This window comes from Pseudomonas sp. TWR1-1-3 (genome assembly GCF_049896805.1).
GTDB lineage: Bacteria > Pseudomonadota > Gammaproteobacteria > Pseudomonadales > Pseudomonadaceae > Aquipseudomonas > Aquipseudomonas bubulae.
On sequence record NZ_JAFCUZ010000004.1, the window covers coordinates 457,792 to 512,837 of the forward strand.

Here is a 55,046-nt window from a genome sequence, read left to right on the forward strand (position 1 = left end):
TTCAACCCCGACGACGATGCGGCGTACCGCACCCAAGCGCTGGCCAAATCCGTGCTGGGCATCGAGCCCGGCGCCGAGGTGATTTACCGCAGCCTGCGCTATCTGCTGGACAACCCGTATGTGACCGGCACCACCCTGACCGTCAACGGCGGCCGGCATTTAAAATAATGCCGCCCCGCGAGGAAGTACTTAGATGAGCGCATCACTGCCTGAGCATTACCGCGAGATTCTTATTGGTTTAGGCGAAGACCCTGAGCGCGAAGGCCTGCTCGACACCCCCAAACGCGCCGCCAAAGCCATGCAATACCTGTGTCATGGCTACGAGCAGAGCGTGGAGAAAATCGTCAACGGCGCCCTCTTCGCCTCTGACAGTGACGAAATGGTGATCGTGGCCAATATCGAGCTGTACTCATTGTGCGAGCATCACCTGCTGCCCTTTATCGGCAAGGCCCATGTGGCCTATATACCGACGGGCAAGGTACTGGGGCTGTCGAAAATCGCCCGCATTGTCGACATGTTTGCCCGGCGCCTGCAGATCCAGGAAAACCTCACCCGGGAAATCGCGGACGCCATCGAAAGCGTCACCCAGGCTGCCGGTGTGGCCGTGGTGATCGAAGCCCAGCATATGTGCATGATGATGCGCGGCGTAGAAAAACAGAATTCGACCATGAACACCTCGGTCATGCTCGGCGCCTTCCGCGAACCGAGCACCCGCATGGAGTTCTTGCAACTGATTGGACGGAGCAAGTCGTAATGCCACAACTTCAGCCAGGAATGGCCCGTATTCGCGTCAAGGACTTGTGCCTGCGTACCTATATCGGCATCAATGAGGAAGAAATCCTCAACAAGCAGGATGTGTTGATCAACCTCACCATCCTCTACGCGGCGCAGGAGGCGGTGCGCGATAACGATATCGACCACGCGCTCAATTACCGCACCATCACCAAGGCCGTGATCCAGCACGTCGAAGAGAACCGCTTCGCCCTGCTTGAGCGCCTGACCCAGGAGTTGCTGGATCTGGTGATGGCCAACGACGCGGTACTGTATGCCGAAGTCGAAGTCGACAAACCGCACGCGCTGCGCTTTGCCGAATCGGTGTCGATTACACTGGCGGCGAGCCGTCAGACTGCAACCTCATAACCCCGGTGAACCCCATGACACCTCAAGAACAGCTTGAACTGGAGGCAGCCGCCTTTCGCCGCCTTGTCGCGCACCTGGACAGCCGCAAGGACGTGCAAAACATAGACCTGATGAACCTCTCGGGTTTTTGCCGCAATTGCCTGTCCAAGTGGTACAAGGCCGCAGCAGACGAGCGCCAGATCGCCATCAGCCTCGATGATGCACGCGAAGTGGTCTACGGCATGCCGTATGCCGAGTGGAAAGCCCAGTACCAGAAAGAAGCCAGCGCCGAACAGACGGCGGCGTTCACCCAAGGAAAAAAGCATGACTGATTTGAACACCCTGCGCGCCAGCCTCAACAGCGGCGAGCACGTTTTTGCCGATACCCTGGCGTTTATTGGCGCGCACTACGATTACCAGCCTCAGAGCTTCATCAACGGCGGTGTGGAAAACGCTGCAGGGCAAAATGAAGGTTCGTGCAAGACCCTGGGCCTGGCCCTGCTGGAAGGTTTGAGCGACCAGGAAACCCTGCTGGCTTTCGGCGAACACTACCGCTCGGTACTGGCCACGCCTGAAGGCACAGACCACAGCAACATTCGCGCACTGATTGCCCACGGCCTGGCCGGGGTCAAGTTCGAAGCCCAGCCGCTTACGCGCAAGGCGTAATACTGCAACTCATCGTGGGAGCGGGCTTGCTCGCGATGCAGGCGCCGTTTTTTTTCAGTTACACCGCTGCGATCCCATCGCCAGCAAGCCCGCTCCCACAGGGCAGACACAAAAAAACCGGCCAAGGCCGGTTTTTTGTTGAGGCAGGCTATCAGAACTGGGCGTTCTGCAGGCCGTCAAGGTAACGCTCGGTGTCCAGCGCTGCCATGCAACCGGCGCCAGCCGAGGTGATGGCCTGACGATAAACGTGGTCCGCCACGTCGCCCGCAGCAAACACGCCTTCAACGCTGGTCGCAGTAGCGTTGCCTTCACGGCCGCCCTGCACAACCATGTAGCCGTCTTTAAGCTCAAGCTGGCCTTCGAACAACGAAGTGTTCGGTGTGTGGCCGATGGCGATAAATACGCCATCGACTTTCAGCTCGTCAAAGCTGCCGTCGTTGTTCTTCAGGCGCGCACCGGTCACACCCATGTTGTCGCCCAGCACTTCGTCCAGGGTCGCGTTCAACTTCAGCTCGATCTTGCCTTCAGCAACACGGGCGTGCAGCTTGTCGATCAGGATCTTCTCGGCGCGGAAGGTTTCACGACGGTGAACCAGGGTTACTTTACTGGCGATATTGGCCAGGTACAGGGCCTCTTCAACCGCGGTGTTACCACCACCCACTACGGCAACAGGCTTGTTGCGGTAGAAGAAACCGTCACAGGTCGCACAGGCAGAAACGCCTTTGCCCATGAATGCTTCTTCCGACGGCAAGCCCAGATAACGGGCGCTGGCGCCGGTAGCGATGATCAGTGCGTCGCAGGTGAACGTACCGCTGTCACCCTTGAGGGTGAACGGACGGTTTTTCAGGTCCACTTCATTGATGTGGTCGAAAATGATTTCCGTCTCGAAACGCTCGGCATGCTCACGCATGCGTTCCATCAAGGCCGGGCCGGTCAGGCCGTGAACATCACCGGGCCAGTTGTCGACTTCGGTGGTGGTGGTCAGTTGACCGCCAGCCTGCATGCCCGTGATCAGCAGTGGTTTGAGGTTGGCGCGGGCCGCATAGACAGCGGCGCTGTAACCGGCAGGGCCGGAACCCAGAATAATCACACGCGAATGACGTACTTCAGACATGACTCACTCCTATGACCGCCCGCATTGAAACCGGGTCGGAACGCCGCTTTACCGGCTGGAATAAAAAGAAACCGTAAACCTGCCCAGGCTATGCCTGCAACGCGCAGATCCTGAAAAATATGGGTGAAGCATATAGAGGCCGCAGAGAGTAAGGAAATACGCATTAACAATCCAGCTCATAGCAGGTCTCTATGTAGTCGAAGTCGATTTTAGACGGCTTTGTTACAGTTATTGTCGATACTGCGACAAGGCTTTCGTCCTGCGGACAAAGCCGCTAAGGTCGCCCGGTTTTCCACTGTTCGGAGCACGCTATGCCCGCCCCTGTTCTCTCTGGCCCGCAGTACCTGCGTGAGGGCCTTAAGTTGATCCTCAGCCCTGGCTTGCGCCTGTTCGTGCTGCTGCCGTTACTGATCAATCTGGTGCTGTTCGTCGGATTGATTTATTTCGCCGGGCATCAGTTCAGCCTCTGGGTCGATACCTTGATGCCGACCCTGCCCAACTGGCTCGGTTTCCTCAACTACGTGTTGTGGCCACTGTTCGTGGTGCTGGTGGCGTTGATGGTGTTTTTCACCTTCACCATGCTGGCCAACATCATCGCCGCGCCATTTAACGGTTTTCTCTCGGAGAAGGTCGAAGCCGTGGTGCGCGGGGTCGATAATTCGCCACCTTTCAGCTGGGGCGAACTGGCCGCCATGGTGCCCCGCACCCTGGCCCGTGAAATGCGCAAGCTGGGCTACTTTCTGCCGCGGGCCATTGCCCTGCTGATCCTCTCGTTTATTCCGGTGCTCAACCTGATCGCGGCACCGCTGTGGCTGCTGTTCGGGATCTGGATGATGGCCATCCAGTACATCGACTACCCGGCCGACAACCACAAGCTGGGCTGGAACGAGATGCTCGCCTGGCTGCGCGAAAAACGCTGGCAGAGCATGAGTTTTGGCGGCATCGTCTATCTGGTGCTGCTGATCCCGGTGGTCAATATCCTGATGATGCCCGCAGCCGTTGCCGGTGCAACCCTGTTCTGGGTGCGCGAGCGTGGCGATGAAGCGCTGGCAGCCGCCAACCGCAGCCGCTGACTTCATCATTCCATCATCACCGTGACACATTGACGTCATGACCCCAACGCACACTGGGGTCATGACCACAGTCCTTCATATCGCACTTGTTACCGAAACCTTCGCCCCTGAAATCAATGGCGTGGCCAATACCCTTGGCCACCTGTGCGATGGCTTGCGCGCCCGCAACCACCGCGTGCAACTGATACGCCCACGCCAGAGCGCCGATGGCAACCAGCGCAGCAGCGACGACCTGATGCTCTGCCGCGGTTGGCCGCTGCCCGGTTATCCAGGCCTGCAATGGGGCCTGACCTCCACCCATCGCCTGACCAGGCGCTGGTGCCAGCACCCCCCTGACGTGGTTTATATCGCCACAGAGGGGCCCCTGGGGCTGTGCGCACTCAGGGTTGCCCGACGCCTCGGCATTACCGCGGTCACCGGCTTTCATACCAATTTTCAGCAGTACTTGCGCCAGCATGGCCTGACCCTGTTTACCCGGGCGCTGACTCACTACCTGCGCGGGTTTCACAACCGCTCGGCAATGACACTGGTGCCCAGTGCCAGCCAACGCGTCGAGCTTGAGCGCAGGCATTTTGAACGCCTGGAGCTGCTGCCCCGTGGCGTCGATAGCCAGCTGTTCAGCCCGGCAAAACGTCAGAATGCCTTGCGCCAGAGTTGGGGGCTCAGAGAAAACGATATTGCCCTGTTGTATGTAGGACGCTTGGCACCGGAAAAAAATCTGGACGCACTCAAGCGCTGTTTCGATGAACTACAAGCCCGTTATCCCGCACGCCGCTTCAAATTGATCGTGGTGGGCAACGGCTCAAAACGTGCCTCACTGGAAGCCTCGTTGCCTGAGGCCATTTTTTGCGGGCAGCAGTCTGGCGAAGCGCTAGCGTGCCATTACGCATCCGGTGATGTGTTTTTGTTTCCCAGCCTGAGCGAAACTTTCGGCAACGTGGTGCTCGAAGCCCAGGCTTCAGGCCTGGGAGTGGTGGCCTATGACGAGGCTGCTGCCGGCTTGCATATTCGTCATGGCTACAACGGCGTACTGGCCATGCCGGGGGATGAATACGCCTGGATCGAAGCCGCCTGCTGGCTGCTTGATGACCCGGAAACCTTGCGCACCCTGCGCCTCAATGCCCGTCGCCATGCCAGTCGGCAAAGCTGGACGGGGATTGTCGAGCAGTTCGAAAACCAGTTGCAGCAGGCTCGCCAGGGCCGCGAATACGCAGCCCCGGTGCCGATTCCGATGACCGTAAAAAAGCCTTAGGCCAGGGACTTCTCAATGGCCTGAATGACCGTGGCATCGTCTGGGGCGGTACGCGGTGAGAAACGCGCCAATACCCGGCCATCCTTGCCAACCAGAAACTTCTCGAAGTTCCAGGTAATTTCCCCTTCAAATTCGGCGCCCTCGCCTGCCAGCAACCGATAAAGCTGATGGCGGTCAGGCCCGTTGACCTCAAGCTTGCTGCTCAGAGGAAAAGTGACGCCGTAGTTGAGGCTGCAAAATGCCTGGATATCCTGCTCGCTCCCCGGTTCCTGCCCGGCGAACTGATTGCATGGCACGCCTAGAACGCTGAAGCCCTTGCCCTTGAATTGCTGGTAGAGGTTTTCCAGGGCTGCGTACTGAGGGGTCAAACCGCACTTGGAGGCGACATTCACTACCAGCACCACTTTGCCTTTAAAAGTCTCCAGCGGCAGCGGCTTGCCATCCAGCGCGTCCAGGGTAAGTTCGTGAAATGCACTCATGACGGACTCCAAAAATTCCCGTATCCACATTCAAACAATCGTTCAGCCTGCCGATTGCCCTCATAATCCAGGATGCAAAAAGGCGCCCGTAGGCGCCTTTCCTGGCTAGCTCTCATGTGAGCGTAGCAGCACTTGTCAGTGCTGATGACCGCCTTCACCGTGTACGTGGCCGTGAGCGATTTCTTCTTCGCTCGCGTCACGGATGGCCACAACCTTGACCTTGAAGTTCAGACGCTGACCAGCCAGTGGGTGGTTACCGTCTACAGTCACGTCGTCGCCGTCCAGGTCACGGATGGTCACGATCTGCATTTGGCCGTCCGGCGCCGAAGCGTGGAACTGCATGCCAACTTCCAGTTGGTCAACGCCTTCGAACATGCTGCTGCTCAAGGTGCTGACCAGTTCGGCGGAGTACTCGCCGTACGCGTCTTCCGGCTCAACGGTAACGTCCAGCTCGTCACCGACGGCCTTGCCAACCAGAGCCTTTTCCAGACCCGGGATGATGTTGCCAGCGCCTTGCAGGTAAACCAGCGGCGCGCCGCCGGCGGAGCTGTCGATGACCTCACCAGCGTCGTTGGTCAGGGTATAGTCGATGGAGACAGCCTTGTTAGCGGCGATCGTCATGGGGCGAGACCTTTTGCAAAAAATAATGAGTTCGCAAGTTTAACCAAGCAATCGCCCGAAAGCGAACACAACCAAGACCAACGGATAATTTTGAAAACTTCAACGATCATTGGCTGGCGTCAGGATGAGGAGCAGCACTGGGTTGCCGTGCTCTCCTGTGGCCACACACAGCACCAGCGCCATCAACCGCCCTGGCAATCCCGGCCGTGGGTGCTTGATCCCGGGCAACGCCAGGCCAAAATAGGCCAGCCCTTTGCCTGTGGCTGGTGTGCTCAAGAGGCGGATAGCGCTAATCTTGGCAATTGATTCAGGCACAAGCCCCGTTTAAAGGGTGTTGCCCTTGCACTGCCACGTCAGGAAGCTCGCATGCAAACTTTCTTTATCGCGCCCACCGATTTTGGTGTGGGTCTGACATCCATTAGCCTGGGCCTGGTTCGCACTCTTGAGCGCGCCGGGCTTAAAGTCGGGTTTTTCAAGCCCATTGCCCAGCCGCACCCGGGGGATTTGGGGCCGGAGCGCTCCACTGAACTGGTGGCCCGCACCCACGGCCTCAAGCCGCCTACCCCGCTGGGCCTGGCCCATGTCGAGCGCATGCTGGGTGACGGCCAGCTCGATGAGTTGCTCGAAGAAATCATCAACCTCTATCAACAAGCGGCCATCGGCAAGGACGTGCTGATTGTCGAAGGCATGGTGCCCACCCGCACGGCCAGCTACGCGGCACGGGTCAACCTGCACCTGGCCAAGAGCCTGGATGCTGAAGTGATCCTGGTCTCGGCCCCGGAAAACGAAGTGCTGACCGAGCTGTCGGGTCGGGTGGAGTTGCAGGCCCAGCTGTTTGGCGGGCCAAAAGACCCGAAAGTGCTGGGCGTGATCCTCAACAAGGTGCGCACCGACGAAAGCATGGACGCTTTTGCGGCACGCCTCAAAGAGCATTCGCCGCTGCTGCGCAGTGGTGATTTCAAGTTACTGGGCTGCATTCCCTTTCAGCCCGAGCTGAATGCTCCACGCACCCGCGATGTGGCCGAATTGCTGGGAGCCCAGGTGCTCAATGCCGGGGACTATGAAACCCGTCGCATGTCGAAAATCATCCTCTGCGCACGCACGGTGCTCAACACCCTGCAACTGCTCAAACCGGGCGTGCTGGTGGTTACCCCGGGAGATCGCGACGACATTATCCTGGCCGTGAGCCTCGCTGCCATGAACGGCGTCCCGCTGGCCGGCCTGCTGCTGACCAGCGACACCCAGCCCGACCCACGCCTGATGGAACTCTGCCGTGGCGCCCTGCAGGCCGGGCTGCCGGTGCTGTCGGTGAGTACCGGCTCGTACGACACCGCCAACCGTCTCAACGGCCTGAACAAGGAAATTCCCATCGATGACCGCGAGCGCGCGGAAATCATCACTGATTTCGTCGCCAGCCACCTAGATGCCCACTGGCTGCACCAGCGCTGCGGTACACCCCGCGAAATGCGCCTCACCCCTGCAGTTTTTCGCTATCAGTTGATCCAGCGTGCCCAGCAGGCCAACAAGCGCATTGTCCTGCCCGAAGGCAGCGAACCCCTGACCGTACAGGCTGCGGCCATTTGCCAGGCACGCGGTATCGCCCGTTGTGTATTGCTGGCCAAGCCCGAAGAAGTCCAGGCAGTGGCCAAGGCCCACGGTTTTGAACTGCCCGAAGGACTGGAGATTCTTGACCCGGACCTGATCCGCGGCCGGTACGTCGAACCGATGGTGGCCCTGCGCAAAACCAAAAGCCTCAACGCGCCGATGGCCGAGCAACAACTGGAAGACCCGGTAGTGATTGGCACCATGATGCTGGCTCTGGATGAGGTCGACGGTCTGGTATCCGGGGTGATTCATTCCACCGCCAACACCATCCGCCCTGCCCTGCAACTGATCAAAACCGCCCCGGGCTGTACGCTGGTGTCATCGGTGTTCTTTATGCTGTTCCCCGAGCAGGTGCTGGTGTATGGCGACTGCGTCATGAACCCGCACCCCAGCGCCAGTGAACTGGCTGAGATCGCCCTGCAAAGTGCCGACTCTGCCGCTGCCTTCGGCATCACGCCACGGGTAGCCATGATCAGCTATTCCAGCGGCGAATCGGCCAGTGGTGAAGAAGTCGAAAAAGTCCGCGAAGCCACCCTTCTGGCGCACGAAGCGCAACATGCGCTGCTGATCGACGGCCCGTTGCAATACGACGCAGCAGCCAACGAAGTGGTGGCCAGGCAACTGGCGCCCAACAGCCAGGTGGCGGGCCGGGCTACGGTATTTGTGTTCCCCGACCTCAATACCGGCAACACCACGCACAAAGCCGTACAGCGCAGCGCCGACTGCGTCAGCCTGGGGCCGATGCTGCAGGGCCTGCGCAAACCGGTAAACGATCTGCCTCGCGGCGCACAAGTGGACGATATCGTCTACACCATCGCCCTTACGGCGATTCAAGCCGCCAACCGACCTATGGATGTGTAAATGCTGGACTTTCTGCCTGCGCCGATACGCGGCGTCATCGCTTCACTGCTGCTGGCGATCAACACCATCCTGTGTTGCACGCCGTTGTTTATCGTCGCGATTTTCAAGCTGTGCCTGCCGTTCCCGGCGGCGCAACGGCTGACCGACGAATTGATGCGCCGGATCCACGAAGCCTGGGTCGGCAACAACAACCGCTGGATGGACCTGATACGCAAGACCCGCTGGCATATCAAAGGCCTTGAAGGGCTGGACTATGAGCACTCGTATCTGGTGACCAGCAACCACCAGAGCTGGGTTGACATCATGGTGCTTCAATATGTGCTTAACAAACGCATCCGTCCGCTGAAGTTCTTCCTTAAACAGGAACTGATCTGGGTTCCGGTGATTGGCCTGGCGTGGTGGGCACTGGGCTTTCCGTTTATGAAACGCTATTCGAAGGCGTACCTGGCCAAACATCCGGAAAAGAAAGGTGCTGATCTGGCAACCACGCGCAAGACCTGCGCCAAATTCAAGAACCAGTCGGTGGGCATCTTCAACTTCGTCGAAGGCACGCGCTTCACCGAAGCCAAGCATGCGCAACAGAACTCGCCGTTTCGCTACCTGCTCAAGCCCAAGGCCGGCGGTATCGCCTTCGTCCTGGACGCGATGGGCGAACAGCTGAAATCAATCGTCAACGTGACCATCCACTACCCGGGCGGGCGTCCGGGGTACTGGGACTTGTTGTGCGGCAATGTGAAAGACGTGGTCGTGGTGTTTGAAGAGCTGCAAATACCCGATGAATTCCTGGGCAAGAACTACGACCAGGACCCGGAGTACCGCCTGGCGTTCCAGGGCTGGATCAACCAGCTCTGGGAAGAGAAGGACCGCTTGCTGGAGCAGTTGCATCGGGACTATCCGGCACAGTGAAGAAGATCAAAAGCCCCTCACCCTAACCCTCTCCCAAAGGGAGAGGGGACTAAAGGCAAAAGCAGACCTGTACAACACCACAAATCAGCTCCCTCTCCCTCGGGAGAGGGCTGGGGAAAAATACAGCGCCCAACAAAAAGCCCGCCACCGATCACTCGGTGGCGGGCTTTTTAGTGCGGCTTAAATTGCGCCGCGTTGACGCAACAGGTCCAGCACCTGCTTGACGCTTTCTTCCAGTGACAGCGTTTGCGTGTCGACCACCAGGTCGGCATTCAACGGCACGTCATACGGGAAGGACTCACCCGGAATATTGTCGCCACCCGCCGCATACAAACCTTGCGGGTCTCGCTCGGCGCATACGGCCGGGGATGCCTGCACATACACGGTAAGCAGACGGTCGCTGCCGATCAGCGCCTTCGCCTGTTCACGGCCTTCGGCATCCGGTGCCACGAACGCGGCCAATGTCAGCAAGCCCGCTTCGTTAAACTGACGCGCCACGTGAGCGGCACGACGCCAGTTTTCCGTACGACCGGCACGATCCTGTGGCAGCCCCTTGTTCAGGTCATGGCGCAGGTTCTGACCATCGAGTACAAACACCGCACGGCCCATGTCGAACAGCTTGCGCTCAACAGCATAGGCCAGAGTGCTCTTGCCGGCGCCGGACAGGCCGCTGAACAGCACTGTGGCGGGTTGCTGGCCAAAGCGCTGGGCACGCTCTTCAACCGCCACATGCGCCAATTTACCATGATGGGTCGCGCTGCCATGACTCAACGGCTGTGCAACGATCATCCCGGCACCGACAGTGCCATTGGTCAAACGGTCGATGATGATAAACGAACCGGTGGTGCGGTTGCTGGCGTAGCCATCCAGGGCGATCGGTGCGTCGAGGCTGATCTTGACCTTGCCGATCTCGTTCAGTTGCAAGGCGCTGGCCGGGCCCTCTTCCAGGGTGTTCACATCGACCTTGTTGACGATGCTGGCAATCGAACCCGGTACATAGCTGGTGGCGCGCTTGATGTCGTACTTCTTGCCCGGCAGCATCGGCTCTTCAGCCATCCACACCAGCATGGCTTCGAAGTTGTCAGTCACCAGCGGCACATTGTCAGCATGCACCAACAGGTCGCCACGGGAGATGTCGATCTCGTCTTCCATGGTCAGCGTAACTGCCTGGCCCGGGCCTGCGTGTTCCAGCTCACCTTCAAAGGTGACGATGGATTTGACCCGGCTGCTCTTGCCCGACGGCAATACGACGATTTCATCGCCCTTGTGCACGATGCCGCTGGCCAGGGTACCGGCAAAACCACGGAAGTTCAGGTTCGGACGGTTCACGTACTGCACCGGGAAGCGCAGGTCGGTGAGGTTGCGGTCGGCCGCCACTTCCACGGTTTCGAGGATTTCCATCAGCGACTGGCCGGTGTACCACGGCGAGCGCTCGGACTTGTTCACCACGTTGTCGCCTTTAAGGGCGGACATCGGCACAAAGTGCAGGCTGGTAGGCTTCATCTTCAAGCCTTCGGCGAACTTCAGGTAGTCGGCCTTGATCGACTCGAACACACCCTCGTCGAAACCCTTGAGGTCCATCTTGTTGATGGCCACGACGATATGCTTGATGCCCAGCAACGAAGCAATAAAGCTGTGGCGACGGGTCTGGGTCTGCACGCCGTAACGGGCATCCACCAGAATGATCGCCAGGTCACAGGTCGATGCACCGGTGGCCATGTTGCGGGTGTACTGCTCATGGCCAGGGGTGTCGGCAATGATGAATTTGCGCTTGGCGGTGGAGAAATAACGATAAGCCACGTCGATGGTAATACCCTGCTCGCGCTCAGCTTGCAGGCCGTCTACCAGCAGCGCCAGGTCGATATCGTCGCCCGTGGTACCGCTTTTTTTCGAGTCGCGGGTAATGGCTTCCAGATGGTCTTCGTAGATCATCTTGGAGTCGTGCAGCAAGCGCCCGATCAGGGTGCTCTTGCCGTCGTCGACGTTGCCACAGGTCAGGAAACGCAGCATTTCTTTGCGTTCGTGCTGGCCCAGGTAGGCGAGGATGTCCTCGCTGATCAAATCAGATACGTGCGACATGACAACCCCTTAGAAATAACCTTGACGTTTTTTATCTTCCATCGAGCCTGCGCCATCGTGGTCGATGACTCGGCCCTGGCGCTCGGAAGTTCGCGTCAGGAGCATTTCCTGGATGATGTCGGTCAGGGTTTCAGCCTCGGACTCCACCGCGCCGGTCAGCGGGTAGCAGCCAAGCGTCCGGAAACGGACCTTTTTCTTGACGATACGCGCCTTGTCTTCATCAGACAGGTGCTCAAGGATGCGCTCGTCGTCGATCATGATCAGCGTGCCGTTCTTCTCGATCACTTCGCGTTCTGCGGCGAAGTACAGCGGCACAATCGGGATGCCTTCGAGGTAGATGTACTGCCAGATATCCAGCTCGGTCCAGTTCGACAACGGGAACACGCGAATCGATTCGCCCTTGTTGACGTTGCCGTTGTAGACGTTCCACAACTCGGGCCGCTGATTTTTCGGGTCCCAGCGGTGCTTGCTGTCACGGAAGGAATACACGCGCTCTTTGGCACGGGATTTTTCTTCATCGCGACGCGCACCACCAAAGGCGGCATCAAAACCGTATTTGTCCAGAGCCTGCTTCAGGCCCTCGGTCTTCATGATATCGGTATGCTTGGCGCTGCCGTGGGTGAAAGGGTTAATCCCTTGTGCCACGCCGTCCGGGTTGACGTGAGTGATCAGGTCCAGGCCCAGCTCGGCGACCATCTTGTCGCGAAAGCTGTACATCTCCTGGAATTTCCACTGGGTGTCGACATGCATCACCGGAAACGGCAGCTTGCCAGGGAAAAACGCCTTGCGAGCAAGGTGCAGCATCACGGCGGAATCTTTACCGATCGAGTACAGCATCACCGGGTTATCGAACTCGGCGGCCACCTCGCGGATGATGTGGATGCTTTCCGCCTCCAGCTGTTTCAGGTGCGTCAGTTTGTCGACCATGGCTACTCACGAAAGCTATCTTATGAACGGCCTGCGGGCCGTGTTCGAGGGGCGAATGCTAGCACAGCACCCTCTTCTATAGATGGCGCCAACTAGATCGAAACGGTCTAAGAATAGACCTCGGAGTTTGGGCGATTACTCCATGTGGGAGCGGGCTTGCTCGCGATGCAGGCAATGCGGTTATACAGCAAGAACGCGTTGATTCGATCGCGAGCAAGCCCGCTCCCACAGGGTTCAACTCCAATGCTCAGATCGGATTCGGGCAATCGATAAACAGGTGTTCCAGAGCAAAGCGCCGCGCTAGGTAATCCCCCAGGGCTTGCACGCCATAACGTTCGGTGGCGTGATGGCCTGCGGCAATAAAGCTGATGTCGTTTTCCCTGGCACTATGGAAAGTCTGCTCTGACGCTTCGCCACTCAGGTACAGATCAACCCCCGCCTGTACCGCCTGATCGATAAAGCCCTGCCCGCCACCGGTACACCAGCCCACGCGGCGGATCATTTCGCTGCCTTCAATCAGCAACGGCTCACGGCCCAGCGCTTCTTGCACACGGCGGGCAAAATCGCGGGCCGTTACAGGCTCGGCCAAGGAACCCACCAGCCCCACCACTTTCGAATTGCCCGGTTCCAGCGGACCTTCGACGGTGATATCCAGCTGCCGGGCCAATTGCACGTTGTTGCCCACTTCAGGATGCAGATCCAGCGGCAAGTGGTAGGCCAGCAGGCTGATATCGTGCTTGAGCAGGGTTTTCAGGCGGCGCTGCTTCATACCGGTAACGCACGGGTCTTCGCCTTTCCAGAAGTAGCCGTGATGCACCAGCACCAGATCAGCCTGGGCCTCGACTGCGGCATCCAGCAATGCCTGGCTGGCGGTCACGCCACTGACTATACGCATCACCTGCGGGCGGCCTTCGACTTGCAAGCCATTGGGGCAGTAATCGCCGATGGCGGCACAGTTGAGGTAACGATTTGCCTCTTCTACCAGCGTGCTCAGGGAGACAGCCATAAAAGACTCCTAAATATAGCGTTCAGAGCCGGGCGGCCCTCGTATAATGGCGTCATTATGGGCCGTCAGAATGGCTCTGCAACCTTCAGGACTGAGTTCAATGTTTAAGGCTTTGCGTTTCTTTGGCTGGCCGTTGCTGGCTGGCGTGCTTATCGCTTTGCTGATTATTCAGCGTTACCCGCAATGGGTTGGGCTGCCGAGCCTGGACGTTAATCTGCAACAAGCCCCGCAAACCAGTTACATGCAGCAGGGTCCCGTGACCTACGCCGATGCAGTGGTGCGCGCCGCGCCTGCCGTGGCCAACTTGTACACCACCAAGGTGGTGAACAAAAACGCCCGCCCATTGTTTGAAGACCCGCAGTTCCGTCACTTTTTCGGCAACAACGAACCCAAGCAGCGACGCATGGAGTCCAGCCTCGGTTCGGCAGTGCTGATGAGCCCCGAGGGCTATTTACTGACCAATAACCATGTAGTCGCAGGTGCCGACCAGATTGTGGTGGCACTCAAGGACGGCCGCGAAACACATGCACGGGTTATTGGTAGCGACCCGGAAACGGACCTGGCAGTACTGAAGATCGACCTGAAAAACCTGCCTGCAATTACCATCGGCCGCTCGGACACCCTGCGCATCGGTGATATCGCCCTGGCGATCGGCAACCCGTTTGGCGTTGGCCAGACCACCACCATGGGCATTATCAGTGCCACCGGGCGCAACCAGTTGGGCCTGAACAACTACGAAGACTTTATCCAGACGGATGCCGCGATCAACCCGGGTAACTCGGGCGGCGCGCTGGTGGATGCCAACGGTAACCTGACCGGCATCAACACCGCGATTTTCTCCAAGTCCGGCGGCTCACAGGGCATCGGTTTTGCGATCCCGATCAATCTGGCCATGGAAGTCATGAAGTCGATCATCGAGCACGGCCAGGTGATTCGCGGCTGGCTGGGCATTGAAGTGCAGCCGTTGACCCAGGAGCTGGCCGAGTCGTTTGGCCTCAGTGGTCGTCCGGGAATTGTTGTGGCGGGGATTTTCCGTGATGGCCCGGCGCAAAAAGCCGGTTTGCAACTGGGAGACGTGATTCTGAGCATTGATGGCGAACCCGCCAGCGATGGCCGTCGTTCGATGAATCAGGTGGCGCGGATCAAACCTTCGGACAAAATCACCATACAGGTCATGCGCAACGGCAAAGAGCTCAAGCTCACCGCCGCAGTGGGCCTGCGACCGCCGCAAGAGCAGCCGCCGCAGAACGACTGAAAACCCTCACCCCAGCCCTCTCCCTCCGGGAGAGGGCAGCGGTTACAAGTCTGACAACCCTTCAATCAACGCCGCATTCTGCTCCGGCGTGCCGATGCTGATGCGCAGGAACTGGGCAATGCGCAGTTGCTTGAAGTGACGCACGATCACCCCCTGATCACGCAACTTGGCCGCCAACGCCGCCGCATCGTGTTCCGGGTGACGGGCGAAGATAAAGTTCGCGGCCGATGGCAGCACTTCAAAGCCCAGCGCCTGCAACTGCGCGACCACTTGCTCGCGACTGTCGATCACCCACTGGCAGGTCTGTTCGAAATATTCGCGGTCGGCAAACGCTGCCGCTGCGCCAACAATGGCGATACGATCAAGCGGATAGGAGTTGAAGCTGTTCTTGATTCGCTCCAGCGCTTCGATCAGATCCGGATGGCCCACCGCCAGGCCGACACGCAAACCGGCCAGGGAGCGCGACTTGGACAGGGTCTGGGTGACCAGCAGGTTCGGATAACGGTCCACCAGGCTGATGGCCGTTTCGCCGCCAAAGTCGATATACGCTTCATCCACCACGACCACCGAATCAGGGTTGGCCTTGAGGATCTGTTCGATGGCCTCCAGCGCCAGCAGGCAACCGGTCGGTGCATTGGGGTTGGGGAAGATGATCCCGCCATTGGCCCGGGTGTAGTCCGCAGGCTGGATCTGGAACTGCTCATCCAGTGCTATGGCGTCAAACTCGATGCCATACAGGCCGCAGTAAACCGGATAAAAACTGTAACTTATATCCGGAAACAGCAGCGGTTTGTCGTGCTGGAACAGGCCATTGAAAACATGGGCCAGCACTTCGTCCGAGCCGTTGCCCAAAAACACCTGATTGGTCTGCACACCGTAATACTCGGCCACCGCCTGCTTAAGCAGGTCGCTGTTCGGGTCGGGGTATAAACGCAGGTTGTCATTGATTTCGGCCTGCATCGCTGCCAGCGCTTTAGGCGAAGGCCCATAGGGGTTTTCGTTGGTGTTGAGCTTGACCAGTTTGGTCAGCTTCGGTTGTTCACCCGGCACATAAGGCACCAGGGCTTTAACGAATGGGCTCCAGAACTTGCTCATACTTGTTACCCCTGTTTGTCGGCGAGGATGCGGTATTCAGCACTGCGGGCGTGACCGGTCAGCGATTCGCCGCGAGCGAGAATCGAAGCGGTTTTGCCCAGGTCGGAAGCACCCTGCTCGGAGCAGAAGATAATCGAGGAGCGCTTCTGGAAATCATAAACGCCAAGCGGTGACGAAAAACGCGCCGTACCGGAAGTCGGCAGTACGTGATTAGGCCCTGCGCAGTAGTCGCCCAGCGCCTCTGAGGTGTGACGACCCATAAAGATTGCACCGGCGTGGCGGATCTGCGGCAACCAGGCTTGCGGGTCTGCCACCGATAGCTCCAGGTGTTCCGGAGCAATGCGGTTGGCCACGTCGATAGCCTGCTGCATGTCGTTCACCAGAATCAGCGCACCACGACCATTGATCGAGGTTTCGATGATTTCGGCCCGCTCCATGGTCGGCAGCAGTTTGGCGATGCTGGCCGCCACCTTGTCGAGGAACTCGGCATCAGGGCTAACCAGAATCGCTTGCGCGTCTTCATCGTGCTCGGCCTGGGAGAACAGATCCATGGCAATCCAGTCCGGGTCGGTCTGGCCGTCGCACACGACGAGGATCTCCGAAGGGCCGGCAATCATGTCGATGCCTACCTGGCCAAATACATGACGCTTGGCGGTCGCGACGTAGATATTGCCCGGGCCTACCACCTTGTCGACTTTGGGTACGCTTTCGGTGCCATAAGCCAATGCCGCAACCGCTTGTGCGCCACCAATGGTGAACACCCGGTCAACGCCCGCAATGCAGGCGGCAGCCAGCACCAGTTCATTGATTTCGCCACGCGGGGTCGGCACGACCATCACCACTTCGGTCACGCCGGCAACCTTGGCCGGAATCGCGTTCATCAGCACCGACGAAGGGTACGACGCCTTGCCACCCGGTACGTACAGACCGGCACGATCCAGCGGCGTGACTTTCTGGCCCAGCACCGTGCCATCGGCTTCGGTGTAGCTCCAGGAGTCCTGTTTCTGTTTCTCGTGGTAGCTGCGCACGCGCTGTGCGGCTGTTTCCAGTGCTTCACGTTGTGGCGCAGTGATGCGGGTCAGGGCCAGTTCCAGGCGCTCGCGCGGCAGGATCAGGTCAGCCATCGAGGCCACTTCAAGCCCGTCAAAGCGCTGGGTGAACTCAACCAGGGCAGCATCGCCCCGCTCACGCACAGCCTTGATGATGTCGAGCACACGCTGGTTGACCGAGTCGTCAGACACACTTTCCCAGCTCAGCAGATGATCCAGATGCTGCGCGAAGTCCGGGTCAGCAGCGTTGAGTCGGCGAATTGCAGTGGGAGCGGTCATAGCGAGGGCCTCGGTAATGGGCGAATGCTTGGAATAAGGGTTTTGCGCAGCTCAGGCACCACAAGACTACCAAGCCATCCGCGTGGGTACCTGAGATTTCTGGCTATTACGCGGATAGATGGGCGCGACCTGAAGCCGCGCAGGTGAGTCAGCCGCGGTGTCGAAATTCCACTGCTTTGCGCAGGGTATCGATCAGGGCTTGAATACGGGCGTGCTGCATTTTCATCGAAGCCTTGTTAACCACCAGGCGGGAGCTGATGGCGGCAATGAATTCCTGGGGTTCCAGGCCATTGGCACGCAAGGTGTTGCCGGTATCGACCACGTCAATGATCTTGTCGGCCAGACCAATCAGGGGGGCCAGCTCCATCGAGCCATACAGCTTGATGATGTCGACCTGACGGCCCTGTTCGGCGTAGTAACGCTTGGCGACGTTGACGAACTTGGTCGCAACGCGCAGGCGGCCCTTGGGTTCAGCGACACCAATGGCACCGGCGGTCATCAGCTTGCACTGGGCAATCTGCAGGTCCAGCGGCTCGTACAGGCCCTGGCCACCGTACTCCATCAGCACGTCTTTACCGGCCACACCGAGGTCGGCGGCACCATGTTCAACGTAAGTCGGCACGTCGGTGGCACGGACGATCAGCAGGCGGACGTCAGGCTGTGAGGTCGGGATGATCAGCTTGCGGCTTTTGTCCGGATTCTCGGTCGGCACAATGCCTGCTTCGGCCAGAAGCGGCAGGGTGTCGTCAAGGATACGGCCCTTGGACAGTGCAATGGTCAACATGGGAAACGTAAGTCCTTATCAGGGTACTTTTGCCCGTGCGCAATCGGCGCCGGACAAGCATCGAGCCTGATATCAGGCTCGACTTGAACGATTCGAGGCCAGGTAAGGTAACGCTTGCAGGCCGTTACGTCACCTGGCAGCTGGACACTATCCCTGTGCCCATGATGCCAAACAGCAAAAACTAGCCCGGAACGCGGCGGATTTTGGCGCCCAGCATTTGCAGTTTTTCTTCGATGCACTCGTAACCACGGTCTATGTGGTAGATGCGATCGATCAGGGTATCGCCTTCCGCCACCAGCGCCGAAATCACCAGGCTGGCAGAAGCACGCAGGTCGGTGGCCATTACTGGCGCGCCCTTGAGGGTTTCAGTGCCGGTCACGATGGCAGTGTTGCCTTCAACCTGGATCTTGGCGCCCATGCGGTGCAGTTCATACACGTGCATGAAGCGGTTTTCGAAGATCGTCTCGATCACTGCACCCGTGCCTTCGGCAATGGCGTTGAGCGAGATGAACTGCGCCTGCATGTCGGTCGGAAACGCCGGGTACGGAGCAGTACGCACGTTCACCGCTTTAGGGCGTTTGCCGTGCATGTTCAGCTCGATCCAGTCTTCACCGGTGGTGACCTCGGCGCCTGCTTCCTTGAGCTTCTCAAGGACGGCTTCAAGGATGGTCGGATCAGTGTCCTTGACCTTCACGCGGCCACCGGTGACGGCAGCGGCTACCAGGTAAGTACCGGTTTCAATACGGTCCGGCATGACGCGGTAAGTCGCCGAATGCAGCTCTTTGACGCCATCAATGGTGATGGTGTCAGTACCAGCACCGCTTACCTTGGCGCCCATGGCGTTCAGGAAGTTGGCCAGGTCGACGACTTCAGGCTCGCGTGCAGAGTTCTGCAATACGCTGCGGCCGTTGGCCAGTGCTGCGGCCATCATGATGTTCTCGGTACCGGTCACGCTGACGGTATCAAAGAAGAAGCTGGCACCGCGCAAGCCGCCTTCAGGCGCCTTGGCCTTGATGTAGCCACCTTCAACGTCGATCACTGCGCCCATGGCTTCAAGGCCGCGGATGTGCAGGTCAACCGGACGCGAGCCAATGGCGCAGCCGCCCGGCAAGGCAACTTCAGCGTAACCGAAACGTGCAACCATCGGACCCAGTACCAGGATCGATGCGCGCATGGTTTTCACCAGCTCATACGGCGCGACCAGGGTTTTGATGGTGTTCGGGTTGATTTCGACACTGAGCTTTTCATCGATCACCGGCTCAATGCCCATGCGACCGAACAGCTCGATCATGGTGGTGATGTCATGCAAATGCGGCAGGTTGGCTACAGTGACCGGGCCATTGCACAGCAGGGTCGCTGCCAGGATCGGCAGGGCAGAGTTCTTCGCCCCGGAAATGCGGATCTCGCCATCAAGGCGGGCACCGCCGGTAATAATCAATTTATCCATAACAATCTCGACGCCAATGGGCTCAGGGGGCTCAGGTGCGCTCGGCCCAGGCCGCGCTGCTGAAGAATTTCATAGTGACCGCATGGATGCTGCCATCAGCGATCCACGGGTTCAAATGGGCATAGATGCTTTGTTGACGTTTGACCGGGCTCAGGGCCACCAGTTCGTCACTGATCACGTTCAACTGAAAGTTGCAGCCTTCGCCCTCAACTTCTACCTGGGTTCCTGGCAGCTTTCCTTCAAGAAAGCTCTTCACTTCTACGGCCTGCATGCTCAACCTCAATCGGCGCCTAACGCGCACGGGTCGGCCATCATACAAAAAAGCCCCGCGCCTGCGAACCCCGCATAACAGGACTCTGACAGGGGGGCTTATTTATATGTGGCGATTAATGATGTGCCAGCAGCTCGGTCACACCCGAAACCTGGGCGATTTCGCGCATGTCTTCGGGCATGGCACGAATGCTCAATGGCTTGTTCAGGGCCTGGGCATCACGGATATAACACAGCAGCAGCGACAAACCGACGCTGCTCGATTTGGTAACGCCCGAGCAGTCAACCACCAGCTCTTTGGCCAGGGCTTTTTTGATCAGGGCCTGACCTTCTGTGCGCAAACGGGGGCCAGTCTGATAATCGAGCACGCCACTAAGGCGTAGCTCGCTCTCGCCGGCCAGGGTTATGGCCGCTTCACTCATTGCCCGGCTGCCTTGGGCGATGCCGCATCAGTGGTCTGCTTGGCCTTGGCCACTTCACCCGCCCAGTTGTCGATGGTTTTATCCAGGTTGTTGCCGTTGCGCTGCATGGCATCGGCGAACTGATCGCGGAACAGCTTGCCGATATTGATGCCATTGATGATCACGTTACGCACTTTCCACTCGCCGTTGACCTTGTTAAGGGTATAGGACAATGGATAAATGGCGCCGTTGTCACCCTTGACGGTCATGTCGACACTGGTGCGATCGCCGCTTTCGTCCTTGGCCGGGCCAACGGTGATGCCCTGATTCTTGAACTCAAGCAAGGCATTGCCGTAGAACTGCATCAGGCTGCGCTTGAAGTTCTCTTGAAAGCGCTGCATCTGGGCAGGCGTTGCATTGCGCGAGTACTTGACCGTCATGATGCTTTTGGAGATGCCATCAACATCTACTGCAGGGCCGACGATTTCGTTCAGGGCATCATAGAACTTGCTTGGGCTTTGTTTGTATTGCTCCTTGTTGGCAGCCAGGTCGGCCAGCAACCTTGTCGTGGTATCTGAAACGATGTCATGGGCCGACTGCCCCGGCGCGGCGTTCGCCACCAGAGGAAGGGCTGCGGCCAGTATTACCAGCAGGCCACGGCGCAAGAGAGAAATCATCTGGAAGCTCCTTATTTGGCGTCTTTGCTAACGGTATTGAGCAGGAATTTACCGATCAGGTCTTCAAGAACCAGCGACGACTGCGTGTCGTGAATGGTGCCGCCGTCCTTGAGGGTCGCGTCTTCGCCACCCACGCTGATGCCGATGTATTTCTCGCCCAGCAGGCCTGCTGTGAGGATAGACGCTGTCGAATCCACAGGCAGGTTATCCACCGCTTTTTCGAGCTGCAATGTGACGCGGGCCATGTAGTTGTCACGGTCCAGGTCGATTGCTGTCACCTTGCCGATGGTCACGCCAGCCATGGTGACTTTGGCGCGCACGGTCAGCCCGGCAATATTGTCGAAATTGGCATAGAGCTTGTAGGTGTCAGTGCTCGCCGTCGGGGACAGCCCGCTGACCCGCAAGGCAAGCAACAGCAAAGCCAGGATGCCAGCCAGCAGGAACAGGCCGACACCGATTTCCATGGTGCGGTTTTGCATCAGAAATCTCCAAACATCAAGGCGGTCAATATAAAGTCCAGCCCGAGGACTGCCAGTGAGGCATACACCACGGTCTTGGTAGTGGCACGGCTGATCCCCTCTGAGGTGGGCTCACAGTCATAACCTTGAAACACGGCAATCCAGGTCACCACAAAGGCAAACACGATGCTTTTGATGATCCCGTTAATTACGTCACCACTGAAGGTTACGCTGTTTTGCATGTTGGCCCAGTAGGAGCCGTCGTAGACACCGAGCCAGTCCACGGCAACCCACGAACCACCCCAGATCCCGACCACGCTGAAAATCATCGCCAGCACAGGCAGGGAGATAAACCCGGCCCACAACCGCGGCGCAATGATGTACTTGAGCGGATCAACACCGATCATTTCCAGGCTGGACAGCTGCTCGGTCGATTTCATGTTGCCGATTTCAGCCGTCAGCGCCGACCCTGCGCGCCCGGCGAACAGCAAGGCGGTAACCACGGGACCCAGTTCGCGCAACAGGGTCAGGGCCACCATCTGCCCCACTGCCTGCTCCGAACCATAGCTGGACAGGATACTGAAGCCTTGCAGTGCCAGTACCATGCCGATAAATATGCCGGACACCACGATAATGACCAGCGACATGACGCCAACGGAATGCAGCTGCCTGACCAGCAAACCAAACCCGCCCCCGATACCGCCACGCCCCAGCAGTGCATGAAACAGGAACACTGCCGAACGCCCCAGTACCGCAACGGTGTCGATCCCGGCCCGGCCGAACAGACCGATACGGCTCATTAATGACATCTTGCGCATCAGCGCTTCCCCAGTAGATCGGTTCGGTAGTCCGACGCCGGAAAGTGGAACGGAACCGGGCCATCCGGGTCGCCGGTCATGAACTGGCGAATGCGCGGGTTATCGGCGTTCATCAATTCTTCGGGCGTGCCCTGCCCCAGCACCTGGCCATCGCCGACTACATATAGATAGTCGGCAATGCTCGCAGTTTCAGCCAGATCGTGAGAAACCACGATACTGGTAATGCCCAGCGCATCATTGAGCAAACGAATCAGGCGTACCAGCACGCCCATTGCAATGGGATCCTGCCCCACGAAGGGTTCGTCATACATCAGGATCTGCGGATCCAGGGCAATCGCCCGCGCCAGCGCCACCCGGCGTTTCATGCCGCCGGACAACTCGTCGGGCATCAGGTCGATAGCTCCGCGCAAGCCCACCGCCTGCAATTTAAGCAGCACGATGTCACGGATCATTTCTTCCGGCAGCTCGGTATGCACCCGCAACGGGAAAGCAACGTTCTCGAACACGTCCAGATCGGTAAAAAGCGCACCGCTCTGAAACAACACGCCCATATGCTTGCGGGCATCAAACAAATCACTGCGCGACAGGGCCGGCAGGTTTTGATTGTTGACCCACACTTCGCCGCTGTTGGGACGCAGTTGCATGCCCATCAGGCGCAACAGTGTGGTCTTGCCGCAGCCAGACGGCCCCATGATCCCCGTGACCTTGCCACGCGGGATGCGAATATCGACATTATTGAAGATGCTGCGCGTACCGCGCTTGAAGGACACTCCCTTCAGCTCGACCGCGTAGGCGTTATCGGCGCTCATCTAAACTCCTTGCGATGCAGCCTCTGCCTCTCACCCGGACACCAAACTTCTTGTGAAGAAGCACGCGTTCCCTGGCGGGCCGAACTGGCGGCGAACTATACCACTGCTCATAGTGACCGCCCAAGACCGAAGGAGTGCCGGTTAAGTCTCAGTACAGTGAAATAAAGATGTTTTTTCTGCAAACACACGCGCACTTTGTAAGCACATGCAATAAAGCACAGCGATCAAGCGTGAGGGAACGCCACATAACCGCTATAATCGTTGCCTTTTCTCAGGCTACCCGACTTCAACCATGAGCCAATCCAGCGACCTGATCCAATCCGCCCAACGCACCATCCGCCTCGAACTGGAAGCCGTAGAGGGCTTGCTGACACATATCGACGCAGATTTCGTACGCGCTTGCGAGATGATTTTGGCCAGTAAAGGCCGGGTGGTCGTGGTCGGCATGGGCAAGTCAGGACACATCGGCAATAAAATTGCCGCAACCCTGGCCAGCACCGGCACCACGGCTTTTTTTGTCCACCCGGCAGAAGCCAGCCACGGCGACATGGGCATGATTACCCGCGATGACATTATTCTCGCACTGTCCAACTCCGGCTCGACCGCCGAAATCGTCACCCTGCTGCCACTGATCAAGCGCCTGGGCATCAAGCTGATCAGCATGACCGGCAACCCCGAATCGCCGCTGGCCAAGGCCGCCGATGTCAGCCTGGATGCCCGCGTGGCCCAGGAAGCCTGCCCGTTGAATCTGGCACCGACCTCGTCCACCACGGCAACCTTGGTGCTGGGCGATGCACTGGCTATTGCCCTGCTTGAAGCTCGCGGTTTTACTGCAGAAGATTTCGCCTTTTCCCACCCCGGCGGAGCACTGGGCCGACGCCTATTGCTGAAAGTGGAAAACGTCATGCACTCTGGTGATGAACTGCCGCAAGTCGTGCGCGGTACATTGCTCAAGGAAGCGTTGATGGAAATGACCCACAAGGGCCTGGGCATGACCGTCGTCATAGAAGAGGACGGTCGACTGGCCGGAATCTTTACTGACGGCGACTTGCGCCGCACCCTGGACCGCGAAATCGACATCCGCAACGCCACCATCGACGCGGTCATGACCCCGCACGGCAAAACCGCCCGCGCCGACATGCTGGCAGCCGAAGCCCTTAAAATCATGGAAGACCACAAAATCAGCGCGCTGGTGGTGGTCGACAAGCAAGATCGTCCGGTTGGCGCCTTGAACATGCACGATCTGCTACGCGCAGGAGTAATGTAATGACCCAGGAACTTCTCAAGCGCGGCAAGGGCATCAAGCTGGCCATTTTTGACGTTGACGGCGTATTGACCGACGGCCGCCTGTATTTCCTCGAAGATGGCAGCGAATTCAAGACCTTCAATACCCTCGACGGCCAGGGCATCAAGATGCTTATGGCCGCCGGTGTGCAAACGGCAATTATCAGCGGCCGCAAAACCCCGGTGGTCGAGCGTCGCGCACAAAACCTGGGCATCCCGTATCTGTACCAGGGCCGCGAAGACAAATTGGTCGTACTGGACGAGCTTCTTGGCCAACTCAACCTAAGCTATGAACAGGTTGCCTACCTGGGAGATGACTTGCCCGACCTGCCGGTTATCCGCCGGGTAGGTCTGGGCATGGCCGTGGCCAACGCTGCGGACTTTGTCCGCGAGCACGCCCACGGGGTAACCCGGGCGCGGGGTGGCGAAGGTGCCGCCCGTGAATTCTGCGAGCTGATTCTGCGTGCCCAGGGCAGCCTGGACGCAGCCCACGCCGCCTACCTATAGAGCTTTCTATGCTGAGCAAAAAGATTCGCCAAATAGTGCTGTTTACAGTGATTGCCTCGCTGTTTGCAGCTGCTGGCTACTGGAATATCAGGCCGGAACGTTTTCTCAATGCCCCTACCCTGGCGGTGGATGAAAACGCTATCGACTACTACGCCACCAATGCACACAGCCGTCAGTTTTTACCTGACGGCAAGCTGCAGTACGACATGACGTCCGAGAAGCTTGAACATTTGAAGGCTTCCGAGGTCACTCAGATGACCCAACCGAAAATGCAGCTCTACCGCGGCACGGCCTACCCGTGGAACGTGCAGAGCGAGCGCGGTGAAGTCAACCCGGATGGCACCGAGGTCGAGCTTATCGATTCGGTGCGCATCGCGCGCACTGACGAAAAAAACCGCACCACCATTATTACCAGTACCCGTATGACTGTATTCCCCCAGAAGGAATATGCGCAGACCGAGCGAGACGTTAGAATCGACGGCGCTGGCGGCGTAACCACTGGCAAGGGCATGAAAGCATATTTGAAAGACGGCAGGATGGACCTGCTGTCCAACGTAAGAGGACAGTATGAGTCTCGTTAAAACCCTCCCTTTATTGCTCAGCCTGAGCGCAGCACTGGGAAGCGTGAGCGCCTGGGCTCTGCCGAACGACACCGAACAACCTATTCGCATCCAGGCCAACGAGGCACAACTGGATGACAAGCAAGGTATTGCCACCTACAAGGGCGATGTCATCATCACCCAGGGCTCGATGAAAATCACCGGCAACACCGTCACCATCACCCGTAATGCTGCGGGCGAAATCGACGTGGTGACATCCGTCGGCAACCTGGCCTACTTCGAGCAACTGCAAAAAGCCACTGACCCCAAACCGGTACAGGCTTATGCCGTCACCATTCAATACCATGCACCACAAAACCGCATCGTACTGATTGACAAGGCCAAAGTGATCAACGACGGCAACACCACCGAGGGCGAGAAAATCGTCTACGACACGGTAAAACAAATTGCCAGTGCCGGTCGCGCCAATGGCGCCAATGTCACCGCACCTCGCCCGCGCATCGACATGGTGATCCAGCCCAAGAAGAAAACCGACCAGCAGAAGGCCCAGTAATGGCAACTCTGAAAGCCCAGCATCTGGCCAAAAGCTACAAGAGCCGTCAGGTAGTACGTGATGTCAGCCTGTCGATCGACAGCGGGCAAATCGTGGGCCTGCTCGGCCCCAACGGCGCGGGCAAAACCACCTGTTTCTACATGATTGTCGGCCTGGTGCACGCCGATCAGGGTCGCGTACTGATCGATGACCTGGACGTCAGCCACGAGCCCATGCATGGTCGCGCACGCGCCGGTATCGGTTACTTGCCACAGGAAGCCTCGATCTTTCGCAAGCTGTCGGTGGCCGACAACATCATGGCAATCCTCGAAACCCGCAAGGAGCTCGACAAGACCGGTCGTCGCAAGGAGCTGGAAAGCCTGCTGCAGGAATTCCATATCAACCATATTCGCGACAACCTGGGCATGAGCCTGTCGGGCGGTGAGCGCCGTCGGGTAGAAATTGCCCGCGCACTGGCCACGGCACCCAAGTTCATCCTGCTCGACGAACCCTTTGCCGGTGTCGATCCGATCTCGGTGGGCGACATCAAACAAATCATCTACCACCTCAAAGCCAAGGGCATTGGCGTGCTGATCACCGACCACAATGTCCGTGAAACCCTCGATATCTGCGAAACGGCCTATATCGTCAATGACGGGCAATTGATCGCTGAAGGCGATGCTGAAACGATTCTGGCCAACAAGTTGGTGCGGGAAGTTTACCTGGGTCACGAGTTCCGCCTGTAAGCCCGGACACATCTTGGGCAGCCAGGGCATCCGGGCAGTAAAAATGCGCCAGCATTTTATTGCCCGAATATTCAACGGGGTGCTCTCGATCAGTTCACCACCCGCAAACTAATTTAGACCGCCCCCTAGGCAAACGCACCGGTTTCAGGCATATAATTTGCTTATGTTTGGCGCTCACGCGCCCTGTAGTGGATGGCGCCATGTGCGCCGGCGAATAAGGTGTTAAGCCCCTGCCATGAAACCATCGCTAGTCCTGAGAATGGGCCAGCAGCTGACAATGACACCTCAGCTGCAACAGGCCATCCGCCTGCTCCAATTGTCGACCCTCGATCTGCAACAGGAAATCCAGGAAGCCCTGGAGTCCAACCCCATGCTCGAGCGCCAGGAAGAAGGCGACGACTTCGACAATGCAGACCCCCTTGCCGACAACATTGAGCAAAAGCCCAATCCCGACGTTCAAGAGCCCACCTACCAGGAAACTGCCCAGACCGTAGATAATCTGGAAGACGGTGACTGGGGTGAGCGCATTCCCAACGAACTGCCCGTGGACACTGCCTGGGAAGACATCTACCAGACCAGCGCCAGCAGCCTGCCAAGCAACGACGATGACGAGTGGGACTTCACCACCCGCACCTCGACCGGTGAAAGCCTGCAAAGCCACCTGCTGTGGCAATTGAACCTGGCTCCGATGTCCGACACCGACCGTCTGATCGGCGTAACACTGATCGACTGCATCAACAACCAGGGCTACCTGGACGAAACCCTCGAAGAAATCCTCGAAGCCTTTGATCCGGAACTGGACATTGAACTCGATGAAATCGAAGCCGTCCTGCATCGCATCCAGCAATTCGAACCGGCTGGCATTGGCGCGCGCAACCTGGGCGAATGCCTGCTCCTGCAATTGCGCCAACTGCCTGCCAAGACCCCCTGGCTGAGCGAGGCCAAGCGCCTGGTCACCGACTACATCGACCTGCTTGGCGCACGCGACTACAGCCAGCTGATGCGCCGCATGAAGCTCAAAGAGGACGAACTGCGCCAGGTCATTGAACTGGTACAAAGCCTCAACCCGCGCCCGGGTTCGCAAATCGAATCCAGCGAAGCCGAATACGTCGTACCTGACGTGATCGTGCGCAAGGACAACGAGCGCTGGCTGGTCGAGCTTAACCAGGAGTCCGTACCGCGCCTGCGCGTGAACGCGCAATACGCCGGTTTCGTACGCAGAGCCGATACCAGCGCCGACAACACCTTTATGCGCAACCAGCTGCAGGAAGCACGCTGGTTTATCAAAAGCCTGCAAAGCCGCAACGAAACCCTGATGAAAGTGGCGACCCAGATCGTCGAGCACCAACGCGGCTTTCTCGAGCATGGCGATGAAGCCATGAAACCCCTGGTACTGCACGATATCGCCGAAGCGGTGGGCATGCACGAATCCACCATTTCCCGGGTTACCACACAAAAATTCATGCATACCCCACGGGGCATTTATGAACTTAAATACTTTTTCTCCAGCCACGTCAGCACCTCTGAAGGCGGCGAATGCTCCTCCACCGCGATCCGTGCCATCATCAAAAAACTGGTTGCAGCGGAAAATCAGAAAAAGCCGTTGAGTGACAGCAAGATCGCTGGTTTACTGGAGGCACAAGGTATTCAGGTAGCCCGTCGCACCGTCGCCAAGTACCGCGAATCCCTCGGGATAGCGCCTTCGAGCGAACGCAAGCGTTTGATGTAAGCCACGGACCCCGGCGTTTCAGTGGCAGGCTGCTCGGCCTGCCGCTTTATGCAATGGCATCAAAGGAGAAACTGTATGCAAGTCAACATCAGTGGACACCAACTGGAAGTCACCGAACCGCTACGCGCATACATCGGCGAAAAACTCGACCGACTGGAGCGTCACTTCGACAAGATTACCAACGTACAGGTAACGATGGCGGTCGAAAAACTGAAACAGAAAATCGAGGCCACCTTGCACATCCATGGAGGAGAAGTCGTTGCCAACGCCGAGCATGACGATATGTATGCCGCCATCGATCTGCTCACTGACAAGCTTGATCGCCAACTGAAAAAGCATAAGGAAAAGACCCAAAGCCTGCTCCAGGGCGCGACCGGTCGTTAATACTCCCTACCCATGATCCGACTTGAAAGTATCCTGACCCCCGGCCGTTCCCTGGTGAACGCGCCGGGCGGCAGTAAAAAGCGTGCACTCGAACATATTGCCAACCTGATCAGCCGCGAAGTGCCTGGTCTCGAAATGCAGGATGTTTTCGAGAGCCTTATTGCCCGTGAAAAACTGGGTTCCACCGGTTTTGGCAACGGCATCGCCATACCCCATTGCCGCCTCAAGGGCTGCGAGTCGCCTGTAAGCGCCTTGCTGCACCTCGACGCCCCCATAGATTTCGACGCCATCGATGGCGCGCCGGTCGACCTGCTTTTCGTTTTGCTGGTGCCAGAAGCGGCAACCGATGCACACCTGGAACTGCTCCGGCAGATTGCCAGCATGCTCGATCGCAAAGACGTGCGCGAAAGACTGCGCAACGCACCTAGCAACGAAGCGTTGTATCAGGTTGTTCTGGACGTACAGAACGGTCATTAATCATGCGCTTAGTCATAGTCAGCGGACGCTCCGGCTCCGGTAAAAGCACTGCCCTCGCCGTCCTTGAAGACAACGGTTTCTATTGCATCGACAACCTGCCAGCCGGCTTGCTGCCGGAACTGGCCGAACGCGCGTTGATTCACACTGAACTGGCCCAGCCACTGGTGGCCGTTTCGATCGATGCGCGCAACCTGCCGAGTCATTTGTCACGTTTTCCGCAGTTGCTTGAAGAGGTGCGTAACCGGCATATCCAGTGTGACGTGCTGTACCTGGATGCCGACGAAGAAACCTTGCTCAAGCGCTTCTCGGAAACCCGCAGGCGCCACCCGCTCAGCAGCGCGAGCCGCTCCCTTGCCGAAGCCATTCGCGATGAAACCCAGCTTTTGGGCCCCATTGCCGACCTCGCTGACCTGACCATCAACACCACCAATCTGAATCTGTATCAGTTACGTGACACCATCAAGCTGCGTCTGCTGAACAAGCCAGAGCCAGGCACCGCCTTTTTGGTGGAGTCGTTCGGTTTCAAGCGCGGTATGCCGGTGGATGCCGACCTGGTGTTTGACGTGCGTTGCCTGCCCAACCCGTACTGGAAACCCGAGCTGCGCGAGCAGTCAGGGCTGGACCAGCCGGTAGCCGATTATCTGGCGGCGCAACCTGATGTCGAAGAGATATTCCAGGACATCTCCAGCTACCTGCTTAAATGGCTACCGCGCTTTGCAGCCAGCAACCGCGCCTATGTGACAATCGGAATCGGCTGCACGGGCGGGCATCACCGTTCCGTGTACCTGACCGAACGCCTGGGCAAATGCCTGCAAGAAACTCTGAAGAACGTCCAGGTTCGCCACCGCGACCTTACTTGAAGGATCTACCCCGCGATGCCTGCAGTGGAAATTGAAATCATCAACAAACTGGGCTTGCACGCCCGTGCATCGGCAAAGTTTGTCGGCATCGCAGGGCAGTTTCCATGTCAGATCCAGGCGGGTCGCACCCCTGAGTCGATGGTCGACGGCAAAAGCATCATGGCCATGATGATGCTGGCCGCCGGCAAGGGCACAACCATCCACATCAAGACCGAAGGTGAGAAGGATCAGGAAGCGCTGGACGCACTGGTTGCCCTGATCAACAACTACTTTGATGAAGGCGAATAAGCCTGAAGCTTTTTCGACGCAGCGGCAGGAAAACTGCCACCGTGGGAGGGAGCCTGTTCGCGAAGGTCGTTCGCGAGCAGGCTCGCTCCCACGGCAGGAATTGATCGACTAAAGAGTATCTGCAGAGATCGATTCAACCAAGCGCCGTATCCATCACCATCATCAAACAAAAGCCGACACACAACCCCAGGCTCGCCAGCTTTTCGTGGCCATTGCGCCGCGACTCGGGGATGACTTCCTGGGTGACCACCAGCAGCATCGCCCCGGCCGCCAATGCCAGACCCAACGGCAACAGCACCTCGGCCAAGTTGACCAGCCAGGCACAGAGCACCGCAAAGACCGGCTCAACCAGACCTGATGCCGCACCAATCAGGAACGCCTTGACCCGCGACATGCCCGCCCCTGCCAATACAAGGGCAATCACCAGGCCTTCCGGCACATCCTGCAACGCAATGCCCATCGCCAGGCTATCGGCATCCGGCATGCCGCCACCCGCCGACACCCCGACCGCCATGCCTTCAGGAATGTTGTGCGCCACAATGGCAATCACAAACAACCAGATGCGCGGCGCGATGACCGGCTCGCCGGGGCGACTGACAAATACCTCCGGCCCGGCGCCCGAGACCTTGCGATCCACCAGAAACAGGCAGAATGCGCCCAGCAGGATCCCTGCACTTATAAGCCCGCTGGCGGGCCAGGGTGACAACCCCAGGCTTTGCGCTGCCGCAATGCCCGGCACAATCAGCGAAAAGGCCGTGGCCGCCAGCATCACACCGGCCCCAAAGCCCAGCAGAGTGTCACTGACCGCCACCGGCATTTTTCGAATAACCAGGACAGGCACGGCGCCTAACGCCGTGCCCAGTGCACACAACGCACCGCCCTGCAGCGCCCGCAGCAGCCGGGGCTCCAGATCCAGCCAGACCAGCCCCTTGGCAACCAACAGGGCCGTACCCGCCAACAGCAAAAGCGTACCGAAGGCATAGCGAAACATTCGAACGCCACCGACCGCTAAAATTTGCGTGCCCATAATCCGCCTGAATCCTTTCGTTGCGCTTAGCCAATCGCCGCTTGATAGCGTCGCGCCACTTCCGGCCAGTTGATCACGTTGTAAAACGCGTTGATATATTCCGGGCGGCGGTTTTGATAGCGCAGGTAATACGCGTGCTCCCACACATCAAGCCCCAGGATCGGCGTATTGCCGTTCATCAGCGGGCTGTCCTGGTTGCCGCTGCTTTCGATTACCAGCGTTTTTTGCGGGGTCACGCTCAACCATGCCCAGCCACTGCCAAAACGCGTCAGCGCGGCTTTGGTAAAGTTTTCCTTGAACGCCTCCAGACCACCCAACTGCTCGTCAATCGCCTTGGCCAGCGCACCTTCGGGCTTACCCCCGCCTTTAGGGCTCATGACTTCCCAGAACAACGAGTGGTTGGCATGCCCGCCACCCTGGTTGATCACTGCAGCGCGCAGCTTTTCGGGCAACTGATGAACACTGGCCACCAGTTTTTCCACCGGCCACTTGGCCCATTCGGTGCCCTCTACGGCCGCATTGAGGTTATTGATGTAGGTCTGGTGATGCTTGGTGTAGTGAATTTCCATGGTTTGCGCATCAATATGCGGTTCAAGCGCGTCATAGGCATAAGGCAATGCAGGCAAGGTGTAAGTCATTTCAATGTGCTCCTAAGTGATGGCCGCTAACTGTCGAGAACTCATGGCTGCTCTGAGCCACATTGCTTTTGAGCAACAGGTTGGAGCGCGGGTACTCGCCGTACTCACTGATAAAATTCAAAAGCTCTACGTAGGTCTTGCTGCTCTGACGCAGCGCCGCTTCACGCAATGCTGTCGGCAGGCGCGCGTTCTGCATGGTTTGCAACAATCGCTGATGAATCGCACAGAGGTACTCCACGCTCTCCTCCGGTTGATTGAGGCGCAAATGCAGATCCGCCAGGTTGTGGTGTGAAATGACGCAGGCGGCCACTGCTTCGTCGGCATCACTCCAGCGCTCGAACAGCACCTGGGCCAGGGCCAGCGCCTGCAGATAATGCTCGCGGGCATCGACCAGTTCGCCTTCGGCGAAACAGCGGTTGGCTCTTTCGATCGTGCGTTTCCAGTGATCCATGTGAACCTCCAAAGCAGTGTCGATGGATTAAACGCCGCCGGCGGTGAGTTTCTCGGGGTCGAGAAGGACCTCAAGCTGGCTGCGTGACAAATCCGTGTATTCAAGTGCCACATCGATTACCGGGCGCCCTTGCTGGTAAGCGGTCTTGGCAATTTCGGCGGCTTTTTGATAACCGATGATCGGGTTCAGTGCCGTTACCAGGATCGGATTGCGCGACAGCGCCTCCTTGAGCTTGGCTTCATTGACCTTGAAGCTGGCGATGGCCTTGTCAGCCAACAGGCGGCTTGAGTTGGCCATGAGTTCGATGCTGCTCAACAGGTTGTGCGCAATCACCGGCAGCATGACGTTCAGTTCGAAATTGCCGGACTGACCTGCCACGGTGATCGCCGCGTCGTTGCCGATGACCTGGGCCGCGACCATCGCCGTGGCTTCCGGAATCACCGGATTGACCTTGCCCGGCATGATCGACGAGCCCGGCTGTAACGCCTCAAGTTCGATTTCGCCCAGACCGGCCAGGGGGCCGGAGTTCATCCAGCGCAGGTCGTTGGCGATTTTCATCAGTGACACTGCCGTGGCCTTCAACTGACCAGAAACAGCCACTGCGGTGTCTTGCGAACCAATCAAGGCAAACAGGTCCTTGCCCGGCGTGAAGGCCACCCCGGTCAGCTCGCTGAGTTGCTGACTGAATAACGCAGCAAACTGCGGGTGGGCGTTAATCCCGGTGCCCACCGCGGTACCGCCCTGGGCCAGGGCTTGCAGAGCTGGCTGCAGGTTATGCAAATGCTCGATATTGGCCTTGAGCTGCTGCGCCCAGCCATTGAGCACCTGGCTCATGCGTACCGGCATCGCGTCCATCAAGTGGGTGCGCCCGGTTTTGACGTAGGCGTGAACCTCGATCGCCTTGCGCTCGATAACCTGCACCAGATGGCTCAGCGCCGGCAGCAACTGCTCGTGCAGGCCCAGTGCAGCGCTGACATGGATGGTGGTCGGGATAATGTCGTTGCTGCTTTGCCCGCAGTTGACGTGATCGTTGGGGTTCACCGGCTCGCCCAGCAGCCGCGTGGCCAGGGTTGCAATCACTTCGTTGGCATTCATGTTGGAGCTGGTGCCCGAACCGGTCTGGAAAATATCCACCGGGAAGTGCTCCATGAAATCACCGGTCAACAGGATCTGGGTGGCCTCGACAATCGCCTCGCCCTGGGCCGCGCTGATCTGCTTGAGTTCAACGTTGGCCAGGGCCGCTGCGCCCTTGGCCAGGATCAGGGCGCGAATGAATTGCGCAGGCATGCGTTGATGGCTGATGGGGAAGTTGTCGACTGCACGCTGGGTTTGCGCACCGTACAACGCGGATTCAGGCACACGCAACTCACCCATGCTGTCACGTTCGATACGAGTGTTACTCATCGGGAAATCCTTGCACCAGTTCTGTTAAAGAAATTGAAGGTTCGAGCTCGCAGGTTGCCAACTGCCAGGCAAAGCTTTGCCAGCGCTTGAGTCGGCAATTGCACAGGGCTTGGGTTTCGAGGTCGCGCAGCGGACGCCACGCGTTGTCCAGGCACAGATTGCGCCAGTGCCAAGGCAGCGCGGTGTCAGTGGCTGTGTCTAGCATCAGGCGGAAGGTGGTGACCGCAATCAACCACGGGGAAGTGGCTGTACAGCCAGCAAGATAGCGGCCTTCAGCCAGGTAATGCTCGATCAGGCGCGGTTCGTCCGGCGCCAGCCCGCAGCGGATCTGGCGGCTCATCCAGCGCCAGCTTTCTAGATACAGCCCTTCACGCAACGCAGAACTCATGACCCAGGCTCACTCGATAATGAGATTCATTATTAAGCGATATTGATTATCAAAACAAGTCTGCTAAAGGACAGGATGCACAAACACAAAAAAGGCGTATCACCGCTGCAGTGATACGCCTTGGCATGGAACAGGCCAGTCTTAGCTGCCCGCCACCATCATGCGTTCAATCAGCACCGAACCGGTGCGGATGTTGCTGCGCAGCTCCAGATCGTTGCCCACGGCCACGATCTGTTTAAACATATCGCGCATATTGCCGGCGATGGTCACTTCCTGCACCGGGAACTGGATTTCGCCATTCTCGACCCAGAAACCCGCCGCGCCACGGGAATAGTCACCGGTGACCATGTTCAGGCCGCTGCCCATTAACTCGGTGACAAACAGACCACGCCCCATTTTGCGAATCAAGGCTGCCTGGTCTTCATCACCGTGTGTCACAAAGAGGTTATGCACGCCGCCGGCGTTGGCAGTGCTCGGCATGCCCAGTTTGCGCCCCGAGTAAGTGCTCAGGATGTACGAAACCAACTCGCCGTCCTTGATAAACGGTTTGGCGTAAGTGGCCAGGCCATCATTGTCGAACGACGAGCTGCCCATGGCGCGCATCAGGTGCGGGCGCTCATCCAGGGTCAACCATTCAGGGAAAATCTGCTGCCCCATTGCATCGAGCAGGAACGACGATTTACGGTACAGGTTGCCACCCGAGATTGCCCCCAGGAAACTGCCAAACAGGCCGCCAGCCAGTTCGGCCGAGAACAGCACCGGCACCTCGCACGTCGGTACCGGGCGCGAGCCCAGTCGCCGGGCAGCGCGCTCGGCGGCGCGCTGGCCAATGCTCACGGCGTCCATCAACAACTCGCCCTGGCAATTGACGTCATACCAGTAGTCACGCTGCATCTGGCCGTCGCCTTCGGCAATCATTACGCAGCTGAGGCTGTGACGGGTCGAAGCCGAGCCGCCGATAAAACCATGGCTATTGCCGTACACGCGGCAGCCCTGATGGGTGCTGAGGGTGGTGCCATCGGCATTTTTGATCCGGCTGTCGGCCTCAAATGCAGCGGCTTCGCAGGCCAGGGCCTTTTCAATGGCCTGCTCGGGGGTGATGTCCCAGGTGTGGAACACATCAAAGTCTTTCAGTTCACGCGCCATCAGGCTGGCATCGGCCAAACCCGAGCTTTCGTCTTCCGAGGTGTGTTTGGCAATCGCCAGGGCGGCGGCGACGGTTTCGCGGATGGCATCCGGGCCGGTGGCCGAGGTGCTGGCCGAGCCTTTGCGCTGGCCTACATAGAGGGTGATGCCAAAACCCTGGTCACGGTTGAACTCTACGGTTTCAACTTCGCGCTGACGTACCGAGGTCGATAACCCCTGCTCCAGCGACACGGCTACTTCACAGGCGCTGGCACCCTGGCGCCTGGCTTCGGCGATGATTTGCTCGACCTGTTCCTGCAGTGCCGGCAAGGCCTGCGGGCCGACGCTTTGAACTGCACTCATGGTTTTCTCCACTCAAATTCTGTTTTCGGCAGGGCCGCCGAGCGACCGGGCCGGACAAGCGGCCCCCGACTGGTTATCATGGCGGCGTTTCTTTGCGGACTGCCACCATGGTTGATTCTTACGACGACGCCTTCGACGGCGAAAAAAGCAAATCGCAGGTCAAACGCGAGCTTCATGCTCTGGTTGATCTGGGCGAGCGTCTCACGACACTCAAGCCTGACTTGCTGAACAAAATGCCCCTGACTGACGCTATGCGTAAGGCTTTGGCAGATGCTCCAAAACACACGGCTCATATTGCGCGCAAGCGCCATATGATGTTCATCGGCAAACTGATGCGCGATCAACCGCTTGACGAAATTCTTGCCTTGATCGATCAAGTCGATGCCTCTTCTCGCCAGTACAACGAACGTTTTCACAACCTCGAGCGCTGGCGTGATCGCCTGATCGAGGGTGATGACGCTGTACTGGAAAAGTTTGTTGCCGAGTTCCCTGAAGCCGACCGCCAGCAAATGCGTTCGGTGATACGTCAGGCCAAACACGAGCTGGCTCATAACAAGGCACCGGCTTCAAGCCGCAAATTGTTCAAGTACATCCGTGGGTTGGACGAGACTCAACGCGGTCTGCGTTAAGCCTCGTACCCGTGAAGGTTGCCTGGCAACCTTCACGGGACCTCCCCTCAACCGCCCGTACCGCCTACAGTGATCGCGTCAATCTTCAGGGTTGGCTGGCCGACACCTACCGGCACCGACTGCCCATCCTTGCCACACGTGCCTACGCCGCTGTCCAGCGACAGATCGTTACCGACCATCGACACCTTGCTCATTGCTTCCGGCCCGTTGCCAATCAGGGTCGCGCCTTTGACTGGGCGAGTGATTTTGCCGTCTTCAATCAGATAGGCTTCGCTGGTGGAGAACACAAACTTGCCGCTGGTGATATCGACCTGACCACCACCCAGATTGGCGCAGTAGATGCCCTTTTTCACCGAAGCGATGATTTCGGCAGGATCGCTTTCGCCGCCCAGCATGTAGGTGTTGGTCATGCGCGGCATCGGCAAGTGCGCATAGGATTCGCGACGGCCGTTGCCGGTGCGCGCCACGCCCATCAGACGGGCATTGAGCTTGTCCTGCATATAGCCCTTGAGCACGCCGCTTTCAATCAGGGTGGTGCACTCGGTCGGGGTGCCTTCGTCATCCACGCTCAGCGAGCCACGGCGGCCCGCCAGGGTACCGTCATCGACGATGGTGCACAGTTTGGAAGCAACCATTTCGCCCATGCGTCCGCTGTAGGCAGAACTGCCCTTGCGGTTGAAGTCCCCTTCCAGACCGTGACCCACCGCTTCATGCAACAGTACGCCGGACCAACCCGAGCCCAGAACCACCGGCATGGTGCCTGCCGGAGCCGGTACCGCTTCGAGGTTGACCAGGGCCTGGCGCAACGCTTCACGGGCGTAACCCATGGCACGATCGTCAGTGAGGAAATAGCGGTAGTCGGTACGCCCGCCACCACCATGACCGCCGCGCTCGCGACGGCCATTCTGCTCAACGATGACGCTGACGTTGAAACGCACCAGCGGCCGGATATCTGCCGCCAGCCCGCCATCGGTGGAGGCCACCAGAATCCGCTCCCAGACCCCGGCCATGCTCACGGTGACTTGCTGGATACGCGGATCGAGGGCGCGGGTGGCGGCATCGACACGCTTGAGCAGCTCGACCTTTTCTGCGCGGCTGATGACTTCCAGCGGGTTGTCCGGGCCATACAGCTGAGCCACGTCCTGGGTGGTGAACGCCTGCACCGTGCCGTTTTGCCCGGCGCGGGAGATCGAGCGGGCGGCGCGGGCAGCCTGACCCAATGCTTCCAGGGTAATGGCATTGCTGTAGGCAAAGCCGGTCTTCTCGCCAGACTGGGCGCGAACACCTACACCCTGGTCGAGGTTAAAGCTGCCTTCTTTGACGATGCCGTCTTCCAGCGCCCAGGATTCGGAAATCTGGCCCTGGAAATACAGGTCTGCCGCGTCGATACCCGGCCCGGCCAGGTCGCCCAATACGCTTTGCAGGCTTTCGATGGTGACACCTCCGGGTGCCAACAGGTGTTCGCTGACTGAGGTCAACAACTCGCTCATAATCACTCCGTCTTGGCCCCTGCTTCAGCATCTTTGAGTGCTGAACCCTCGGGCCTGAAAAATCTGTTCTGTGGGAGCGGGCTTGCTCGCGATGGCATCGATGCGGGGCAACGGTTACACCCTGTCGCCTGCATCGTGAGCAAGCCCGCTCCCACTTAAATTAGATGGGCGTTGAACCGCCGATGGCTCACCACCGGCATGCGCGCCCTGATATCCGCCTGCTCAAGCGCATCGCGGCGGGCCAGCAACACCCCCTCGCCCTGCGCCTGCTCGGCCAGCACCCGCCCCCAGGAATCGATAATGGCTGCATGCCCCCAGGTTTCTCGCGGGCCCGGATGCACGCCGCCCTGGGCCGCTGCAAGGATATAGCACTGGGTTTCAATGGCGCGGGCGCGTATCAGTATCTCCCAATGGGCCGCACCCGTGACAGCGGTAAAGGCCGAGGGCGCGGTAATCAGTTCAGCGCCCGCAGTGCGCAGCTCACTGTACAGCTCCGGGAAGCGCAGGTCATAACATACGCTCAGGCCCAGCTTGCCCACCGGGGTATCAACCACCACCACACGCTTGCCCCGGGCATAGTCATCAGACTCGCGATAGCGGCCACGGTTGTCAGACACATCCACATCAAACAAGTGCAATTTGTCGTAACGGGCCGCTTGCTCGCCCTCGGCGTTGATCAGCAATGAACAAGCATTGACCTTGGCTTCAGGCTGCCCCTCGGGGGGCAGAGGCAAAGTACCAGCCACTACCCATAACTTGAGGTCGCGGGCGGTCTGTTTCAACCAGGGCAGGATCGGGCCCTCGCCCAACGCCTCGGCGCGGCCGATGGCGGCAGTATCGCGACGGCCCATCGCGGCAAAGTTCTCGGGCAACACGGCCAGTTGCGCACCGCCTTGGGCAGCCTCTTCCAGCAGGCGACGGGCCTGGGCCAGATTGGCCAGGACATCGCTCTGGCTGACCATTTGAATCACTGCCAGGGTCATGCTGCGCTCCTAGTGTTTCTCGAAAGGCTTGTCGAAGGTGATTTTCGGATCGTTCCACGGGCCCTGGATGCTGTATTGCACGCTGGCGAAGCGCGACACCTGGTCACCGATCAGCTTGTTGAGCAGGAACATCGCCCCGCCCGCTGCCGGCCCGCCCACCAACAGCGCTGCAAGGGGCAGGTTATTGGTCACGGGCAAGGTCACCAGCAGCTTGGCGTCGACCCGGTCGGTGACCATGTTCAATGTACCGTTAAGTTCCAGATTGGTGGACGGCCCGGTCATCAGGATCGGCTTGCCTGTGCTGTACACGCCGCTGCGGGCATTGAGCACGCCCTTGACCCGGTCATAGCTCAGGCCCTTGCCGAACAGGTCGGAGAAGTCCAGGCGCAGACGGCGGCCAATGGCGTTGAAGTTGAGCAAGCCAAAAATGCGCAGCACCTGGGCGCTGCCGTCGACTTCCACAAACTGCCCCTTGTTGAGCGAGGCGTCCAGTGTGCCGGAGAAACGCTTGAGACCAATCCACGCTGGCGAACCGGGCCAGTTGCCATCGATGTCCACATGAAAGTTGTCGCTGGTGACGCTGGGGGCAAAGCCCCAGTTCTTCAGCACCGTGGCCAGGTTGCCGCCACCCAGGCGCCCCTGGTACCAGCTTTTGCTGTTACCAGGGGCGCCTTCCCAGCCGCCCGAACCTTCAAGCAGCATGCCCTTGAGCCCCAGATTGAGACTGGTAAGGCTGATGCCACGGCTGTTGGGTCGAATGTTGAGTGACCAGGCACCAAGCAGGTCCGCCCCCTGGTAGAGCTGGCGAATAATGATGTCCAGGGCCGGTATTTTGCGCGGGTCGACCGCAGCCAGCGGGTCGGGGGCATTCTCGTCTGCCACCGTCTTGGGATCAGGCGCAGGCAGGCGAATGGTCTGCATGTTGACCACAATCGGCGCGTTGTTCGCATCCGGTAAGGTCACGGCGCCGATGGCCTGCTTGCTGTCGATTTGCAGCGCCCAGGAGGCGGCGACGCGCTTCATGACCAGGCGCACCTGATCCAATTGGCTGCCGAAGGCAATCAACTTGCCGACTTTAAAGTCCGCACTGCTGAGCAGTTGCTTGGCGCTGCCGCCGGGGTCATTGCCGGCATATCGTTCGACCAGCGCCTGCCAGGGGGCGACGTCCAGCTCCGACAGCACGCCGCGAATGCGCAGGCCCTTGGTCGTGGGCAAAACGGGTTTGCCATCGCCCAGGAACAACTCGCCACGCCCGTCTTCAAACTTGCCATTGGGGGCAGCAAAGGTCAGGTTGACCAAGTCGCCGTAGTCAAACCAGTACCGCCGCTCGGCGCCTTGCAGAGTCATGCGAAACACGCTGTTGCGGCTTTCATTGGCCGCCAGCCCGAAGGGTGCCGGCAAATCCACCACCGCGCCCTTGAGGCTGGAGCTGACGCGTAACTGGCTGTCGGCACCGTCCAGGGTCAGTTGCAACTGATAGGGCAAGTCACCGCTTACCGGGATCGGTTGATTGAACTTGAGCCAGTCCGTGAGTTTTTTCACCCCCACCTGACCGCTGGCCACCACCCGGGTGCTGATGCGGCCAGGCTTGCCGTCGGCAAAGATCTGCGCGGTGATCGGGCGATCGAACGCCCGGGCGCTGATGCCCTTGCCGCTCAGGCCCTTGGCACTGTCAAAGCGCAGGTCACCCTTGAGCTGGGTCAGTTCAAGCTCGGGTTCGCTGATTTTCAGGCGCGCCTTGTCGACGTTGAAGTCCACCAGGATTTTTGGCTCCACACCCTTTTCCAGCGGGATGTCCAGATCAACACGGCCCTTCAGCGAACCTTCACCCTGCCAGCCAGCGAACGTTTCTGCGGTACCTATCGGTGCTTCCTGAAGAATTTTCAGACCGTCCCCCAGCCCGCCCTCAAAGTCGCCATCCAGAAACAGATGGCTGACCTTGCCGGCAGGCACATGCGGGATGCTGACAGCCACGTTACGCACACGGGTGTCGAGTAGCTGACCTTTGCTGGCCATGATCCGCACACCGCTATCTTCAATAAACACATCGCCCGACACGTTACGCACATGGGGCCAGCCAGGCTGGAACGCCAGTTCTGCGCCATGCACCTTGAAAAACAGGCTGATATTGCGCGCCGCCGCAACGGCGTCATGGCTCAGCGAACCTTGATACTGGAAGAAGCCCTCTTCGACTGCGCCTTTGATAATCGCGGTGCTCAGCCACTCCGAAAGCGCCGGACTCAGTACTTCAGGCAGGTACTTGGGGGTAAAACGGCCGTCGCCATCTGTCAGGCCCACCCGCAGGTCCATGTAATCTTCCTGGGAATGGTCAAGGTGAATGCGGATCAAAAAGTCGGCCGCGATATTGCCCTCTTCCCCCAGCACTTTGATGTAGGGCGCAATCAGGGTGAAGCTGTCCTTGTTCAGGGTCCAGGTCAGCAGGGCATTGGCTTGCAAGTATTGCCAGGGCTTGGCGAAGATCGGGTCGAGGTGCAGCATGAAGTCTTTGCTGTCCAGGCGCAGTTCGCCCTTGCCCAGGTCGCCGCTGATCAGGCCACTGACATTGCGCGCCGCCGGAGCGCCGTGGGTGGCATTGAAGCCGACCTGCTCCAGATTGGCCGCAAAGCTGATTTTTTGATCGTCCGTGGCTGCTGGTCGATAATCAGCCAGCACATTGCGCAAGGTGCCGGTAACGCTCAATTGATCGATGACTTTGGCGACGGCTTCCGGCACGGGGGCCAGTGAGTCCATCAGCGGCGTGATCGGGGTCAGGTCCAGGCGGTCGGCCTGCAGGTGCCAACGCTCCTGCTCCTTGTCGGTGGCCGCGAACTGCTGCAGTTGCAGACGGGTTTCCCAACGGGTCTTGCCCAGGTTCATGGCCAGTGAGTCGAGCACCACCCTGAAACCCTGTTTGCCGCGCTCAGCCCAGGCATGCAGCGCCAGGTTCTCGATGGTCTCGGGTTTGCGATCGGCATAGGCACCACTGAACCGGGTCGCATTCAGGCGCGCCACCGCGCTCTGTACCGAGCCCTGGCTCCAGTTGAACCAGAACTCGCCTCCAGCCTTGAGCTCGGAGACTTTCCACGGTGCGATCAGCGTGGCCGGCAGCCACTTGGCCCAATCACTTTGCGGCAGGCTCACATAGGCCTGGGCCGCACCGTCACGCCAGTGGCTGGCCTGAACCTGTGTGCTGAGGCTCAGCGCCACGGGCTGGCCATCGGGCAAGGTCAGCCGCGCATCAAGACGCTGGTCCGACGCGCCGACGTCCAGCGTCAGCCCGACATAAGTCAGGGTCAGCGGGGATTGTTTGTAGGGTTCCAGGGTCACCTGGCTGTCGAGCACCGACAACCGCGCCACACGTTGCAGCTGGTTGAGCAACTGCTCAGGGTCAAGCGGCTGGTCATCCTGCACCGGCAGCCCTTCGAGTGCCCAGTGGCCGTGTTCATCCTGGCGCAAGCTCAGTTGCAGACCATTGAGTTGCACGTGACCAATACGGATATCACGGTTCAACAGGCTGGCCCACACATCGGGCACCACCTGCACTTCATCCAGACGCAGGGCGCTGTTGCCCTCACCGACCATGACGTCGTGGGCCTTCAATACCGGCGCCATGCCGCTCCAGCTTCCTTCCAGGCTGCCAATGGTCAATGGCATGCCCAGCGCTTCACGGGCTTTGCTCTGCACTTCAACGCGGTATTCGGCGATCAGGGGGGTCAATTCACGGCCGATACTGACGTACAACGCCGTCAGGACCAAAACCAGAGCGCACGCGCCCAGCCCCCAACGGGTCAGCGCGGCAAAAAAGCGTGTCAGACGCTCCATGTCAGGTGGCCCCTTAAATAATGATCGTAGGGGCCGGTTTCAGCCCCTTTTCGACGCTATGTGACGCTAGATACTTCAGAGCAGCACCACGTCGTATTGTTCCTGGGAGTACATGGTTTCGACCTGAAAACGAATCGTGCGACCGATAAACCCTTCCAGCTCCGCGACATTGCCTGACTCTTCGTCCAGCAAACGATCCACCACTTTCTGGTTGGCCAGCACACGATAGCCGGTCGCTTGATAAGCCCGGGCCTCTCGCAGGATCTCACGGAAGATTTCATAGCAGATGGTTTCGGGGGTTTTCAACTTTCCCCGGCCCTGGCAGCACACGCACGGCTCACACAACACTTGCTCCAGGCTCTCGCGCGTACGTTTGCGGGTCATCTGCACCAGACCCAACTCGGTAATGCCGATGATGTTGGTCTTGGCGTGATCACGCTCCAGCTGTTTTTCCAGGGTGCGTATCACCTGGCGCTGGTGCTCTTCATCTTCCATGTCGATAAAGTCGATGATGATGATCCCGCCCAGGTTGCGCAGGCGCAGTTGCCGGGCAATCGCGGTAGCCGCTTCGAGGTTGGTCTTGAAGATGGTTTCCTCAAGGTTGCGATGCCCCACAAACGCGCCGGTGTTGACGTCGATGGTGGTCATGGCCTCAGCCGGGTCGACCACCAGATAACCGCCGGACTTGAGCGGTACCTTGCGGTCCAGGGCCTTCTGGATTTCGTCTTCAACGCCGTACAAATCGAAAATCGGCCGTTCGCCCGGGTAGTGCTCAAGGCGGTCGGCGATTTCCGGCATCAGTTCGGCAACAAATTGCGTGGTCCTCTGAAAGGTTTCCCGCGAATCGATGCGAATTTTCTCGATCTTGGGGCTGACCAGATCACGCAATGTACGCAGCGCCAGGCCCAGGTCTTCGTAGATCACCGTCGGCGCGCCCACCGTCTTGATCTGGGCACCGATCTGGTCCCACAAACGACGCAGGTAGCGAATATCCATCAGGATCTCATCCGCCCCGGCACCTTCGGCCGCCGTACGCAGGATAAACCCGCCGGCTTCCTTGATGCCTTCCTGGGCCACGCAATCACTGACCACCTGTTTAAGGCGTTCGCGCTCGGCTTCGTCTTCGATCTTCAGCGAAATGCCGACATGGGCGGTGCGCGGCATATACACCAGGTAGCGCGAGGGTATCGACAGTTGAGTCGTCAGGCGCGCACCTTTTGAACCTATCGGGTCTTTGGTGACTTGCACCACCAGGCTCTGGCCTTCATGCACCAGCGTACCGATGCTTTCAACGGCCTGGCCTTCACGCAGGGAAATTTCGGAGGCATGAATAAAAGCAGCACGATCCAGACCGATATCCACAAAGGCAGCCTGCATGCCGGGCAAAACCCTGACAATCTTGCCTTTGTAGATATTACCGACAATGCCCCGGCGCTGGGTACGTTCGACATGCACCTCTTGCAGAACACCGTTCTCTACCACTGCCACGCGCGATTCCATCGGCGTGATGTTGATCAGGATCTCTTCACTCATGGCTGGGTCTCGTTCAGGCGTCATCACAGTAGTGCCACGTCTCGTAGGTGCCGTATTCAGCGCACGGTAAGGTTTTGCCAACAGGGTATGCCGAAATGCCCGAGCAGTTCTGCGGTTTCGCACACAGGCAGGCCCACGACGGCGGAATAACTGCCATTCAGGCCCGCCACAAACACCGCAGCCAAGCCCTGAATGGCGTAGCCACCGGCTTTGTCCAGGGGTTCACCGCTGGCCCAATACAGGCTGGCTTCTTGTTTGCTGATGTTTCTAAAGCGTACCTGACTGCGTACCACTCGGGTTTCACAGCGCCCGGCGTCAATAATCGCGATCGCGGTCAACACCTCATGCTCCCGGCCAGACAGCGCCATGAGCATAGCCAAGGCGTCGGCCTCGTCGACCGGTTTACCGAGAATGTGTTCATCGAGCACCACGGCCGTGTCAGCCCCCAGTACGCAAAACGCAGCGTCCGGCATGGTCGTCAGCAGTTGTTGGCGCCCGGCCTGGGCCTTTTCGCGCGCCAGGCGCTCGACATAGGCCATAGGGGATTCATTCGGGAGGGGAGTTTCGTCAATGGCTGCGCTGACCGTTTCAAACGGCACGCCGATCTGAGTCAACAACTCGCGTCGGCGCGGTGAGCCAGAGGCCAGATAAAGCGAGGTCATCAAGACATCTCCCTGTCGAGGTGCACAAACCAGGAAATGGCTCGTATCCGGTTAATTGATTTTGAAGCGTCTGCACAGCCCGCGCAGCCCGTAACTGACCCAGGGCCACAGCAGGGCACTGACCACACCCGGCAACACCAGCGCCAGCGTTGGCTGGCGATTGCCGGTCAACGCACTGAGCCACAGTTGCGCAAGCTGCGCCAGGCCGAACACAACCAGAAGCACCAGGCATTGCTGCCACATCGGGAACACCCGCAAGCGCTGCTGAAGGGACAGCACCAGAAAGGTAATCAGGGTCAGGGTCAGGGCGTTCTGCCCCAGCAACGTGCCATACAGCACATCCTCCGCCAACCCCAGGCAAAACGCGGTGACCATGCCCACTTTGTGCGGCATGTACAAGGCCCAGAAAGCCAGTAGCAATGCCAGCCAGAGCGGGCGCAGGATTTCCATGAACTGGGGCATGGGTGAAATACTGAGCAACAGGCCAATGGCAAATGTCAGCCAGATGATCCAGCCGTTACGCGAACGGGTACTCGCCATTTATTGCCTCTCCCGGGTAGTGGCCGGCACGGCGGCTGGCGGCTTGGCGGCAGGGGTTGCAGCGGGCGCAGGTTTTTTCACGGTCTTGGGCTCGGCAACAGCCGCCGGAGCTGGAGCCACAGCCGCCGGGATAACGGCCGCTGCAGGCGCAACCGGCTTGGGCACCGTCGCCGGAATGATCGGCGGCGGTTCACCGTTTTGTTCAGCCTGCTGAGCCTTGGCCGCATCGTTGGCCCGCTCTTCAGGGGTACGGCTGTCACTGAACACCAGCAGCAGGTAACGGCTGCGATTCAGGGCTGCCGTCGGCACGGCCCGCACAATGGCAAAGGGCTGACCCGAATCGTGAATCACCTCCTTTACCGTTGCCACCGGGTAACCGGCCGGGAAGCGCTGCCCCAGGCCCGAGCTGACCAACAGGTCACCCACCTTGATATCCGCCGTGTCGGCAACATGACGCAGTTCAAGGCTCTCGGGGTTGCCCGTACCGCTGGCAATCGCCCGCAACCCGTTACGGTTGACCTGTACTGGAATGCTATGGGTGGTATCGGTCAGCAACAGGACACGCGAGGTGTAAGGCATCAACTCAACCACCTGCCCCATCAGACCGCGGGCATCGAGTACCGGCTGGCCCAGCACAACGCCGTCACGTTCACCCTTGTTGATGATGATGCGATGAGTGAAGGGGTTGGGGTCCATGCCGATCAGCTCGGCCACTTCGACCTTTTCGTTGACCAGCGCCGAAGAGTTGAGCAACTCGCGCAGGCGAACGTTCTGCTCGGTCAAGGCCGCCAGCTTTTGCATGCGCCCCTGAAGCAGAAGGTTTTCGGTTTTGAGTTTCTCGTTTTCAGCCACCAGCTCAGTGCGGCTGCCGAACTGACTGGCCACGCCCTGCCACAAACGCTGCGGCAGATCGGTGATCCAGTAGGACTGCATCAGTACCAGAGACATCTGGCTGCGCACAGGCTTGAGTAACGTAAAGCGAGCGTCCACTACCATTAGCGCGACCGATAGCACGACCAGCACCAGAAAGCGCACGCCCAATGAGGGGCCTTTGGAAAAGAGCGGTTTAATAAGCCGCTCCTCCCGGGCAGGTGTTCAATTTATTCATACGGCTTCAAGCGGCCTGGATGAAGATTGACAGAAGATAAACGCCAAAAGGCAGCACTGCAAAGTGCTACCTTCTGATGATAACGAAAGGGCTGCACCACGCGATCTTATTCGCTGGAGAGCAGGTCCATCGTGTGTTTATCCATCATTTCCAGCGCACGGCCACCGCCACGCGCAACACAGGTCAACGGGTCTTCGGCAACAATCACCGGCAGACCGGTTTCCTGAGCCAGCAACTTGTCGAGGTCACGCAGCAAGGCGCCACCACCGGTCAGTACCAGGCCACGCTCGGCGATGTCCGAAGCCAGCTCTGGCGGAGACTGTTCCAGCGCGCTTTTCACGGCCTGAACGATGGTTGCCAGCGACTCTTGCAGAGCCTCGAGCACTTCATTGGAGTTCAGGGTGAAGGCACGTGGTACGCCCTCTGCCAGGTTACGGCCGCGTACGTCGACTTCACGTACTTCACCACCCGGGTAGGCAGTGCCGATTTCCTGCTTGATGCGCTCGGCAGTCGATTCACCGATCAGGCTGCCGTAGTTACGGCGCACATAGGTGATGATTGCTTCGTCGAAACGGTCGCCACCTACCCGTACGGATTCGGCGTAAACCACACCGTTCAGGGAGATCAGCGCGATTTCAGTGGTACCGCCACCGATATCGACAACCATCGAGCCACGAGCTTCTTCAACCGGCAGGCCTGCACCGATGGCCGCAGCCATTGGTTCTTCGATCAGGAACACTTCACGGGCACCGGCACCGAGTGCCGATTCACGAATGGCGCGACGCTCTACCTGAGTCGATTTGCAAGGCACGCAAATCAAGACTCGCGGGCTAGGTTGCAGGAAACTGTTTTCATGCACCTTGTTGATGAAGTACTGCAGCATTTTTTCGCAAACGCTGAAATCGGCGATAACGCCGTCCTTCATCGGACGAATGGCAGCAATGTTGCCCGGTGTACGGCCAAGCATGCGCTTGGCCTCGGTGCCGACAGCAACGACACTTTTCTGGTTACCGTGTGTCCGAATAGCCACAACTGATGGCTCATTCAGGACAATACCGCGCTCGCGCACGTAAATAAGGGTGTTGGCAGTGCCCAGGTCGATGGAAAGATCGCTGGAAAACATGCCACGCAGTTTCTTGAACATGGGAAAGGGACCCTAGGCAACGCGTGGGTAAAAAAGTGCGGCAAACTCTAACAACGACAGGGATTTTGGGCAAGGCGCCAATATGTTAAATTGGGCGCTTTTCTGAGCACCAACACCCACAATCGCGGCCATATGACCGTAGAAATGCGGTAGTGTTCCGACAATCTAACACACGGATAGCATCCGTCCTGTTTTCCACTGGAGAATCCCATGGCGCTAGACCGCTCCGACGTGGAAAAAATCGCACATTTGGCCCGTCTTGGCCTCAATGATGCCGATATTCCACGCACCACCGAAGCCCTTAACAGCATTTTGGGGCTGATTGATCAGATGCAGGCCGTCGACACGACCGGTATCGAGCCTCTGGCCCACCCACTGGAAGCCAGCCAGCGCCTGCGTGCAGACGTCGTGACTGAGAGCAATCATCGCGAGGCGTATCAGTCCATCGCACCGGCGGTCGAAAACGGCCTCTATCTGGTTCCGAAAGTCATCGAGTAAAGGGAAAGCGCCTGCATGCATCAATTGACTCTGGCCGAGATCGCCCGCGGACTCGCCGATAAAAAGTTTTCTTCCGAAGAGCTGACCAAGACCCTGCTGGCGCGTATCGCCCAGCTCGATCCTCAGCTCAACAGTTTTATCACCCTCACCGAAGACCTTGCCCTGGAGCAGGCCAAGGCCGCTGACGCACGTCGCGCCAACGGTGAAAGCGGTGCCCTGCTGGGCGCCCCGATCGCTCACAAGGACCTGTTCTGCACCCTGGGCGTACGCACCAGCTGCGCCTCGAAGATGCTCGACAACTTCAAGGCACCGTACGACGCCACAGTGGTAGCCAAGCTGGCCGCTGCCGGCGCCGTAAGCCTGGGCAAGACCAACATGGACGAGTTCGCCATGGGTTCGGCCAACGAATCGAGCTACTACGGCGCGGTCAAAAACCCGTGGAACCTTGACCACGTACCCGGCGGTTCGTCGGGTGGTTCGGCCGCCGCCGTTGCCGCCCGCCTGTTGCCTGCCGCTACGGGGACCGACACTGGCGGATCTATCCGACAGCCGGCAGCCCTGACCAACCTCACAGGCCTGAAACCGACGTACGGTCGCGTTTCGCGCTGGGGCATGATCGCCTACGCCTCCAGCCTCGACCAGGCCGGCCCGCTGGCTCGCACGGCCGAAGACTGCGCCATCCTGCTGCAAGGCATGGCCGGTTTCGACCCGCAAGACTCCACCAGCATTGACGAGCCCGTACCGGACTTCAGCGCCAACCTCAATGGTTCGCTGAAAGGCCTGCGTATCGGCGTGCCTAAAGAGTTCTTCAGCGAAGGCCTCGACACGCGTATCGCCGAGCTGATCCACAACAGCATCAAGGAACTGGAAAAACTCGGCGCCGTGATCAAGCCGATCAGCCTGCCGAACATGCAGCACGCGATTCCTGCGTACTACGTCATCGCACCTGCCGAGGCTTCGTCCAACCTGTCGCGTTTTGACGGTGTGCGCTTCGGCCATCGCTGCGAAAACCCCAAAGACCTCACTGACCTGTACAAGCGCTCGCGCGCCGAGGGCTTTGGCCCGGAAGTACAGCGCCGGATCCTGGTGGGCGCCTACGCCCTGTCGGCGGGCTACTACGACGCTTACTACCTGCAGGCGCAAAAAATCCGTCGCCTGATCAAAAACGACTTCATGGCGGCATTCAACGAAGTCGACATCATCCTCGGCCCGACCACGCCTAACCCGGCCTGGAAAATCGGCGCTAAAAACAGCGACCCGGTTTCCGCCTACCTGGAAGACGTCTACACCATCACCGCCAACCTCGCGGGCCTGCCGGGCCTGTCGATGCCAGCCGGTTTTGTCGATGGCTTGCCAGTGGGCGTGCAGTTGCTTGCACCTTATTTCCAGGAAGGTCGCCTGCTCAACGTCGCCCACCAGTATCAGTTGAACACTGACTGGCACACGCGCTCACCTGCCGGCTTCTGAGGAGAAACATATGCAATGGGAAGTTGTGATCGGGCTGGAAATTCACTCCCAGCTCGCCACCCAATCGAAGATTTTCTCCGGTAGTGCCACCACCTTTGGTGCAGAACCGAACACCCAGGCCAGCCTGGTAGACCTGGGCATGCCCGGCGTATTGCCGGTACTGAACCAGGAGGCCGTGCGCATGGCCGTCATGTTCGGCGTGGCAGTAGATGCCGAGATCGGTCAGCACAACGTGTTTGCCCGCAAGAACTATTTCTACCCCGACCTGCCCAAGGGCTACCAGATCAGCCAGATGGAGTTGCCGATCGTCGGCAAGGGTCACCTGGACATCACTCTGGAAGACGGCACCGTCAAGCGGGTCGGCATTACCCGCGCGCACCTTGAAGAAGACGCCGGCAAAAGCCTGCACGAAGACTTCAGCGGCTCCACCGGCATCGACCTGAACCGCGCGGGCACACCGCTGCTGGAAATCGTTTCCGAACCGGACATGCGCAGCGCCAAAGAGGCCGTGGCCTACGTCAAAGCCATGCACGCCCTGGTACGTTACCTGGGTATCTGCGACGGCAACATGGCCGAAGGCTCGCTGCGTTGCGACTGCAACGTATCGGTGCGCCCGGTGGGTCAGGCCGAGTTCGGCACCCGCTGCGAGATCAAGAACGTCAACTCGTTCCGTTTTATCGAGAAGGCGATCAACAGCGAAATCCAGCGCCAGATCGAGCTGATCGAAGACGGCGGCAAGGTTATCCAGCAAACCCGCCTGTATGACCCGAACAAGGACGAAACCCGCGCCATGCGCAGCAAGGAGGAAGCCAACGACTACCGTTACTTCCCCGATCCCGACCTGCTGCCGGTGGTGATCGAAGATGCGTTTATCGAACAGGTTCGCGCCACCCTGCCAGAACTGCCACCGCAAAAGCGCGAGCGCTTCCAGTCGCAGTTCGGCCTGTCGGCCTACGACGCCAGCGTTTTGGCTTCGAGCCGCGAACAAGCTGACTACTTCGAAAAAGTCGTGAGCATCAGCGGCGACGCCAAGCTGGCGGCCAACTGGGTCATGGTTGAGCTGGGCAGCCTGCTTAACAAGCAAGGCCTGGACATCGACCAGTCACCGGTAAGCGCCGAACAGCTGGGCGGCATGCTGCAGCGCATCAAGGACAACACCATCTCCGGCAAGATTGCCAAAGTGGTGCTTGAAGCAATGGCCAATGGCGAGGGCAGCGCTGACGAGGTCATCGAAAAGCGCGGTCTCAAGCAAGTCACCGACAGCGGCGCCATTGAAAAGGTGCTGGACGAAATGCTGGCGGCCAACGCAGAGCAGGTCGAGCAATACCGTGCGGCAGACGAAGCCAAGCGCGGCAAGATGTTCGGTTTCTTTGTCGGCCAGGCGATGAAAGCGTCCAAAGGCAAAGCTAACCCGCAACAGGTCAACGAGCTGCTGAAAAGCAAACTCGAAGGCTAAGCCACTCAACTGTGGGAGCGGGCTTGCCCGCTCCCACAGATTTTTGTGGTTATTTCCCGCAACAGAAGGATTACCCCATGAAGCAGCTACTCGGCGCCTGCGCCCTGCTCAGCTTGCTCGCCGGCTGTGCCAGCCATGACATAGACCCCCGCGGCTATGACAAAACCGGCATTGCCTCCTATTACGGCGCTCGCCACCACGGCAAGCGAACCGCCAGCGGTGAACCTTTCGACCAAAATGCCCTTACCGCTGCCCATCCCGCCCTGCCTTTCGGGACGCGGGTACTGGTCACCAACTTGAGCAACGACAAATCCGTCGTGGTACGCATCAATGACCGCGGCCCGCATACGCGCAGCCGCTTGATCGATCTTTCACGCCAGGCCGCCAGGCAGTTGGATATGCTGCGCAGTGGCACGGCTAAAGTCCGGGTCCAGGGCTTGAGCGACTAAGCGAGGGGGTCACTATTTTCGGCTTGAACGCATTATCTGCGTGGAGCGTGCTGCAACTGTTCGGCGGCCTGGTGCTGTTGATTGCAGGTGCGCAGCTGTTGGTGCGCTGCGCAGAGCACATTGCGAGCAAATTGAAGGTACGGCCACTTCTGGTCGGCTTGACCGTGGTAGCAATGGGCAGCAGCGCACCCCAGATGACGGTCAGCCTGCAGGCCGCGCTCAATGACACCGCGGACATTGCCGTGGGCAGTGTCATTGGCAGCAATATTTTTAACATCCTCGTCACCCTCGGGCTTTCGGCGCTGATTATTCCACTGCGGGTGTCGCGACAGCTGGTGCGCCTGGACATCCCGTTGATGATTCTCGCCAGCATCATGGTGTTTGCACTGGCCCTGAACCATCAACTCGACCGCCTGGACGGCGCACTTTTGCTGGTCGGCTTGCTGGTGTACCTGTTCTTGCTGCTGCACCAATCCCGCCACAGCGGTCACCACCACCCCGGCCGCGACACCCCTCACGCTTCATGGCTACGCACACTCACGCAGATGGGCTGCGCCTTGCTCCTCCTCGGCTTTGCCGGCCACCTGCTGCTGGGCGCTGCCGTCGAGGTGGCGTCAGAGCTGGGCCTGTCCGAACGCATCATCGGCCTGACCATCATCGCCGTGAGTACCTCACTGCCCGAGCTGGCCACTTCCCTGATTGCTGCATTTCGCGGCCAGCGTGAAATTGCGGTGGGCAACGTCATTGGCAGCAACGTGTTTAACCTGCTGGGCGTATTGGGGCTCACCGCCCTGCTGGCGCCCGCGCCACTGTCGGTGTCGCCCAATGCACTGGCCTTCGACCTGCCGGTAATGCTGGGCGTCGCAGCACTGTGCCTGCCGGTGTTCTATAGCGGCTATCGGGTGACACGGGTGGAAGGCTTGCTGTTTCTCGGTTTGTATCTGGCGTATGGCCTGCACGTAGTGTCATTCACCACCGGCATGCCGCTGGCAGGCAAGCTCGAGCATCTGATGCTGTTTTACATTCTGCCGGCTTTGTTGCTGTTTCTGCTGTTCAGCACTTTGCGTGCATGGCGCCGACAACATTGAGGCGTGGTGATTACCACTTAATGCAGGAACAAAACCTACAACAAAGACAGGTACATCCTGCTGAAGTATTTAGATAGCTCCCGTAAACATGGAGGATGCCGCGCGATACATGCGCCTCTGGTATTTACGGGCCTGCCATGAACTCACTTCGCTCCCTCGTTTTACTCGCCCTCACCCTGCTGACAAGCGGTTGCAGTTACGCATCGGATGCCGCGATGGCCTGCTTCATCAACAACGGTCAAGATTTCAGTAAAGTATTGGGCTGCTACAAACAGGCTCAAGCTGATCAGGCGCTGACGCATAAGTTCATCGGCTCAACATTGTTTCCCGGGGTGGAAAGACGTCGCTTCGAGCTTCAGTCCCAGCGCTGGACAGGGCATGACTTCGCTCGCCCGACCGACTGGGTTCACACTGTCGATATCTATATTCCGCAAGCTGCATTGAATAGCCAGGCACTATTGATCGCCAATAACGGGATCAATATCCCTGCAACCGACAAACCCCTGCAACCTTCAACAGACTTTACCGAAGAAATGGCACTCGGCATTGCCCGGCAAACGCAAACCATTGTGGTCTCTGTCAGCAATATCCCGAATCAGTACCTGACCTATGCCGATGATGACCTGGCGCGTCGCGAAGATGACAGCGTGGCCCATAGCTGGTCTCTGTTTCTAAAAAGCCCTGAGACCCGGCCATTTCTTTCGCTGCACATTCCCATGATGCTCACACTGGTCAAAGCCATGGACCTTGCCCAACAGGAGCTCAACCCATGGCAAATAGATCGTTTTATTGCCAGCGGCGCGTCCAAACGGGGGTGGGCGGTATGGATGACGGCGCTGACAGACTCGCGGGTGAGCGCAATAGCCCCCTTTGTTATCGATATTCTCAACACCAAAGCGGTTCTGAAACACACCTATGGTGCTTATGGTAAAAGCTGGCCGATTGCTTTCAATGCCTATCACCACGAAGGCATTACGCAACAGTTAGAAACGGCTGATTTCGACAAACTGATGCAGATAGAAGACCCTCTGCTCTATGCCAAATCATCAACCGACAGGATGACAATCCCCAAGTACATCGTGAATGCCAGCAGCGATGACTTTTTTCTCCCGGACAACGCACGGTTTTATTTTGACGCGTTGCCTGGAACAAAAATGCTCCGTGTCGCACCCAACGCAAGCCATTACGGGATCAAGGCATTTATCGAGAGTTCGTTGATTGCTTTTACCAACCGACTGCAACAGAAACGTCCATTACCGACCCTAACAACCATCGAAAAAACCGAATCGGCAAGTTCAAAAATGCAACTTGGGTTTTCTGAACGCCCCACCAAACTGGTTCAATGGCGCGCGTTCAATCTCAATGATCGTGATTTCCGACTGGCCTGCGGTATCAGGTACGAAGCCACCCCGATTGTCATGACCGAAAACAACACGCTTACCGTTGAGTTGAACTCACCCGAAGAGGGCTGGAGCGCCAACTACATAGAGGCCACGATGGCCGACGGCCTGGTCATCAGTACGCCTGTACTGGTTTTGCCGCACACCTATCCGACCTGGACACCCAAACAAATCGGGCCTGCATGCAGAAACCTGAACGATCCAGCCTGAGATTAAATCCAGCCGCCCCACTGCAACACAAAAATCCCGATATTGGTGGTGATCGCCGCCATCAAAGTGGTGATCACGATAATCGCTGCTGCCAGCTCGTGATTACCATTGGCTGCCCGCGCCATGACATAACTGGCAGCCGCCGTAGGGCTGGCGAAGTACAGGAACAAAATCCCCAGTTCCGGCCCGCGAAAACCGCAGATCCAGGCGCCGAGGGTTGCCAGCAGCGGCATGCTGACCATTTTCACCAGGCTGGCGCTCAGCGCCATGTCGCCACTTTTGCGCAGGCTCGCCAATGACAGCGTGCCACCGATGCAAATCAGCGCCAGCGGCAAGGTCATCGCCGCCAGATACTCACCCGATGCCTGCAACCAGCCAGGCAAGCTGATCTTGAACAGCGCAAAGGGCACTGCAGCCAGAACACTGATGATCAGCGGGTTCTTGACCACACTTTTGCAGATACTCCACGGATCTGACTTGATGACCGGGCTGTAAACCGCCAATACGATGGTCGACAGGGTGTTGTAGAGCAGGATCACCAGGCCGGCGAGCACTGCCCCCAGTGAAATCCCGTAGTCGCCGTACATGCTGGCCGCCAGAGCCAGGCCGATAACCCCGTTATTACCGCGAAAAGCACCCTGGGTGTAGATGCCACGGTCTTCCCGCGGGCAGCGCCAGATTGACCAGCCCCACGCCAGGGCAAAGCTGAGCAGGGTCGCCGCGACAAAATACGCCAGCACCTTGGGCTGCAAGG

At 58.8% G+C, this 55,046-nt stretch carries 58 protein-coding genes and 1 pseudogene (2 of these 59 only partly in view); 28 read left to right on the plus strand and 31 right to left on the minus strand.

The window, feature by feature from the left end; translation table 11 throughout:
- The 5 genes in view from folM to ACP7BE_RS17810 are tightly spaced (at most 25 nt apart) and all read left to right on the plus strand, a layout consistent with a single transcriptional unit that may run on beyond the window.
- Positions 1-168 carry the end of a dihydromonapterin reductase gene (gene folM, locus ACP7BE_RS17790; protein WP_426106696.1) on the plus strand. 543 nt of this gene lie to the left of the window's left edge, so only the last 168 of its 711 coding nucleotides appear in the window; its start codon lies beyond the left edge, outside the window; the stop codon is at positions 166-168.
- 25 nt (positions 169-193) lie between these two features.
- Complete coding sequence (gene folE, locus ACP7BE_RS17795) at positions 194-754, plus strand: GTP cyclohydrolase I FolE (RefSeq protein ID WP_095001166.1); 561 nt, start codon at positions 194-196, stop codon at positions 752-754.
- The gene (folX, locus tag ACP7BE_RS17800) at positions 754-1,140 is read left to right on the plus strand and encodes a dihydroneopterin triphosphate 2'-epimerase (RefSeq protein WP_095001165.1); all 387 of its coding nucleotides are present in this window, start codon (positions 754-756) and stop codon (positions 1,138-1,140) included. Before folE ends, folX begins: the two co-directional genes overlap by 1 nt.
- A gap of 14 nt (positions 1,141-1,154) precedes the next feature.
- Entirely contained in the window at positions 1,155-1,451 is a 297-nt protein-coding gene (locus tag ACP7BE_RS17805) for a DUF1244 domain-containing protein (protein WP_095018232.1), read from the plus strand.
- Complete coding sequence (locus ACP7BE_RS17810; protein ID WP_095018233.1) at positions 1,444-1,785, plus strand: HopJ type III effector protein; 342 nt, start codon at positions 1,444-1,446, stop codon at positions 1,783-1,785. Before ACP7BE_RS17805 ends, ACP7BE_RS17810 begins: the two co-directional genes overlap by 8 nt.
- Before the next feature lie 151 nt (positions 1,786-1,936).
- On the opposite strand, the gene trxB is transcribed toward ACP7BE_RS17810, so the two are convergent.
- Positions 1,937-2,899: a thioredoxin-disulfide reductase gene (gene trxB, locus ACP7BE_RS17815; RefSeq protein ID WP_016781820.1), complete on the minus strand. Its 963-nt coding sequence runs from the start codon at positions 2,897-2,899 to the stop codon at positions 1,937-1,939.
- A gap of 311 nt (positions 2,900-3,210) precedes the next feature.
- On the opposite strand from trxB, the gene cysZ reads away from it, so the two are divergent.
- Both cysZ and ACP7BE_RS17825 read left to right on the plus strand, forming a co-directional pair.
- On the plus strand, positions 3,211-3,972 hold the full coding sequence (cysZ, locus tag ACP7BE_RS17820) for a sulfate transporter CysZ (RefSeq protein ID WP_095001162.1): 762 nt from the start codon (positions 3,211-3,213) through the stop codon (positions 3,970-3,972).
- 61 nt (positions 3,973-4,033) lie between these two features.
- A complete protein-coding gene (locus tag ACP7BE_RS17825; RefSeq protein ID WP_426106700.1) occupies positions 4,034-5,224 on the plus strand; it encodes a glycosyltransferase family 4 protein in 1,191 nt (396 codons plus the stop codon).
- On the opposite strand, the gene ACP7BE_RS17830 is transcribed toward ACP7BE_RS17825, so the two are convergent.
- The gene (locus ACP7BE_RS17830) at positions 5,221-5,703 is read right to left on the minus strand and encodes a glutathione peroxidase (RefSeq protein ID WP_095001160.1); all 483 of its coding nucleotides are present in this window, start codon (positions 5,701-5,703) and stop codon (positions 5,221-5,223) included. The genes ACP7BE_RS17825 and ACP7BE_RS17830 overlap by 4 nt on opposite strands.
- A gap of 135 nt (positions 5,704-5,838) precedes the next feature.
- Positions 5,839-6,324 (minus strand): FKBP-type peptidyl-prolyl cis-trans isomerase, encoded by a 486-nt coding sequence (locus ACP7BE_RS17835; RefSeq protein WP_095001159.1) that lies wholly within the window; start codon positions 6,322-6,324, stop codon positions 5,839-5,841.
- Between ACP7BE_RS17835 and ACP7BE_RS17840 the strand changes: the two are divergent.
- From ACP7BE_RS17840 to ACP7BE_RS17850, 3 genes and pseudogenes are all read left to right on the plus strand, one after another.
- Positions 6,323-6,630 (plus strand): annotated as a pseudogene (locus ACP7BE_RS17840) (DUF3565 domain-containing protein). The gene ACP7BE_RS17835 and the pseudogene ACP7BE_RS17840 sit on opposite strands and share 2 nt — an antisense overlap.
- Before the next feature lie 60 nt (positions 6,631-6,690).
- Positions 6,691-8,790, plus strand: a complete 2,100-nt coding sequence (pta, locus tag ACP7BE_RS17845) for a phosphate acetyltransferase (RefSeq protein ID WP_095023071.1) — start codon at positions 6,691-6,693, stop codon at positions 8,788-8,790.
- Positions 8,791-9,696, plus strand: coding sequence for an acyltransferase (locus ACP7BE_RS17850; protein ID WP_426106703.1), 906 nt, complete (start codon positions 8,791-8,793; stop codon positions 9,694-9,696). It begins immediately after the preceding gene.
- A gap of 180 nt (positions 9,697-9,876) precedes the next feature.
- On the opposite strand, the gene cysN is transcribed toward ACP7BE_RS17850, so the two are convergent.
- The 3 genes from cysN to ACP7BE_RS17865 all read right to left on the minus strand — a co-directional run bounded on the left by cysN (position 9,877) and on the right by ACP7BE_RS17865 (position 13,708).
- The gene (cysN, locus tag ACP7BE_RS17855) at positions 9,877-11,775 is read right to left on the minus strand and encodes a sulfate adenylyltransferase subunit CysN (protein WP_095018236.1); all 1,899 of its coding nucleotides are present in this window, start codon (positions 11,773-11,775) and stop codon (positions 9,877-9,879) included.
- 9 nt (positions 11,776-11,784) lie between these two features.
- Entirely contained in the window at positions 11,785-12,702 is a 918-nt protein-coding gene (cysD, locus tag ACP7BE_RS17860; protein ID WP_095001155.1) for a sulfate adenylyltransferase subunit CysD, read from the minus strand.
- A 247-nt stretch (positions 12,703-12,949) separates the two neighbouring features.
- Positions 12,950-13,708, minus strand: coding sequence for a Nif3-like dinuclear metal center hexameric protein (locus tag ACP7BE_RS17865; RefSeq protein WP_095001154.1), 759 nt, complete (start codon positions 13,706-13,708; stop codon positions 12,950-12,952).
- Between the two features lie 100 nt (positions 13,709-13,808).
- On the opposite strand from ACP7BE_RS17865, the gene algW reads away from it, so the two are divergent.
- Complete coding sequence (gene algW / locus ACP7BE_RS17870; protein WP_095001153.1) at positions 13,809-14,963, plus strand: Do family serine endopeptidase AlgW; 1,155 nt, start codon at positions 13,809-13,811, stop codon at positions 14,961-14,963.
- 42 nt (positions 14,964-15,005) lie between these two features.
- Here the strand turns inward: algW and hisC are convergent, their stop codons facing one another.
- From hisC to ACP7BE_RS17920, 10 genes are all read right to left on the minus strand, one after another.
- A complete protein-coding gene (gene hisC, locus ACP7BE_RS17875) occupies positions 15,006-16,058 on the minus strand; it encodes a histidinol-phosphate transaminase (RefSeq protein ID WP_095024927.1) in 1,053 nt (350 codons plus the stop codon).
- Positions 16,059-16,063: 5 nt separating this feature from the next.
- Positions 16,064-17,386 carry a histidinol dehydrogenase gene (gene hisD / locus ACP7BE_RS17880; RefSeq protein ID WP_095001151.1) on the minus strand — a complete coding sequence of 441 codons (1,323 nt, stop codon included), beginning with the start codon at positions 17,384-17,386 and terminating at the stop codon, positions 16,064-16,066.
- Between the two features lie 148 nt (positions 17,387-17,534).
- Positions 17,535-18,170 (minus strand): ATP phosphoribosyltransferase, encoded by a 636-nt coding sequence (hisG, locus tag ACP7BE_RS17885; RefSeq protein WP_426106708.1) that lies wholly within the window; start codon positions 18,168-18,170, stop codon positions 17,535-17,537.
- A 181-nt stretch (positions 18,171-18,351) separates the two neighbouring features.
- A complete protein-coding gene (murA, locus tag ACP7BE_RS17890; protein WP_095001150.1) occupies positions 18,352-19,617 on the minus strand; it encodes a UDP-N-acetylglucosamine 1-carboxyvinyltransferase in 1,266 nt (421 codons plus the stop codon).
- Between the two features lie 31 nt (positions 19,618-19,648).
- Positions 19,649-19,888 carry a BolA family protein gene (locus tag ACP7BE_RS17895; RefSeq protein WP_003439919.1) on the minus strand — a complete coding sequence of 80 codons (240 nt, stop codon included), beginning with the start codon at positions 19,886-19,888 and terminating at the stop codon, positions 19,649-19,651.
- A 115-nt stretch (positions 19,889-20,003) separates the two neighbouring features.
- Complete coding sequence (locus ACP7BE_RS17900; RefSeq protein WP_095001149.1) at positions 20,004-20,309, minus strand: STAS domain-containing protein; 306 nt, start codon at positions 20,307-20,309, stop codon at positions 20,004-20,006.
- On the minus strand, positions 20,306-20,965 hold the full coding sequence (locus ACP7BE_RS17905; protein ID WP_095001148.1) for an MlaC/ttg2D family ABC transporter substrate-binding protein: 660 nt from the start codon (positions 20,963-20,965) through the stop codon (positions 20,306-20,308). Before ACP7BE_RS17905 ends, ACP7BE_RS17900 begins: the two co-directional genes overlap by 4 nt.
- A gap of 11 nt (positions 20,966-20,976) precedes the next feature.
- Positions 20,977-21,444, minus strand: coding sequence for an outer membrane lipid asymmetry maintenance protein MlaD (gene mlaD, locus ACP7BE_RS17910; RefSeq protein WP_095018238.1), 468 nt, complete (start codon positions 21,442-21,444; stop codon positions 20,977-20,979).
- Positions 21,444-22,241, minus strand: coding sequence for a lipid asymmetry maintenance ABC transporter permease subunit MlaE (gene mlaE / locus ACP7BE_RS17915; protein ID WP_095001146.1), 798 nt, complete (start codon positions 22,239-22,241; stop codon positions 21,444-21,446). The genes mlaD and mlaE overlap by 1 nt, the downstream gene beginning before the upstream one ends.
- A complete protein-coding gene (locus ACP7BE_RS17920) occupies positions 22,241-23,050 on the minus strand; it encodes an ATP-binding cassette domain-containing protein (protein WP_095001145.1) in 810 nt (269 codons plus the stop codon). The genes mlaE and ACP7BE_RS17920 overlap by 1 nt, the downstream gene beginning before the upstream one ends.
- A 292-nt stretch (positions 23,051-23,342) precedes the next feature.
- On the opposite strand from ACP7BE_RS17920, the gene ACP7BE_RS17925 reads away from it, so the two are divergent.
- The 10 genes from ACP7BE_RS17925 (at position 23,343) to ACP7BE_RS17970 (ending at position 30,417) form a co-directional block, all read left to right on the plus strand.
- A complete protein-coding gene (locus ACP7BE_RS17925) occupies positions 23,343-24,317 on the plus strand; it encodes a KpsF/GutQ family sugar-phosphate isomerase (RefSeq protein WP_095001144.1) in 975 nt (324 codons plus the stop codon).
- Positions 24,317-24,841, plus strand: coding sequence for a KdsC family phosphatase (locus tag ACP7BE_RS17930; protein ID WP_095001143.1), 525 nt, complete (start codon positions 24,317-24,319; stop codon positions 24,839-24,841). The genes ACP7BE_RS17925 and ACP7BE_RS17930 overlap by 1 nt, the downstream gene beginning before the upstream one ends.
- 8 nt (positions 24,842-24,849) lie before the next feature.
- Complete coding sequence (gene lptC / locus ACP7BE_RS17935) at positions 24,850-25,422, plus strand: LPS export ABC transporter periplasmic protein LptC (protein WP_095001142.1); 573 nt, start codon at positions 24,850-24,852, stop codon at positions 25,420-25,422.
- Positions 25,409-25,954, plus strand: a complete 546-nt coding sequence (gene lptA / locus ACP7BE_RS17940) for a lipopolysaccharide transport periplasmic protein LptA (protein ID WP_095001141.1) — start codon at positions 25,409-25,411, stop codon at positions 25,952-25,954. The genes lptC and lptA overlap by 14 nt, the downstream gene beginning before the upstream one ends.
- Positions 25,954-26,679, plus strand: coding sequence for an LPS export ABC transporter ATP-binding protein (gene lptB / locus ACP7BE_RS17945; protein ID WP_095001140.1), 726 nt, complete (start codon positions 25,954-25,956; stop codon positions 26,677-26,679). Before lptA ends, lptB begins: the two co-directional genes overlap by 1 nt.
- A gap of 235 nt (positions 26,680-26,914) precedes the next feature.
- Positions 26,915-28,408, plus strand: a complete 1,494-nt coding sequence (locus ACP7BE_RS17950) for an RNA polymerase factor sigma-54 (RefSeq protein ID WP_095001139.1) — start codon at positions 26,915-26,917, stop codon at positions 28,406-28,408.
- A 75-nt stretch (positions 28,409-28,483) separates the two neighbouring features.
- Positions 28,484-28,792, plus strand: coding sequence for a ribosome hibernation-promoting factor, HPF/YfiA family (gene hpf, locus ACP7BE_RS17955; protein ID WP_016781796.1), 309 nt, complete (start codon positions 28,484-28,486; stop codon positions 28,790-28,792).
- Positions 28,793-28,804: 12 nt separating this feature from the next.
- Entirely contained in the window at positions 28,805-29,269 is a 465-nt protein-coding gene (gene ptsN, locus ACP7BE_RS17960) for a PTS IIA-like nitrogen regulatory protein PtsN (RefSeq protein ID WP_095001138.1), read from the plus strand.
- 2 nt (positions 29,270-29,271) lie between these two features.
- Positions 29,272-30,129 (plus strand): RNase adapter RapZ, encoded by an 858-nt coding sequence (gene rapZ, locus ACP7BE_RS17965; RefSeq protein WP_426106715.1) that lies wholly within the window; start codon positions 29,272-29,274, stop codon positions 30,127-30,129.
- Between the two features lie 15 nt (positions 30,130-30,144).
- Positions 30,145-30,417, plus strand: coding sequence for an HPr family phosphocarrier protein (locus ACP7BE_RS17970; protein ID WP_095001137.1), 273 nt, complete (start codon positions 30,145-30,147; stop codon positions 30,415-30,417).
- Positions 30,418-30,550: 133 nt separating this feature from the next.
- Here the strand turns inward: ACP7BE_RS17970 and ACP7BE_RS17975 are convergent, their stop codons facing one another.
- The 6 genes from ACP7BE_RS17975 to pmbA form a co-directional block, all read right to left on the minus strand.
- Positions 30,551-31,444, minus strand: a complete 894-nt coding sequence (locus tag ACP7BE_RS17975) for a ZIP family metal transporter (RefSeq protein ID WP_095001136.1) — start codon at positions 31,442-31,444, stop codon at positions 30,551-30,553.
- Positions 31,445-31,470: 26 nt separating this feature from the next.
- The gene (locus ACP7BE_RS17980) at positions 31,471-32,082 is read right to left on the minus strand and encodes a superoxide dismutase (RefSeq protein ID WP_095001135.1); all 612 of its coding nucleotides are present in this window, start codon (positions 32,080-32,082) and stop codon (positions 31,471-31,473) included.
- A gap of 1 nt (position 32,083) precedes the next feature.
- Complete coding sequence (locus ACP7BE_RS17985) at positions 32,084-32,533, minus strand: hypothetical protein (RefSeq protein ID WP_095001134.1); 450 nt, start codon at positions 32,531-32,533, stop codon at positions 32,084-32,086.
- 27 nt (positions 32,534-32,560) lie between these two features.
- Positions 32,561-33,937: a class II fumarate hydratase gene (locus ACP7BE_RS17990; RefSeq protein WP_095018241.1), complete on the minus strand. Its 1,377-nt coding sequence runs from the start codon at positions 33,935-33,937 to the stop codon at positions 32,561-32,563.
- Positions 33,930-34,325: a FagA protein gene (locus ACP7BE_RS17995; RefSeq protein WP_426106719.1), complete on the minus strand. Its 396-nt coding sequence runs from the start codon at positions 34,323-34,325 to the stop codon at positions 33,930-33,932. Before ACP7BE_RS17995 ends, ACP7BE_RS17990 begins: the two co-directional genes overlap by 8 nt.
- A gap of 141 nt (positions 34,326-34,466) precedes the next feature.
- On the minus strand, positions 34,467-35,813 hold the full coding sequence (gene pmbA, locus ACP7BE_RS18000; RefSeq protein WP_095018242.1) for a metalloprotease PmbA: 1,347 nt from the start codon (positions 35,811-35,813) through the stop codon (positions 34,467-34,469).
- 107 nt (positions 35,814-35,920) lie between these two features.
- Between pmbA and yjgA the strand changes: the two genes are divergently transcribed.
- Entirely contained in the window at positions 35,921-36,442 is a 522-nt protein-coding gene (gene yjgA, locus ACP7BE_RS18005) for a ribosome biogenesis factor YjgA (RefSeq protein ID WP_016781786.1), read from the plus strand.
- A gap of 47 nt (positions 36,443-36,489) precedes the next feature.
- Here the strand turns inward: yjgA and tldD are convergent, their stop codons facing one another.
- The 8 genes from tldD to mreB all read right to left on the minus strand — a co-directional run bounded on the left by tldD (position 36,490) and on the right by mreB (position 47,724).
- Complete coding sequence (tldD, locus tag ACP7BE_RS18010) at positions 36,490-37,932, minus strand: metalloprotease TldD (RefSeq protein WP_426106722.1); 1,443 nt, start codon at positions 37,930-37,932, stop codon at positions 36,490-36,492.
- Between the two features lie 155 nt (positions 37,933-38,087).
- A complete protein-coding gene (locus ACP7BE_RS18015; protein ID WP_426106724.1) occupies positions 38,088-38,915 on the minus strand; it encodes a carbon-nitrogen hydrolase family protein in 828 nt (275 codons plus the stop codon).
- Positions 38,916-38,924: 9 nt separating this feature from the next.
- Positions 38,925-42,737, minus strand: a complete 3,813-nt coding sequence (locus ACP7BE_RS18020; protein WP_426106726.1) for a YhdP family protein — start codon at positions 42,735-42,737, stop codon at positions 38,925-38,927.
- 75 nt (positions 42,738-42,812) lie between these two features.
- Entirely contained in the window at positions 42,813-44,270 is a 1,458-nt protein-coding gene (rng, locus tag ACP7BE_RS18025) for a ribonuclease G (protein ID WP_095001127.1), read from the minus strand.
- Between the two features lie 56 nt (positions 44,271-44,326).
- A complete protein-coding gene (locus tag ACP7BE_RS18030) occupies positions 44,327-44,932 on the minus strand; it encodes a Maf family protein (protein ID WP_426106729.1) in 606 nt (201 codons plus the stop codon).
- A 51-nt stretch (positions 44,933-44,983) separates the two neighbouring features.
- Positions 44,984-45,472, minus strand: coding sequence for a rod shape-determining protein MreD (mreD, locus tag ACP7BE_RS18035; protein WP_095001125.1), 489 nt, complete (start codon positions 45,470-45,472; stop codon positions 44,984-44,986).
- Positions 45,473-46,543 carry a rod shape-determining protein MreC gene (mreC, locus tag ACP7BE_RS18040; protein ID WP_095001124.1) on the minus strand — a complete coding sequence of 357 codons (1,071 nt, stop codon included), beginning with the start codon at positions 46,541-46,543 and terminating at the stop codon, positions 45,473-45,475.
- 143 nt (positions 46,544-46,686) lie between these two features.
- Positions 46,687-47,724: a rod shape-determining protein MreB gene (mreB, locus tag ACP7BE_RS18045; protein ID WP_002555108.1), complete on the minus strand. Its 1,038-nt coding sequence runs from the start codon at positions 47,722-47,724 to the stop codon at positions 46,687-46,689.
- 210 nt (positions 47,725-47,934) lie between these two features.
- Between mreB and gatC the strand changes: the two genes are divergently transcribed.
- The 6 genes from gatC (at position 47,935) to ACP7BE_RS18075 (ending at position 54,292) form a co-directional block, all read left to right on the plus strand.
- The gene (gene gatC / locus ACP7BE_RS18050) at positions 47,935-48,222 is read left to right on the plus strand and encodes an Asp-tRNA(Asn)/Glu-tRNA(Gln) amidotransferase subunit GatC (protein WP_016781778.1); all 288 of its coding nucleotides are present in this window, start codon (positions 47,935-47,937) and stop codon (positions 48,220-48,222) included.
- A 15-nt stretch (positions 48,223-48,237) separates the two neighbouring features.
- Positions 48,238-49,689 carry an Asp-tRNA(Asn)/Glu-tRNA(Gln) amidotransferase subunit GatA gene (gatA, locus tag ACP7BE_RS18055; RefSeq protein WP_095001123.1) on the plus strand — a complete coding sequence of 484 codons (1,452 nt, stop codon included), beginning with the start codon at positions 48,238-48,240 and terminating at the stop codon, positions 49,687-49,689.
- A gap of 10 nt (positions 49,690-49,699) precedes the next feature.
- Positions 49,700-51,145, plus strand: a complete 1,446-nt coding sequence (gene gatB / locus ACP7BE_RS18060; protein WP_095018246.1) for an Asp-tRNA(Asn)/Glu-tRNA(Gln) amidotransferase subunit GatB — start codon at positions 49,700-49,702, stop codon at positions 51,143-51,145.
- A 77-nt stretch (positions 51,146-51,222) separates the two neighbouring features.
- Positions 51,223-51,594 (plus strand): septal ring lytic transglycosylase RlpA family protein, encoded by a 372-nt coding sequence (locus tag ACP7BE_RS18065; RefSeq protein WP_095018247.1) that lies wholly within the window; start codon positions 51,223-51,225, stop codon positions 51,592-51,594.
- 47 nt (positions 51,595-51,641) lie between these two features.
- Positions 51,642-52,682 (plus strand): calcium/sodium antiporter, encoded by a 1,041-nt coding sequence (locus tag ACP7BE_RS18070; RefSeq protein WP_095001120.1) that lies wholly within the window; start codon positions 51,642-51,644, stop codon positions 52,680-52,682.
- 137 nt (positions 52,683-52,819) lie between these two features.
- Entirely contained in the window at positions 52,820-54,292 is a 1,473-nt protein-coding gene (locus tag ACP7BE_RS18075; RefSeq protein ID WP_150629125.1) for a PhoPQ-activated pathogenicity-related family protein, read from the plus strand.
- 2 nt (positions 54,293-54,294) lie between these two features.
- On the opposite strand, the gene ACP7BE_RS18080 is transcribed toward ACP7BE_RS18075, so the two are convergent.
- On the minus strand, positions 54,295-55,046 hold the 3' portion of the coding sequence (locus tag ACP7BE_RS18080; RefSeq protein ID WP_095023081.1) for an AEC family transporter. The gene runs 190 nt beyond the window's last position; only the last 752 of its 942 coding nucleotides appear in the window; the start codon falls outside the window, past its right edge; the stop codon is at positions 54,295-54,297.

What these genes read in the sequence shown, in the direction of transcription:
- ACP7BE_RS18075 (WP_150629125.1), top strand. Translation starts at nt 52,820, where the DNA reads ATGAACTCACTTCGCTCCCTCGTTTTACTCGCCCTCACCCTGCTGACA.
- ACP7BE_RS17995 (WP_426106719.1), bottom strand. Translation starts at nt 34,325, where the DNA reads ATGAGTTCTGCGTTGCGTGAAGGGCTGTATCTAGAAAGCTGGCGCTGG.
- cysZ (WP_095001162.1), top strand. Translation starts at nt 3,211, where the DNA reads ATGCCCGCCCCTGTTCTCTCTGGCCCGCAGTACCTGCGTGAGGGCCTT.
- ACP7BE_RS17835 (WP_095001159.1), bottom strand. Translation starts at nt 6,324, where the DNA reads ATGACGATCGCCGCTAACAAGGCTGTCTCCATCGACTATACCCTGACC.
- pmbA (WP_095018242.1), bottom strand. Translation starts at nt 35,813, where the DNA reads ATGAGTGCAGTTCAAAGCGTCGGCCCGCAGGCCTTGCCGGCACTGCAG.
- rapZ (WP_426106715.1), top strand. Translation starts at nt 29,272, where the DNA reads ATGCGCTTAGTCATAGTCAGCGGACGCTCCGGCTCCGGTAAAAGCACT.
- pta (WP_095023071.1), top strand. Translation starts at nt 6,691, where the DNA reads ATGCAAACTTTCTTTATCGCGCCCACCGATTTTGGTGTGGGTCTGACA.
- mlaE (WP_095001146.1), bottom strand. Translation starts at nt 22,241, where the DNA reads ATGCGCAAGATGTCATTAATGAGCCGTATCGGTCTGTTCGGCCGGGCC.
- ACP7BE_RS17920 (WP_095001145.1), bottom strand. Translation starts at nt 23,050, where the DNA reads ATGAGCGCCGATAACGCCTACGCGGTCGAGCTGAAGGGAGTGTCCTTC.
- ACP7BE_RS17990 (WP_095018241.1), bottom strand. Translation starts at nt 33,937, where the DNA reads ATGAGTAACACTCGTATCGAACGTGACAGCATGGGTGAGTTGCGTGTG.
- ACP7BE_RS17950 (WP_095001139.1), top strand. Translation starts at nt 26,915, where the DNA reads ATGAAACCATCGCTAGTCCTGAGAATGGGCCAGCAGCTGACAATGACA.
- ACP7BE_RS17810 (WP_095018233.1), top strand. Translation starts at nt 1,444, where the DNA reads ATGACTGATTTGAACACCCTGCGCGCCAGCCTCAACAGCGGCGAGCAC.
- hisG (WP_426106708.1), bottom strand. Translation starts at nt 18,170, where the DNA reads ATGTTGACCATTGCACTGTCCAAGGGCCGTATCCTTGACGACACCCTG.
- lptA (WP_095001141.1), top strand. Translation starts at nt 25,409, where the DNA reads ATGAGTCTCGTTAAAACCCTCCCTTTATTGCTCAGCCTGAGCGCAGCA.
- ACP7BE_RS18030 (WP_426106729.1), bottom strand. Translation starts at nt 44,932, where the DNA reads ATGACCTCGCTTTATCTGGCCTCTGGCTCACCGCGCCGACGCGAGTTG.
- ACP7BE_RS17980 (WP_095001135.1), bottom strand. Translation starts at nt 32,082, where the DNA reads ATGACTTACACCTTGCCTGCATTGCCTTATGCCTATGACGCGCTTGAA.
- ACP7BE_RS17930 (WP_095001143.1), top strand. Translation starts at nt 24,317, where the DNA reads ATGACCCAGGAACTTCTCAAGCGCGGCAAGGGCATCAAGCTGGCCATT.
- ACP7BE_RS18015 (WP_426106724.1), bottom strand. Translation starts at nt 38,915, where the DNA reads ATGACCCTGGCAGTGATTCAAATGGTCAGCCAGAGCGATGTCCTGGCC.
- lptC (WP_095001142.1), top strand. Translation starts at nt 24,850, where the DNA reads ATGCTGAGCAAAAAGATTCGCCAAATAGTGCTGTTTACAGTGATTGCC.
- ACP7BE_RS17865 (WP_095001154.1), bottom strand. Translation starts at nt 13,708, where the DNA reads ATGGCTGTCTCCCTGAGCACGCTGGTAGAAGAGGCAAATCGTTACCTC.
- ACP7BE_RS17925 (WP_095001144.1), top strand. Translation starts at nt 23,343, where the DNA reads ATGAGCCAATCCAGCGACCTGATCCAATCCGCCCAACGCACCATCCGC.
- ACP7BE_RS17970 (WP_095001137.1), top strand. Translation starts at nt 30,145, where the DNA reads ATGCCTGCAGTGGAAATTGAAATCATCAACAAACTGGGCTTGCACGCC.
- murA (WP_095001150.1), bottom strand. Translation starts at nt 19,617, where the DNA reads ATGGATAAATTGATTATTACCGGCGGTGCCCGCCTTGATGGCGAGATC.
- ACP7BE_RS17985 (WP_095001134.1), bottom strand. Translation starts at nt 32,533, where the DNA reads ATGGATCACTGGAAACGCACGATCGAAAGAGCCAACCGCTGTTTCGCC.
- ACP7BE_RS17825 (WP_426106700.1), top strand. Translation starts at nt 4,034, where the DNA reads ATGACCACAGTCCTTCATATCGCACTTGTTACCGAAACCTTCGCCCCT.
- ACP7BE_RS17975 (WP_095001136.1), bottom strand. Translation starts at nt 31,444, where the DNA reads ATGGGCACGCAAATTTTAGCGGTCGGTGGCGTTCGAATGTTTCGCTAT.
- cysD (WP_095001155.1), bottom strand. Translation starts at nt 12,702, where the DNA reads ATGGTCGACAAACTGACGCACCTGAAACAGCTGGAGGCGGAAAGCATC.
- folX (WP_095001165.1), top strand. Translation starts at nt 754, where the DNA reads ATGCCACAACTTCAGCCAGGAATGGCCCGTATTCGCGTCAAGGACTTG.
- yjgA (WP_016781786.1), top strand. Translation starts at nt 35,921, where the DNA reads ATGGTTGATTCTTACGACGACGCCTTCGACGGCGAAAAAAGCAAATCG.
- rng (WP_095001127.1), bottom strand. Translation starts at nt 44,270, where the DNA reads ATGAGTGAAGAGATCCTGATCAACATCACGCCGATGGAATCGCGCGTG.
- ACP7BE_RS17900 (WP_095001149.1), bottom strand. Translation starts at nt 20,309, where the DNA reads ATGAGTGAAGCGGCCATAACCCTGGCCGGCGAGAGCGAGCTACGCCTT.
- mlaD (WP_095018238.1), bottom strand. Translation starts at nt 21,444, where the DNA reads ATGCAAAACCGCACCATGGAAATCGGTGTCGGCCTGTTCCTGCTGGCT.
- gatB (WP_095018246.1), top strand. Translation starts at nt 49,700, where the DNA reads ATGCAATGGGAAGTTGTGATCGGGCTGGAAATTCACTCCCAGCTCGCC.
- gatC (WP_016781778.1), top strand. Translation starts at nt 47,935, where the DNA reads ATGGCGCTAGACCGCTCCGACGTGGAAAAAATCGCACATTTGGCCCGT.
- hpf (WP_016781796.1), top strand. Translation starts at nt 28,484, where the DNA reads ATGCAAGTCAACATCAGTGGACACCAACTGGAAGTCACCGAACCGCTA.
- ACP7BE_RS17905 (WP_095001148.1), bottom strand. Translation starts at nt 20,965, where the DNA reads ATGATTTCTCTCTTGCGCCGTGGCCTGCTGGTAATACTGGCCGCAGCC.
- gatA (WP_095001123.1), top strand. Translation starts at nt 48,238, where the DNA reads ATGCATCAATTGACTCTGGCCGAGATCGCCCGCGGACTCGCCGATAAA.
- ACP7BE_RS17830 (WP_095001160.1), bottom strand. Translation starts at nt 5,703, where the DNA reads ATGAGTGCATTTCACGAACTTACCCTGGACGCGCTGGATGGCAAGCCG.
- ACP7BE_RS18065 (WP_095018247.1), top strand. Translation starts at nt 51,223, where the DNA reads ATGAAGCAGCTACTCGGCGCCTGCGCCCTGCTCAGCTTGCTCGCCGGC.
- mreB (WP_002555108.1), bottom strand. Translation starts at nt 47,724, where the DNA reads ATGTTCAAGAAACTGCGTGGCATGTTTTCCAGCGATCTTTCCATCGAC.
- hisD (WP_095001151.1), bottom strand. Translation starts at nt 17,386, where the DNA reads ATGACCGCTCCCACTGCAATTCGCCGACTCAACGCTGCTGACCCGGAC.
- mreD (WP_095001125.1), bottom strand. Translation starts at nt 45,472, where the DNA reads ATGGCGAGTACCCGTTCGCGTAACGGCTGGATCATCTGGCTGACATTT.
- algW (WP_095001153.1), top strand. Translation starts at nt 13,809, where the DNA reads ATGTTTAAGGCTTTGCGTTTCTTTGGCTGGCCGTTGCTGGCTGGCGTG.
- cysN (WP_095018236.1), bottom strand. Translation starts at nt 11,775, where the DNA reads ATGTCGCACGTATCTGATTTGATCAGCGAGGACATCCTCGCCTACCTG.
- ptsN (WP_095001138.1), top strand. Translation starts at nt 28,805, where the DNA reads ATGATCCGACTTGAAAGTATCCTGACCCCCGGCCGTTCCCTGGTGAAC.
- ACP7BE_RS17850 (WP_426106703.1), top strand. Translation starts at nt 8,791, where the DNA reads ATGCTGGACTTTCTGCCTGCGCCGATACGCGGCGTCATCGCTTCACTG.
- lptB (WP_095001140.1), top strand. Translation starts at nt 25,954, where the DNA reads ATGGCAACTCTGAAAGCCCAGCATCTGGCCAAAAGCTACAAGAGCCGT.
- tldD (WP_426106722.1), bottom strand. Translation starts at nt 37,932, where the DNA reads ATGAGCGAGTTGTTGACCTCAGTCAGCGAACACCTGTTGGCACCCGGA.
- hisC (WP_095024927.1), bottom strand. Translation starts at nt 16,058, where the DNA reads ATGAGCAAGTTCTGGAGCCCATTCGTTAAAGCCCTGGTGCCTTATGTG.
- folE (WP_095001166.1), top strand. Translation starts at nt 194, where the DNA reads ATGAGCGCATCACTGCCTGAGCATTACCGCGAGATTCTTATTGGTTTA.
- trxB (WP_016781820.1), bottom strand. Translation starts at nt 2,899, where the DNA reads ATGTCTGAAGTACGTCATTCGCGTGTGATTATTCTGGGTTCCGGCCCT.
- ACP7BE_RS17805 (WP_095018232.1), top strand. Translation starts at nt 1,155, where the DNA reads ATGACACCTCAAGAACAGCTTGAACTGGAGGCAGCCGCCTTTCGCCGC.
- ACP7BE_RS18020 (WP_426106726.1), bottom strand. Translation starts at nt 42,737, where the DNA reads ATGGAGCGTCTGACACGCTTTTTTGCCGCGCTGACCCGTTGGGGGCTG.
- ACP7BE_RS17895 (WP_003439919.1), bottom strand. Translation starts at nt 19,888, where the DNA reads ATGCAGGCCGTAGAAGTGAAGAGCTTTCTTGAAGGAAAGCTGCCAGGA.